Source organism: Bacillus sp. MYb78 (genome assembly GCF_002975115.1).
GTDB classification, from domain to species: domain Bacteria; phylum Bacillota; class Bacilli; order Bacillales; family Bacillaceae_G; genus Bacillus_A; species Bacillus_A cereus.
Genome location: NZ_PCOB01000010.1, coordinates 57672 through 115342, shown reverse-complemented (window position 1 = coordinate 115342; position 57671 = coordinate 57672). Strand labels below are relative to the sequence as shown.

Sequence of the window (57671 nt, the reverse complement as noted above, 5' to 3'; positions counted from 1 at the left end):
ATCGTTGCTTTCACTTTACTTTTATATTATGGATTACACGGACGAAAACAAAAATTCAAAAAACAACCTACAGACGGAAAAATTTCCGCTTAACGTTAATAAGGAAAGTAAACTTCCCCGTTTACTTTCCTTATTTTGTATTTCCTTCAAGACGAGCGTATACTTATAGTAGAAATAAAAAGGAGGGCCATATATGAAACTAAAAAAATCTCCCCTACTCTTACTTATACTAACATTCATATTTGTAATTACAGGGCTTGGGTTTACTTACTTCAAACAAAATAAAACGACCCCATCAAAACATAATGTGACAAAAGAAAACTGGTTAAATGACCCTTACTTACGTTGGTCGTATACCCATATGAAAGAATTCACTTTAGTTAATGACGTAAAAAACAATCCTGACCAAATTGCTCACTTCCCTTTCGCATTGCAAAACTTAGACGATTTTGCTGTGGAGCGTAGATTCGGAAATACAACTCCTCTAAAAAAACTTTTAGACGATAACAAAACAGATGCTTTTGTCGTTGTACATAATGGACAACTTGTTTATGAACGATATTTCAATGGGTATAAACAGAATGAACCTCATGGTATGGCATCATTAGCAAAAGTCTTTACCGGGGCAATTATACAATCTCTCGCTGAAGAAAAACGTATTAACTTAGAAAAAACAGCTGACACATATATAAAAGAATTAAAAAATACACCGTTCGGTAATGCCACACTTCAGCAATTAATGGACATGCAAGTTTCAGCTGAATATCCTACTCATGGATATGAGCAACCTGGGCTAGAAAATCAAGATGCACAATTATATTTAGCTAGCAATATTTTACCCCGCGGCAAAAATTACGATGGTCCGATGAAAATTTATGATATGTTACGAGAAGCCGAAGAAACTGCACCGCCTGGTTCTGCCTTTTCTTACAATAACGGATCAACAGAAACGCTCGCTTGGGTTATTCGAACTATCACTGGCAAATCATTAGCTAAAAATGTTAGCGAACGAATTTGGTCTCAAATTGGTATGGAAGAAAACGCGTATTACGTTACAGATGAAACGAAAATAGAACAAGCAAGCGCTGGCTTAAATGCAACTGCTAGAGATATGGCGAGATTCGGGCAATTACTATTAAACAACGGGGAATATAACGGAAAACAAATTCTCCCTTCTTCTATTACTGAAGATATAAAAAATGTCCAAGAAGGTGAACTTGCAATTAGCCCTGGAGCTTCCATTTCTTATCATAATCAATGGTGGATTCCCCACAATGAACAGGGTGCTTTTGAAGTGTTAGGTAGTTACGGACAAACACTTTACATCGATCCGAAAGCAAATATGGTAATTGTCCACTTCTCTTCTAACGCTATGCCAAGTAATGAAATACATTCAGTTTACTCAAATATGTATATTGATATTGCACATCATTTGGAGAAGCTTCCACGGTAGTGGAAGCAGGAGTTTAAACCTTGCACAGTTATGGCTATTTAATTGAACACTCAATCTGTTGTGCTAAAACGTCAATATAATAAAAAAGGATCTCTCTTGATAAAGAGAGATCCTTTTTTTACTTCTTCTTCTTTTCTGTCGGTTGGCTTTGTTTAGCGAAATTAGATGAATCATCGAAATTTGGTTGCTTTTTACCTGCATTATTACTTCTACCTTTTCCCATATGTAATGCACCTCCCCTCATCCTTACTATTCCCAATAAAAAACTCCTCTTGCATTCAAGAGGAGTTTTTGTTGTGCTATTATTAATAATGCCTAACTGTTACCGCAGTACTTCACTTTTAACCATGGTGGTGATCATGCCCATCAAGCCTATGATTATCTATCCGTTTTGGCGTTTTCCTTTAAACGATACCCTAGTCTTCGATCGCTTGATAGGCCGTGGTCCAGAAGTCTTGGATAAGATGCGATGGGGCCGGAGTCGACATCCCAACCTGGGTGAACAGAATTCCAATAAACTGTTTATCTGGATCAGCGTAAGCTGAAGTACCGGTTCCACCATCCCAGCCGAATTGACCGATAGACGCGTAGTCTCCAAGATAGGTACGCACCGCCATCCCAAAGCCCCAGCCACCTTGGATCCCTTGTCCGAACGACAAATGGACGTTATTTTTGGCCAAATCGTCTCGGTATACTTGTTGTTCCGGAGTAAGACGGTTGGTGGTCATCAGCTGTACTGCGGGCCTAGACAGGATCCGTTTACTGCCGTGCATCCCTTTATTCAAAAGCATCTGCAAATACGCGTGATAATCGTCGACGGTTCCAAGCAGTCCACCACCGCCTGCTTGGAATGCTGGAGGTTTGCTGTAACGTCCACCCGCCCCCTCATCCCACACGATGAATTCACCTGTCTCCGGATTGGGGGTGAAGGCTGGTGGAAGCCGATCAATCTTGAGCTGAGGTACGTAGAATCCAGTGTCCTTCATTCCTAGCGGATCGAATATGCGTTCGTGCAAGAACGACTCGAACGTCTGACCCGTGACCCTGGCAACAAGAACGCCGATTACCTCTATACTGATATGATACTGCCACCGCTCTCCGGGCTGATAGCTTAGCGGAAGTGCACCTAGGCGACGCATAAACTCATCTGGATCGGGCATATCCTGCCCTGGCGTGTCGAATATCCCACTCTCGAAGAACGAGTTCATGATTGGAGAACCCATCAACGTGAGATCCACTCCGAGCCCGAATGTGGAGGTCAACAAGTCTCGTACAGTGATAGGACGCCGTGCTGGGACGGTCTCTTCTAGCGGGCCATCGGGTCGTTTCAACACTTGCCGGTCGGCGAGTTCCGGTAGCCATTTGTCTACTGGGTCGTCTAAATGCAGTTTGCACTCATCGAGCAAAACCATTACTGGTGAAACTGCGATTGGCTTGCTAGTGGACGCCAATCGAAAAATCGTGTCCCGACGCATTGGTGCACCACCATCATGCCTCATTGTTCCAAGTGCTTCAACGTGCGTCTCGCCTTTTCGGCTGACTAAGGCGACGAGCCCAGGAATCTTTCCAGAATCGACATGCCGCGCCAATATATTGCGCATTTTGCGCAATCCTGTTTCAGAAAAGCCCTTATTGTTTTGTCCCATTTTGTTCTCCTTTAGTTTAGATTGAGATTTCTAATACATATTGACAATCAATTATTAGTTCTTCAAATAGAAAGATTCCCCTTTTTAATAATTTCGACAAGATGCATTTACATACATGGAGGCACCATGCATCACTATCAACCTAAGATAGACTATATTTATGGGGATTTAATAATGGGAAATGCAATCATTAAAAACATTGATACAGCCATAAGAAATATGAATACTACAGCAGTAAAGGTACTTTCTTCAAAAATATCTTTATACTGTCCACTTGTTTCAACGCTGTTATTCTTAAGTAAGGCTTTAAAAGCAGCTTGTACATCTTTGCTCTTAGATGTTGTTTCTAATTTTACATAAATCGTTCTACCATAAGCTACATTTGAAACCATAACAGGTGGAGCTGAATGACTTACTCCTTTACGAGTTAACTCATCAAAAGTAAACACTATTATCAAACAGATTGGATGGATTGTTAGGTAGCTCAGCACTTACGGTATAGAATATTTGCTTATATGCCGCTACCATCATTTTTTTGTTAGGGTGATGATGGTACTACTCTTATTGAAAATATTTCAATCCCTTTTAAAATATCAGAATTTTCCGATTCTAAAAGGTTATGAACGAAACAACCTCGAATAATTGTAATACATATACATAAGGAGGTTGATCTATTTTGTTTCGTTCCTTTACAAATGGTTGCGTCGCCTTAGTGCAGCGCTTCTTGCCAGAACCGTTTATTTTATCATGTTTACTAACTGTTTTCGTTATCTTCTTTGGTATGTTTGCGACTCACCAAACACCTGTAGAAATGATTAATCACTGGGGTAATGGAATTTGGGGACTCCTCGCCTTTTCTATGCAAATGGCACTTGTACTCGTGACTGGACCTGCTTTAGCAAATGCTCCTCTTATTAAAAAAGGATTAACGAAAGCTGCCAGACTACCGAAAACGAATGGACAAGGTATTATTGCCATTTCCATTGTAAGTTTACTTGGTGCATACATAAACTGGGGCTTTGGAATTGTTGTATCTGTTTTATACGCAAAAGAAGTGGCAAGGCAACTGGACGGATTAGATTATAGACTAGCAATTGCCTCTTCTTACTCTGGATTTCTCATTTGGCATGCCGGTCTTTCTGCCTCTATCCCTCTTACGTTAGCAACAGGCGGTGAAACGTTAATTAAAACGACTGCTGGAAGTATTAAAGAGGCAATTCCGATAACAGAAACGTTATTCTCACCATACGCTCTCGTTCCAGTTATTATTTTTCTCGTTACGATGCCTCTCATTAATAAAGCGATGCATCCAGATGAAAAACATACGATAACTGTAGATCCTAGCGTGTTCCATGAAGAAGCTGCTGCTCAAGAAGTAGAAAAAAATACATTCGCTGAAAAAATGGAAAATAGCATCATTATTACACTTTGTGTTGGATTGTTAGGTCTCATTTATATTTTCAATTACTTTTATACGAAAGGATTTAATCTTACTCTCGATATCGTGATTTTTATGTTATTAATTGCTGGACTTATTTTCCACCGCACTCCGATTCAGTATATTCGCGCTTTTTCAGACTCTACGAAAAGTGCCTCTGGCATTTTACTTCAATTTCCGTTTTACGCAGGAATTATGGGCATGATGATTGGAGCAAATAGTGAAGGACTTTCACTTGGAGGAGCTATTTCTAATTTCTTTATTAGCATTTCAAACGAATCAACTTTCCCGCTCTTTACTTTTTTAAGTGCTGGTATCGTTAATATTTTCGTTCCATCTGGTGGCGGTCAATGGGCCGTGCAAGCACCAATTATGATTCCAGCTGGCGCTGAACTTGGTGTACCTGCTGCAAAAACTGCAATGGCCATTGCGTGGGGCGATGCTTGGACGAATTTAATTCAACCTTTCTGGGCATTACCAGCATTAGCGATAGCTGGTTTAGGTGCTCGTGACATTATGGGATTTTGCGTTATTAACTTACTATATGCAGGTTTCATCATTAGTCTATGCTTTTTATTTATTTAAACGAAAAGCTAGTTTTATACTAGCTTTTTTACATAATAAATCATTCATTTCCCATGAATTTTATAACTGTCTTCCACTCTATGTCCGTAAGATGTAATGACTCAAACGCAAAAAAATCTTCACACACTCTTTCAATTAAATGTGGATTTTCCCTCAAGAAATTCCACTGTAATACTTTAGGAAGAAAATGCATTTCATATTCTTTACTTCCCCGTACTACCTCATCAACTTCTCTTTCACAAATCCCTCTTATTAAATAATCATTTCTTAACTCTATTTGAATTTGTTGAAATGTATCGCTGCATTTTTTCAATTGAAGTAAACACGTAATATACTTTCGAAAAAGTTCGTTATCATACTGACAACAGTTTATAATACGATCGACTTCATTCATAATGTACGAGCCTTTTCTTCTATTTGTAATAACCATTTTTCACGCTTTGATACTTTACTCGTTTTCACAGATTGAAACACTGACCGTTTTATATCACGAATGCCACAAAAACGTAAAACACCTCTCTTCATCATAATCCAATCTGCTGATCGATATAACAATGCGACGTACCATAGAGGTGAGTCTAACGTATTAATAACCCACGCTTTTTTCCCTTGCAATAATCCTTTCGGCAGAGCCCCTTCATATTTATAAGCAAATCCAGCTACGAAAATACGGTCAATAAAACCTTTTAAAATAGCTGGCATCCCCCACCACCATATCGGATATATAAAGAGAAGTGTATCTGCTTCTTCCACTAATTTTCTATACCGCGCTGTCTCTTCTTCATTTATTAAATCACGTCTTTTCTTCTCTTCATTGAATACAAGTACCGGATCAAATTGTTCCTTGTATAAATCAAGCAACGTAACCGAATGATTTGTTTCCTGTAGCCCTTTTTGCACATGCTCTAAAATTGCCCCGTTAAAACTTGAAGGACTAGGATGAGCGTATATAATCAGTACGTTCACTACAAAACAACTCCCTCTATCGTTAAAATTACCCCTTCTTTAATAACTTCTCTACAATTTGTACGTTTTTCGAACTTTGCAACAGTCGATTTAATACAGTAAGTAACTCTTCTTTTTCTAAATCTTTCAGTTTCTCTTTAACTGCACTCTCACCAGCACCTTGAATATCATAAACAACTGCCGCCATATGTTTACAATAATTTTCATAAGGACATTCGCAACTACTTTTTGAAAAATCTTCGAGATCGATAACTACTTCATAATTCCCTGCATTTCCAGTAACGAAAGCAAACACTTTGTTATCTTGTATTTCAACATCTTCTACATGTCCATCTTCATAATATTCATATCCCTTATCTACAACGTACTTTGGGATCCATTTCGTTATATCTTTTAATAAGTAAGCGTACATAATTGTATCCCTTCCTTTAATTCCCTTTTGACTTCCAAAACCCTGCATGTTATTCTAAGAACTGTTAAATAGCAAGTCTATTTTGCAAAACGACTGACACCTATTCGGCGAAGGTGTCTCTTTTCATTTGCAGCCGATACGAATTGCCTCTTTCAGGCACATTCAATTTTTGACACTACACACTCAACACCATTCCCTGTATCAGGCTGCTTAAGCAGTCTTTTACTCTACATACTCCGTTATTTTAAAAAAAAAGAGAGCTTAGCTCCCTTTTCTCGCCTTATAAAATACCCCTTTTTCAGTATAGAGATATTCATCAGCTAATGTAATTTTCCCATCCAGTTTCAGTTCATCTAATAGTCTTGATAAATAAAATTGATGTAACATCTTTTTCGTGAATTTTCCTTCATGATGCGAAACGATATGTTCTTGAATATCTAACAATGATATTGGCTTATCTTGCTCTATCATATATTCATAAACTGTACTACGCAGTTTTACGTATTTTTCGAGTGTCACAGCAATGCGCAACCCCTTTCTTCTTAATATAAATTTTCGTAATCGGTTTTTTTGCAACAAAAAAACCTCTCCGATAAGAAGAAGTTACGTATATATCTTCGTCTTATCTCCCAGAACAAATATGTTCTGCTGGAATTAGCACCTGCATCGCGGTTGCTGGGTTTCATCGGGCCAGTCCCTCCACCTCTCTGGATAAGAAAATATTCACTTAATTCTTACTATACGTAATTTCATTTTAATTGTCAAACAAATATAACAAATAATATTTTCTTCTTTACTGTTCATACTATACATATATGAATATGCAAGGAGGATTATGAAATGCATCAAAATGCTCGCGGATATGTACAAGATTCTTTTCAATCATTACAAGAAGCAAAACATTGTTTAGAAGAAGCACTACAGACTGTTGAAAAAGATTTTAATCGCGCTCGTATTGAGCAATCCCTTTATGCGATCGAACAAGCTATTCAACGCTGCGATTACACCGTTCACATTTTAGAACAAGATTGAAAAAACTTCCCATCATAAGGTGGGAAGTTTTTTCAAATGGCATACTTCATAATTATTGCCGTTATGATTAAAAAATATACAGAATTCACAATTTCTAAAACCCCTACTTTTATAATAGAAATTTTTTTGCCATACAATATAATGGCTCGAATGACACTTGGTATAAAAATAAGGGAGCACCACGGATTAATTGCAAATACAATGATTGTTAATAGAATATGATAACCCCAAGATATAAAACGATACTTCGGATTATTTTTCTCACGTATCATCGTTTTCACATAAAACGTACTACCTAAAAAGTATAAGAATGAAATAAGTGCAATGAATAATGCTGTATGATCGATTTGTTTCATTGAAAAATAATAACTAATTAACCCACCAACACAAAACACAATGATCGCACAAATATCATTTAATAGTGCCCTTTCATTTTTTTGACGAGCATAATGCATATTTACTATAAATAGTGGAATCATGACTATTACGAATAAAAGAATGCGCCATTCATATAATAGAGAAATCATCCCAAATACGAACGCAATAATAAAATATACAATTGAAGCATGTAAATACTCTTTTTTTCGTTTTTGCTTTATGTACATAAGGAATGGATACGTAGCTAAATAGATAAAGAACCAAGCTATAAACAATGGAATGTGATATATAGTAGGTTTTCCAAGTATGACACTTAATAGAAATGGTATAGCAAGCATCGCCCATGCACCATGTTGCTTCGGAATAACTAACTTCATTAACTATACACCTCCCTTTTGAAAATAGTTCTCACCTATTATTATACGAATAATTTTATATAGTAACGGATATATATTGGACTATTTTTTGACAATAAAAAATGCTCCTTACAATATGTAAGAAGCATGAAAGAGGCAAACGAATATGTAAGTCGCGACCCTACCTTATATGAGTATGCTTTTCTATGCTATGTTATGCTTATCTAATATACCGTATTTCTTTTTAAATCTTGTGAGAATCGTAATCCAAGAAGTACTAAATAATAGTAAGAAGACAACATTCGAAATTGCATGGCTCAAATCGAAATAAAAACTTGCGATGTAATACGAAATGACTGTTTCCCACGTTGCCTCTCGTATAAAACCGAGAAGTCCCCAGAAATTCATAATCCAGCCAAATAAAAATCCAACAAACAATCCGTACAGGAGTCTTCCCCATAGCTTTTTCATTAAAAATGTATTGCGCAATAATCCAGCTATAAAACCAATCATACCCCATGAAAACATTTGCCACGGCGTCCACGGACCTTGCCCTAAAAAGATGTTAGACACAATCGCTGCTGTTGCACCGATCATAAAACCCGCTTCACTTCCAAACACAATTGCAGAAACGATAATAACAAAAGAAGTTGGTTGTACACTCGGTAAAATAGAAAATGGTACGCGGCTAACTGCTGCAATTGCCGCTAATACAGCAACGAGAACAATTTCACGTGAAACAAACGCCTTCCTTTCAAAACGGATATAGAAAGGTAACATAATAACAACTAATAAAAACAAACTACTTAACATGTAATAACCGTCCATAATAAGTGTAGTAAAGAGTAATGTGCCTATTATTACTGCAAAAATACCTATTATGAATGCAACATATCGTTTGGACACGCTTCGTACACATCCTCCCACGTTAATGCATATGGCAATTCTTTTCGAATGAATCGATTAATAGATGTTGTATAAAAGAAGTTACCACTAAAAAATTCTTTCGGTGCATCATTCATAATAACTGCTCCATCAAATAACATCATACATTGATCCACGTATTTCGCTGCAAACTCAATATCATGCGTTGCCATTACAATTGTTGTACCTTCTTTTTGCAGCTCCCTAAATAGTTCTCCTACTCTTTCTTTCTTCCATGGATCTAACCCCTTTGTCGGTTCATCAAGTAATAATAGCGTTGGCTTTGATAATAACGTTGTACATAATGCAAGAAGTTGTTGCTCTCCTCCGCTACAATCATGCGGATGGCGTTCTTTAAGCGAATACAACCAAAACTGTTTTAGCGTATCTTCTGCTATTTCTTTTCCTTGTTCTCCATATAATTCACGTGCACGTTCATACACCTCATCCCACACTGTATCAAATGTAAAATGATAATATGGATGCTGCGATACATACCCAATACTTTTAAACCGTTCTTTCGAATCGATTTTATGTATCACTTTCCCGTTCCACTTTACTTTCCCTCTTCTCGCTTTTTGTAATCCTGCTAAAATTGTTAACAGTGTAGACTTACCTGTACCGTTCTTCCCAACGAGCGCTACCCATTTTCCTTTTTCAATCGAAACTGATAAATCACGTAAAATAAGCGGACTATTTTTTTCGTACTGGAATGAAATATGCTCTGCGCTTAAAATTACCTCTTGCTTTTCACTTTGTGCTATTGGCTCATTTACATATGATATCGCTGAAAAATTATTCATTTTCATTTGCGCCTCTCGCACCGTAAACGGAATATCTCTCACATTCCACTCTAAAAATAGCCTTGGAATTTGCGGAATAAATGGACGGAATGTTTCTACTCCCCACATATTCGTAATAACAGTTTTAGGACTACCATCATACATAATACAGCCGTTATCCATACAAACAACGCGTGTTGCAAGCGGGATAACTTCATCTAAACGATGTTCACTTAAAATAATCGTAATTCCAAGTTCTTCATTAATCCGTTTTAATAATCCTAAAAACTCTTTTGCAGCAATTGGATCTAATTGTGCTGTCGGTTCATCTAATAATAATAACTTTGGCTGCATAACTAATACCGCAGCTAAATTAACAAGTTGCTTTTGCCCACCAGATAACGTGTGAACAGATTGATGCAATAAATCTTGAAATCCTAAAAAGCTAATAAGCTCTGCTATTCGTTTTTGAATAATATGTGATGGTAACCCAATATTTTCTAAAGAAAATGCTAATTCTTGAATAACTGTATCCATTACGAGTTGATTTTCTGGATTTTGAAATACCATACCAATTTCTTGAGCAGATAACAAATCAGGTACATTTTCTAATAAAGTACCATCATAATATGTATCCCCAGTACGCTTACCAATTGGAAGTAATTCTTTTTTAAAATGTTTTAATAAAGTCGTCTTCCCGGATCCTGATCCGCCGGCAAGTGCAATAAACTCTCCTTTTTGAACAGAAAGAGAAATATGCTGTAACGCTTTTTCGTTTTCATCAGCATATACAAATGATAAATTGTTTATTTCTGCATGCGCCACCATAACCATTCCCTTCCTTCCATTATAATTGGTAAACTAATAAACATCGTAAATACGATAAACATCATCCCATCGTATTGCTGAAATAAAATAGATTCGACTTTCGGATAAATGATTAACTTTCCTCCGCCATACGTACTACATATGATAGCAATTATAAATAGAATACTTAAATAACTGAGCGTATACCAATCTCGTTTTTCCATTCTATAGCGAATATATGTCGTACGTTTCGTTACACCAAATCCACGAGCTTGCATAGAATCTGCCGTTTGCAGTGCATCTTCCAATGAACAAATTAATAATACTTGCAGCAATTGCATACCATTTTTGACGCGTTCAATTATCGAACCTGAATCTACCTGCACACCTTTCGTCTTTTGAACAAGTGTGATTTTCTTTAATCGCCTTATAAACAAAGGAACAAATCTCACTGTAATCATCGTTAACAATGCAACTTTCGGTGAAATTCTTGAAAACAAATATAAAAATTTATGACTGGAAATAATATCATTGTATGACGCAAACGTAAACATAACTGCAACTAGTAATAACCCCATTACTATTCCAAACATAATCGCCTCAAGCTTAATACGGCTATCACCTAACCAAAACAACGTAGTTCGACCTCTATGCGTTAATAACGAATTAAATAAAATTACCATAAAAAAGAAAACAATTGTGCTCGGTAACATCTTTCTTATCTTTTCGCTATTTCCTTGCATCACATTTAACATAATAATTAATACTATTGCTCCAATTAAAAAAAGAGGATGAAGACACATCATACATAGTATCATCACCCCGATATAATAGAAAAAATTCACAAAAGGATGTAAAGAAGAAAAACTTATTTTCATAGCCCTTTACCGAATGCCTTTCTTATTGTAATACGTATACCCACTCAATTGTATCTCCTGGTTTTACCGTAGCTACACCAGCACTATGGTTTGGAAAAGCACCGTTCACACGATATTTCCATCCACTAGTATCCGCAATATCTTTTTCATATAAATCATTAATACCTTTTACATAAATACTATCTCTAGATCCGCTTGCATCAACATCTAATCCTGTACGTTGTAATACTTTATACACAGTATCGCCATCTTGTACATCCATCTTTTTCGCACCCATTATATATCCGTTATTTCCTTTTACCGAGATTGTTACTTGTTTTGCTTTAGGTACTGGTGGTACTGGTGGTACTGGTGGTGGCACTGGATTTGGTGGTGGTACCGGTGTTGGTGGAGCTGGTACACTATTGTTCTCCTCTGACTTTTTCTTTTGCTCCTGCTTCGGTGTTTCTTTCGGCTGATTCACAACCTTTGCTTCTTCTTTTACTTCTGGTGCTTTCGGTTGTTGTTTCTCTTCTTGTGCTTGTTGCTGCTCTGGTTGCTTATTTACAGCCGGCTGTTCTTTCGGTTGTTCCTGTTGTTTCTCTTCTTTCTTTACCTCTGGTTGTGCCTGCGGCTTTTCCTCTTTCGGCTTCTCTTCTACTTTTTGTTCTTGTTTCTCTTTCTGCTCTTCTTGCTGCTTTTGCTCTGATTCAGCTTGCTTTTCTTCTGTTTTTTCTTCCGGCTTCGCTTCATCTTTTTGTTCTTCTTGTTTCGCTACCTCTTCTTGCTTCGGTTCTACCTTCTTCTCAGGCTTTACAGCTGCCTCTTCACATCCGGCAAGTAGCCCAAGCGAAAGCAGTAAAAAAATGAACCATTTCACCTTACTCATCCTATCTCTCACCTTTCATACGAAAATTAGGAGCAAATAATTGCTCCTAATTTTTTGTTAAGCTGCTTTACGTCTCCATAATACATATGCAGAAGCAATACATAATACACCCATACCTACTTCTGTTGCTGCACTATGAGAAGATGCTCCTGTTTTTGGTAGACTGTTACCGTTTCCGATTTTTTTATTCTTAACCGGTTCGTTATCTACAACTACTTTTAGATTTTCATCTTTTGTTTCTTGTTGTACTTGGTTTTGTTCTTTCGGTTCTTCAGTAACTTCTTTTTCTACTACATTATTTTCTGGTTCAACGACCTTTTCTGGCTCTTCAATCGGTTTTGGCTTAATTACATCACCAGCGTCTACATTAGACCAATCATAAATAGATTTTCCCATTTCCTTAAATTGAAGTAATGCTAAAAGAGCCTGTTCTGTAGCCATTCCGTTACCATTTTGATCACTTGGTAACCATTTAAATTCACCATTTGAAAGTTGATATGATAATAGGTTTTGCATTGCCTTATGAAGACGATCTTGATCTACATCTTTAACAAGCGATAATCCAATAATTGCTTGCGCAGTACTATTTGAATTTTCTTGTCCATCAGCTGAAAAACCGCCATTTTGCAGCTGTTCGTTATATAAATACGCAACAGCTTTTTGTATAGCTGGTTTCACATCTGATCGCTCTTGATAAGGAGCTAATGCTGATAAAACCATACCTGTTACATCAACGCTACTAGCACTATCTTTACTACCTGAACTATTATAAGTCCATCCACCGTCTGTATGCTGATTATTTAACAGTGCTTCCACTAGAGCAACTCTGTTCCATTTTGATTCAACTGGAATCTCATACTTCTTCGTATCAAATGCAAGTAAAGCAAATGCATAACCTGTAACAGAATTCACTTTATCTGACTCATACAATTTTTGAACTAAATTATGTCCACCTACATTTTTAGGGTCTGCATTCATTGCATTCATCATAATAATTGTTCTAGCTAAATCTGTCGCTGAAAAACGATTAATGCGCTTTTCTACTTTTTCAGTTACTGACTTAACATAATTTAATTTTGCCTCAATTGGCACATTCTTTCCAGAACGAGAAAGCGCTACAGCTACCCAATCACTTTCAATTCCATCTTGTAACATCTTGTCTGATGTTTTAGAAATGGCTTCGTTTAATTGTGCACTTGGATCTTGAATGTTCTCTTGCTTTGGTTGTTCTGGTTTTTCATCATTTGTTTTTGTACCATCTGGTTTTTCTTGTTTTGAACCATCCGTCTTTGGTTCTTCTGGTTTTTCTTGTTTTGGATCATTCGTCTTTGGTTCTTCTGGTTTTTCTTGTTTTGGATCATCCGTCTTCGGTTCTTCTGGTTTTTCTTGTTTTGGATCATCCGTCTTTGGTTCTTCTGGTTTGCCACCGTTAGGTTCTTCTGTTTTACACGTTCCGAACTTATCTAACGTTTCTTTCAATGTTTCCTGGCTCATATTGCTCCAGTCTGAAACAAAACGGAATACAACCACATCACCAGACTCTAATTTATAACTATCTGCCCCAACTTGTGCAGATGTATCATTTACATCGTATGTCCAACCACTTGTAGCTCCGGCCATTAAACCATCGATGCCTTTTACATATGTTCCAAACGACATCGTTTCAGATTCTACTTTGTCCCCCATGACCTTTTGCAGCAAACTTAAAGCTGTTTCCCCATCTTTAATTTGCTCTTCTTTCGGACATAACATAATGCCTTTTTGTGATTCCCCAATAATTGCAAGTTTTGCTGTATTTCCTTCAGCAAACGTAATATGTACTGTATTCGCAAAAGAAACAAATACAAGTGTCACTGCCATTAAAGACGTAAGCAGCCATTTTTTCAACATTGCCATCCCAAAATTTCCTCCCTTACTACCATTTACACAAAAAAAGGCCCTTCAAGGGCGTGCGATTGACACTCTCTTTTTGTAAGTGTCGAACAAAAATGTACAACACCTCCTACCCGCATTATTCGCGGCTATATTTGTATAGGAAAAATAATTTTGTTTATGAACGTATCATTGTGATAACATTCACTTTTCTTGGCACAACTTACTTCCATTTAAGTTATCGTAAAACGATAAACCTATACATTCTGTAAATTTTAAATTTCTGTATTATTTTACTATTGACAAAGAATTTTGTCCATGCTTTATCGGATTTATTTTCTAAGAATAATAACTTATTAACTCTTAACTATGTAAACTCTTTTCACTAATAATGACGCCATCTTCATCCGCATAGACATATTCATTTGGATTCCATTCTACTTGTCCAAAGTGCAATGAAATATTTCGTTCTCCTTTTCCTTCTTTCACACTTCTATTTGGCATCGTTCCTAATGCTAAAATACCAATATTAATATTCTTTAGTTCACTAGAATCACGAACATACCCATTCACAATAATTCCTGCTAGCTTTCTTTCTTCCGCAATAGCTGCCAAATTATCACCGAGTAACGCACAATTCGTAGACGCTCCGCCATCAACAACTAATACTGTTCCTTCTGGTAATGTTTGCAATCCTTCCTTCACTAGTACATTATCATCTTTCACTTTTACAGTTGCAATTTTTCCGTAGAATTGTTCTTTCTTCCCAAAAGACCGAAAAGACTGTCGACATATTTGTAATTCCTTTTCAAATTCATCACATAAATCAGTAGTTTTCCACATCTTGTTCCCTCTTTTCCTTTTTCTTTCTACATAACATATTCTTGGCTTATTATCGTTTCCCTGTCTAATATTGCAATAATTTGTATGTGCGGGAAAAGGATACAAAAACTATTGCCTTAAGAAGCTACCTTTATTATAATCTATTTCACAGATTAAATTCAGAATATTAAAAATTAATCAAGTGAAGAAGGAGGGATTTTATGCAAATACAAACTGAGGCAAAAAAACAACCTAGTAAACAAAAGTTTAAAATGCCTGATGCGTACGTACTACTATTTTTTATTGCCTTACTTTGCGCCATTGCTACGTACTTCGTTCCTGCTGGAGAATTTAAAAGGGTTACAAACGGGACCGTTACAACGACAATACCAGGTAGCTACCATTCTGTTCCGCAATCACCCGTAGGATTTGTTTCTTTTTTTACCGCTATTGAAAAAGGAATGACACTTGCTGCTCCTATTATCTTTCTAATTTTATTTACAGGTGGAGCTATTGCAATTCTTGAAAAAACAGGTGCTCTTGACGGTTTAATCTATCATGTTATTAACAAATTTCGGAATCAGCAATTACTTTTCATTTGTATAGTTGCTGCGCTCTTTTCTATTCTTGGAACGACTGGTATTATCGTTAACTCAGTTATCGGTTTTATCCCCATCGGTATCATCGTTGCACGCACGTTAAAATGGGACGCTATCGTCGGTGTAGCAATTATTTATTTAGGCACTTATGCTGGTTTTAATGCTACTATTTTATCTCCCTCACCTTTAGGCATTTCACAAAAGATCGCAGAACTTCCGATGTTTTCCGGGATTGGTTTACGCACCGCAATCTATATATCTTTTTTACTTGCCACTATCCTTTATATTAATTGGTATGTAAAGCGCTTGAAAAAATCGAATAAAGGAAGCATTCTTGGCGACAACTGGTTTCCAAGTAACGCTCTTTCAAGCGAAAAAGAAACAGAGAAAAAAGAAGTTCCTTGGACGATACGTCATAAATTAATTTTACTCGTTTCAGCTTTATCGTTAATTGTATTTTTAATAGGCGCTTTTCGTCTACATTGGACGGACGCAGAAATGACCGCTACTTTTATTTTCATAGCAATTACAGCCGGAATAATAGGTGGTATGAAAGCAAACGATATCGCTTCTACTTTTCTAGCAGGTTGCCAAAATCTCATATACGGTGCTTTAATCGTCGGAATGGCTCGTTGTATTTCAGTCATTTTAGAACAAGGCAAATTACTTGATACAATCGTTAACCAACTCGCACAAGCTCTTGAAGGACAAAGCCCTGTATTTGGCGTTATCGGTATGTACGTAAGTAGTGCCGCATTACATTTCCTTATTTCATCCGGGACAGGAGAATCGGTTATTTTTATTCCGATATTAGCTCCATTAGCTGATTTCATGCACATTACACGCCAAGTTACAGTACAGGCTGTTATGCTTGGGGAAGGTGTAGTAAACTGCTTAAATCCAACTTCTGGTGTTTTAATGGGCGTTCTCGCAGCGAGCGGGATTTCTTATGGAAAATGGATTCGTTTCATGGCTCCACTTGCACTCATTTGGTTTATCATTGGACTTGTTTTTCTTATTGTTGGGGTGAATATTGAGTGGGGACCGTACTAAAATACCCATATATAATTAACTTGTTAAAATATCTATCCTATTCTCCTCTTCAATCCTATAAAAATCATTTATTCTAGTAAAAATATAAGAAGGGATTGATCATAATGATCAATCCCTTCTATCAAAATATAATACCTTTAAAAATCTTAGTTCCAAATTTTATTTACCCATTCAGGATGATCAATAAAAGGATTGCGGTTATGTTGATATTTTGTAAAAATCACTTCATTACGCTTTCGCTCTAAATCATCGACCGGGTCTTGTTCATTCCATTTTAATAAAACCGATTGTTTCCCCATGTATGGATCTTTATTGTTATTCACTTTTTCATTTAGTTCTAAATCTATTTCGCCGTTGTCCCCCTCGTAACGAACAGCCATATAAAACAGCATTCTAGCAATATCTCCTTTTACACTATCACGAGGTTCCCAAGAATCACTATCATATTTACATTCTGTCGCTTCAGAATGATTCACACCACCATTATCAAAATCTAAATTCCCTCGTGAACTATTTACAGATACATCCGTCGCTCTTAAATGATGTAGATCTGTTCCAGGTCCTGCAGTCGTTCCAAAGTCACCGTGAGATTTTGCCCAAACATGCTCACGGTTCCAGTTATTTACTCCTGATCCATTCGTAAGCTTCCCTTGCGAACGACCAGTATATAAGAGTATCACATTATTTTTATTATTTGGATCTTCATCAGTATCTCTTAGTGCTTCCCAAACCGCACTGTATGATAACTTTGTATGATTATCAATAATATTATGCAGTTCCTTCTTTAATTCTAAGCCCGTTTTTCCTATTGCGTTATTATAATATGTATCGTCATAACTTTTTACAATAATCTCTTGTGCTGATGCAGAAGCTACTTCACCGTGTATAGTATCTGTGAATGATAGAGATGCAGAACCTAAAATAAAAAATGAAGATAGCGTAATCATAGCAATCTTTGTATTTCGAAACTTCATATACCCATTCCCCTTTAAAATATAATTTGAAGCTACTAACTAAAAAATGCTTTCTCCCCCCAAAACTTTTAGAAACCCATACCCACCCTTTTCTTTTTATTTAATACAAAACTCTATTGAGTTTATATCATTTCCAAACTTTTTGTTTATCTACTTTCCAAACAATTTTACTTTTAACAAGAAATATCCTTCTCCCGTAAAGATTATTAAAATATTCTTTACAATTAAAAAGTAGTTTAATATTAACTTATAAATTTAAATTTATTTATGCAATAATGCATATTTGATAAATACTTAAAAAAACAGTTTGAATAAAAAGCATTCAAAGAAAACCGTGCCACAAAACAGATAAAGTGAAACTTTAATCAGTGGGATTTCGTTCCTCCCTCACCTAACTTCTTTGCTTCCGCTGAATTTTGAGGTGGTGGTCTTACTGCCCGGCAAATAGCGGGATAAAAATCAAGATGATAGCTCGACTTTTCCTTTTTCCATAACTGTCTTTATTTTTGTGTAAAACCTTTCTTTCTCTGAATAATACGTACAAAAATAGATTGGATACCATGTAGGCACCAATCTATTTTAATTAAAGAAACTGTGTCAATTCTGAGTTCACAATACGTTGTGCAGTAATGATAACACTGTCAGCTGTTAGTCCATAAACACTATATAGTCCACCAGGTTGATTAGGAACAATTTGAACTTCATATTCAAATGCTTGTCCAAGAGCAGGATGAACTAAACTTAGAGTTGCAAAAGTAGAAGCATTAGAATTTACATTGAAGTTTACCTGTTCAATTAATACTAATGAACCGTCAAGTCTAAAAACTCTAGCTACTCCAGTAAGTGGGCCCGCAGTACGGTTAAGGATTTTTACCCTAACTCTATTTGCATTAGCAGGTTGATTTCCTACGTTTTCAATTGGTCCTGTAGTAAGAGCCATATAACATCACCTCCATTATATTATTATGATATTCAACGGTATATATTGATGTTATAGTTTAATTACCCAATTTATTTTAAATAAAAAAGCTTGTTTCTTATATTTTCTATAAGAAACAAGCTTTTCTTTTTCAACTACCATTCCTAAGACAAGTTTATCCGTCTCGAAAACATTTACAGTTACTTGACGTTTATGCTGGAACAGAACTACTACTATTTACTTTGCATTGAACCTATATATTTTTTAACTACTTCATATACATATTCTTGATTTGCCGCTGCTGTATTTGGGTTGTATTTCCCACCGTTTGTTTTATTATTAGATAATACTCGAATCCCTAAAAACGGGACGTCATAAGCTTTTGCGATTTGAGCTGCAGCAGCTCCTTCCATTTCTTCTACAGATGTACCGTATTTTGTATGGAACCACTTAATTCTATCAACTTCGTTATTCCAAACGTCTGCTGAACCAATCGTACCTTCAACTACTTTACCTTTTGTATATTTATCTTTCACTGCATGAGCCGCTGCAAGTAATTCCTTATCTCCTTCGTAGTATCGGATTTTCTCAGCATTTGGATCTTCTCCTGCACTTCCTTCAGAAGCCATTAAGTCCATAGATATCCATTTTGTCGGCTCAATTCCTTTGTTCTCATCCATATTGGTCGTTTTTAATGAACCTATATTTGCAACTTGTTTTCCTAACACAATATCAAATACATTTAAATTTGGATCATGTCCACCTGATGTTCCTTGGTTAATAATTGCTGTAGGTTTATATTTTTCAATAGCCACCGCTGTAGCAGCTGCTGTATTCTCCATTCCTTTACCTGTTTTCGCAACGATTACAGGATAATTGTCGACAGTTCCTTTATAAAATACAAAAGTTCCAGACTTTTCTTCTTTCACATTTTTTAGCCTTTTCGCAAACTTTTCTGCTTCTATCGGCATTGGCCCTTGAATTAAGATTGGTTTTTGATTGCTTTTTGCCTCAACTTGTTTCGGACTCGCATCACATCCCGCAAGTATCGAGAATGACAATGCAACAGTAGTTACTAGGGCAGCACATTTTTTCAACATATTCTTCTTCATAAATAATCTCCTCTTTCTCTTGTTGTTTTCTATACTCGATGCATTTGGTCCAAACAAAAAAAGTTCTAGAAATTGTAGAAGAATCTCTACTTTCTAGAACTACGGTAGTCAAAGTTAATTAAGCACATGCAAAATTATAAATCGGTAGCGCACATTACATAGAGCGCCCGAATACTTTAACCCGTAGTCCAGTTCTTTCATTGGGAACTAGGTAGAAACGCTCGGACCATATTACCGAGTATATACGAGTGATGTTATTCAAAATTATTATATGGATAATATAACAAACTACTAGTATATGCGCAAGAAAAAAGTGAACATTTTCAATTAAATAACTCAAAATGTTCGTTTTTAAATGAAAATAGGATAAAAAACCTATCTCTTAACAGATTTTTTTCATTTAAAAATTTTATATACTAAACTAGATTCCCACTCAACAACCAATCTTTTACAAGCAGTTTCTTTCTTTCCCAACTTCCTCACCTAATTTTGATGTAAAAGCCTTACTGCCCTGGATAAAATGTGCTTCCATCCAATTCACAATTATTTCTTCCAACTCTGGATGAAGTGGCTTTCCTGCCCCTTCTTCATAATTCTTTTTAAACTCTAATGCTTTAAATTCACCTTCAAAACTTTTTAAACTATGATCCATATTTTTTACTACACGTACTTCAGAATCACCCTTCACATACTCACCGATCCGCTTCGCTCTTTCAGGGTCAGCCTGAATATCTTTATCACCAGCAATAGCTAGTACTGGACATGTTACTTGTTGTAAGTCTTTATAGATGTCATGCTGAAAATGCTCTCTAAACCACTTTGCATTCATCGGTTTAAAACCAACTTTAATCGTATCTTTTTCTGTGTTCATCATTTTCTCTTTTATTTTTTCCATCTGTTTTTCTCCGCGTTTCTCTACATTAAGAAGACGCATTAGTTTTCCTTTTATTCCTTTCTGCTCTTTTAGTTCTTTATAAGCAATTTCTCTTTGTCTTTTTGTAGCTTCTTCTAATGATTCTGCAGCTCCTGTAATAAGTATGAGTCCATTAACTGGTGTTCTTGCGTTTACTACAGTGGCTAACATACACCCTTCACTATGACCAGCTAAAATGATATTTTCTGGATCAACAAATGGTTGTTCTTTTAAATACGTTATCATGGCCTCTATATCACTAACTAAATCCCACATTCCAGTCTTCAGAATTTCTCCGTTACTCTTTCCTACTCCGCGCTTATCGAAACGGAGCGTCACTACTCCAAGTTGCGCCATTACATGTGCTAAATCTTTATATATGTTCGACTCAAGCTTTAGCGGTACTATCGTTCCATCACGATCAACTTCTCCAGATCCAGCGATAATTACAACAGCAGCATGCTTCCCACCAGCTTTTGGCTTTGTAATCGTACCTTGCAAAGTTAATTCACTTTTTACCGCTACTTCATATTCATCAAAGATCATTATATTAATCCTCCTTCTATTCCGTTATATCTAATTTGAATTTCAAACTCGCTATTATATTTTTGTACTCTCTTACATCTTTCATCGGAACGAAAGCCGGGTTCTCTGCAATGCTTTGTAGCATGCTTCGCTTTATAATCTCTTCATTTCTAACTGTTTTAGCACCAAGTGGAAATTCTGCAAACCATCCATCAATCGCATCAAAATAGGAATCGCCGTGTAAATGCAGGCTATTTACTGTGAAGCTATTCGTACAAACCGCTGCATATTTCCGTAGCATTTCTAATGAACCTTCAAAATTCCCTTGCATGCAATATACTTGTGCAGCAGCATAGTATACTTTTAAAGTCATATTGGGATGTAACGTTTCTAATTCATATATATCTATTAACATAAAAGCTCTATTCAAAATTACCTCTACTTTTTCAGCGCTTGAAGCATTTACTACTACATAATTCGGTATTGTCCCAACGAGTTGTATTAAATGTTGATACATACTAATTTGCATCACTTCATTTGCCTTCTCAGTATTTCCAAGCATTTGATACGCCTGTGCGATTAGATCTTCCTCTGGAAAGTTAGGACGTATCGTTTCGCCAAGTAATTGAAGCACCTCATTTGGTCTATTGAGTATAAGATAGCAAGTTGCTTGAAACGATGCCGCCTCTTTCACAAGAGAAACATCGTCACTTTCTTCCTGCACTCTGCTAAAGAGATTCATTGCCTCTTCTAAAATTTCAATTCCTCTATCCGTGTCCTCTGTTAACATGTGATGATTAATAAAAAGTATTCCTATTTGAATTAATAATGGAAAACAAGAATAATATTTTTTGATTATTCCCCTGCACTCCATCATTACTTCATCAAACGGTTCTTCACTAAAAGCTTCGGCTAGTCGATGATATAAATTTTTAATATCTTCCTGCTCCATTTGTGGTGTATAACTAATTAGTTCATCTATACTAATGTTAAAGTATGATGCTAATAGTGGTAAAAATGTAATATCCGGATAACTCTGCCCCGTCTCCCATTTGGAAACAGATGCCTTCGTAATACCGATATACGCCGCTAACTCTTCCTGCGTAATTCCCTTTTCTTTTCTCTTATTCGCAATGATTTTATGAATATGAATCTCTCTCACTGTATCACCTCATACTTTTATTATATGTTTTATATTTCACACAAAATATGGATTTAAATTCGACTTTCATTTACAAAATCAACTGTTAGGAAACATCTGTCTAAAATCAAAGGCAGGAACATATTTGATATGTTCCTGCCTTTTTAATGTCGGTACCGATACATAGCCATCTAGCTAAGATTTTGAAGTGCTTCAAAATCAAACATTTCATCTCATCACAGTTTTCTATGGGAATCCAGTGAACAACTTATTTACATAATTTTCGATATTGGAAGTAAATTTAAGTTGTTTTTAAAGTAGGTATACCTAGTAGAAATTGTTGAATTGTGCCCATTTGTTAAAGTTTAATTTTCATTATACTTTTTGTACTGAGTCCAGTGCTTTTTTTAATTCATCTGATTTTTGAGTGCCGATTACTACTGTGTTATATTGCAACTTTAACTCTATACCTTTATTTCCATTCATGTTATAGGCTTTTTCATTCTTAAGGTTAAAACGAATTCCCCATCCTCCAAATCGTTTTATTGGACTGTAAGTAATGCATTCATAATGGTGTATATCTTTGAAAAGGTACTGCTTATATTGAAAATGAAAAGGAACAAAGCGGACATAAAGACCTTTTTCACGGACCTCAATGATCAGTTTCAATACTCCAAGCATTAATACAGGAAAGGCAATCCCGAACAACAACCACATAACAATTAAGACACCATTAGAAGCTGGTTTATCTCCAAACGGGATATCAAGAATAATTTGTTGAATAAATCCATACCACATCAGCATGGAGATCCCTAATATGAGTATCCATACCCAAATTGGGGATCGCTGAACCTCACGAAAGATTACTTGTTCTTGTTGTTTCATTAATGATTATAACCTCCTAAAAGGTTTATTTTTTCTCACTCATTTTAAGCCGTTTTGCACTTCCAAAAAATGCGCTCCCAATTATGAATATAACGGAAGAAAGATACATTGTTATCCCTGAGTATTTATTATCAAAAATTGTGAAATTAAGTAAATTAATGAACATCATCAATATAAGTGCTATGTACAATCCATTAATATATTTCATTTATCCCCCCCTTTACTTTTTTTGAAAACCCCTATGTGATAAATAATGGTTTCTAAAGGTATTATTCAGAATGCCCTTTTCCCTATTTTACCATTTTATAGAGTTGATATGTTGTTTGTTTTCGGTTGAATATTGTATACACACTCGGTTAACATAACGTCTCATGATCAGTAGCAAGAAAAAAGGATAATCCGTCCTCATAATGGACTAATTATCCTATAAATCTTTATCTAAATTTAATAAAACAAGAACTTCTTTTCCTATGTATATTTACTTCGTTACCTCTCCAAACTGCGCTCTCGTCACTTTCGCCAAGTCATCTACTTTAAGCTCAATTTGTATACCAATTTTCCCGCCGCTTACTATCATCGTTTCAAGTGATTGGGCACTTTCATCAATACATGTAGAAAATAACTTCTTCATTCCGACTGGTGAACAACCACCACGAATATATCCTGACACTTTCGTAATATCTTTCACAGCAATCATTTCAATCTTCTTTTCACTTACTGCTTTTGCGGCAGCTTTTAAATTTAGTTCCTCATCTACCGGAATAATAAACACATGATAATTTTTACTATTCCCTTGAGCGATTAACGTTTTATATACTTCTCTCACTTCTCGTCCAATTTTCTCGGCTACTGATACGCCATCAATTTTCCCATCGTCTGGATCATATGACATCATCGAATATTCAATTTTTTCTTTATCTAATATTCGCATCGCATTTGTTTTATCTTTTTTCATAACGTTCTCCTTAAAAGGTTATTTCATATTATTAAGTTTTATTATACACCCTTTTCCATTTCTCCTACATAACTTCACGTATATTTCAAAACTAAAAATATTGATAATTCAAAAATCATCTGATATAATTTGGAAAAACTTATGTTAAGGAGAGATTTGTAATGCGAAATTTTAATACTTCTTTCCAACTTCATCATCATACGTAACGCCGTGTATCCGAAGAAAAATTTTTCTTCGTGGGTACAGGGCTTTTCCTGTTGACCCACGAAGCGTTCATAAAGCTATGTGGGTATTTTTATACCTGCATAGCTTTTTTTAATTTAAAAAAGGAGTGATTACAATGGAAATGAAAAATGTAAAAGGCACGAAAGACTATTTACCAGAGGAGCAAGTGCTGCGAAATAAAATTAAAAGGGCTTGTGAAGATACGTTTGAACGATACGGATGCAAACCGTTAGAGACACCAACGTTAAATATGTATGAGCTTATGTCTTACAAGTACGGCGGTGGCGATGAAATATTAAAAGAAATATATACGCTAAAGGATCAAGGAAAACGCGACCTTGCCTTACGATACGATTTAACCATTCCATTCGCAAAAGTCGTGGCGATGAATCCGAATATTCGCCTCCCTTTTAAACGTTATGAAATTGGGAAAGTATTTCGAGATGGGCCAATTAAACAAGGGAGATTCCGTGAATTTATACAATGCGACGTTGATATAGTCGGTGTAGAATCCGTCATGGCAGAAGCTGATCTTATGAGCATGGCGTTTGAACTATTCCGAACGTTAAACTTAGAAGTAACGATTCAATATAATAACCGAAAATTATTAAACGGTATTCTCGAGTCCATTAACATCCCTACTGAACTAACGAGTGACGTCATTTTATCATTAGACAAAATCGAAAAGATTGGGATTGATGGTGTACGAAAAGATGTATTAGAGCGCGGAATTTCTGAAGAAATGGCTGATACAATATGTAATACTGTATTATCTTGTCTAAAGCTTACAATTGCTGACTTTAAAGAAGCTTTCAATAACCAACTCGTTGCCGATGGCGTAAACGAATTACAACAATTACAGCAATATTTAATCGCTCTCGGAATAAATGAAAATACGATATTCAATCCGTTTTTAGCAAGAGGACTCACAATGTATACAGGGACTGTATATGAAATCTTCCTAAAAGATGGCTCAATTACATCTAGCATAGGTAGTGGCGGCCGTTACGATAACATTATCGGAGCATTCCGTGGTGATAATATGAACTATCCAACAGTCGGTATTTCATTCGGTTTAGACGTTATTTATACAGCACTATCGCAGAAAGAAACAATCTCATCTACAGCGGATCTATTTATCATCCCACTCGGGACAGAATTACAATGCTTACAAATTGCCCAGCAATTACGTTCTACCACTTCCTTAAAAGTTGAACTTGAACTAGCAGGACGCAAATTAAAACGTGCCCTTAATTATGCCAATAAAGAGAATATCCCTTATGTGCTTATCATTGGTGAAGACGAACTTAGTACAGAAACCGTTATGCTGCGAAATATGAAGGAAGGTAGTGAGGTGAAGGTCTCCCTTTCTTCTTTAAGTAGTTATTTATAATACGAACCACCCTCGTTTGGGTGGTTTTTCTATTTTATAGAACAAGAAACAATTAGTTAACATAAAAAGATTATATTCAACTAAAAACCACAAGTATTTAATATCCAATCACCTATTATTTTTGGTAATATACAGATATGGATTGTTTTAGGAGGGTTCACTTTGAAAACTTACATACAAGCACTAAAGTGGATCACAGGAATCTATCATCTTTTATTAATTCCTTGTTATTATTTATTTCCAAGTCTTGTTAACCTAGATGGATTACCTTTACTACTATTGATTGCTTTACATATCACTACTATTTTATTAGCTAAAAAAGCAGGGATGAATACGTACGCTCATTATATAGGTATTATCGTTACTCTAGTTGCCTTCTTTCCTTATATAGAAATCCTTCTACATATTATAGCAGCCATTTTTCTTTTATTAGATGCTGTTTCTATGAATGCAAAAGAAGTGTATGATTCATAGATGGATAAAATGAAACTTTAATCCATAGAGTTTTGAGATAGGTCGGCAAAAAGGATTTACTTTTTAAGTAAACCTTTTTTTCATTTTTAATTACTTTCCTTACTCAAGACTAATAAAAGAATATTCTGTTTAATTTTTATAAATTTCTAAATATTTATAATACATTCGAATTAACATACATTTTAGTTATGTAAAAAATCTAAGTTTTAAGGAGATGAATCCATGCTTAAAAAGTTGGTAGCAGGTGCATTATTAACTGTTTCGTCGTTAACTGGAGGAATGGGATTAGTATCAGCTAGTACCGAAAAAGATTATACGATTTCCTCTTTCGAATATGTAACTGTAGATGAAAAGACTGTTGATTCGTTTAACAAATTGAGTGCTCCATTAAATGAAGACGTAAAAATAACGTTAGTTCTACCGAAACAAAATCAAAATGGTGACTGGTTATCTTATGGATTTTCGAGCAAAGAAAGTTTAGAGGCTTTTATTGAAAAAGATAAACAAAGGTTGAATAATTCAATCACTCCCCTTGGTGTTGGAGGAAGCGGACCTGGTAGTACAGACTTCTATAAACGCACAAATCAAGGTAGCGAGTATTTTTCTCTAAGTAGCGGTTATAAAAACTTGTCTGCTAGTTGGCAAAATCAAATTGTTTCTGTACGTACAGCATCCCCTACCGCTAGCTATTCAACAACACTATGGGAACGTACTTCAACTGAAGGATATGGAAAAGGTGTTGTTTTTAAACATGCTGATTGGTATGGTCAAATTGCAAACTTAAATAACTTTCCAACTTCAGCAGTTGAAGTTAAAAAGTAAAAATATAGAAATAAAAGGTGTTTTCACGTATGGAAACACCTTTTATTTCTACAACTATTTCACATATCTCATCTATACCAATTTCAACTCTTAATTATTATCTTTCTTATTCCTACTCTCCAAAACCTTCTCCATATTATGAGTTGCCCACTCCATCATTAATAAAATCATTGGACGTAGTGATTCACCAAGCTCAGTTAATGAATATTCTACTTTTGGCGGCACTTCACGGTATACTTCGCGATGTATGATGCCATCTGCTTCAAGTTCTCTCAGCTGCAGTGTTAACATTCTTTGTGTGATATTTGGTTTTAATCTTTTTAATTCATTAAACCGCTTTGTACCATCTAATAAATGATACAAAATTACCCCTTTCCATTTCCCTCCAATCACCTCAACCATAGCTTCAACTGGACAAGAATATTTATTTAAAAATGGGTAATTTATATTATTTTCGTTTGGACAATCCATAATAAATCCCTTCCCTTAACATTAGTATCTTTTTTGATACTATACCACATAAATGTGCGTACTTGTATCTATGTTACTTTAAAAATATAATTTACTTACAAAAATAAATTCATGAAAAGAGGAACTTTTATGACAAATACAAAAGAAATTACAAAAGAAAAAATTATGGAGGCTTTTCATTTCAGACATGCATGTAAAGAATTCGATCCTATGCACAAAATTTCAGAAGAGGATTTCAAATTCATTTTAGAAACAGGCAGATTATCTCCTTCTTCTTTTGGATATGAACCTTGGAAATTTATTGTCGTACAAAATAAAGAATTAAGAGAAAAACTACAACCGTATTCATGGGGCGCTGGTGGGCAACTTGCAACAGCTAGTCATTTTGTTATTGTTCTTTCAAGAAACATTAAAGATATGCATTATGATGCAGAGTATATTAAATATATGATGAACGATATTATTGGATTGCCTGAAGACACTCAAAAAATTAGATATGAATTCTTCAAAAAGTTCCAGGAAACAGATTTTAACTTATTACAATCCGATCGTGCTGTATTTGATTGGGCATCTAAACAAACTTATATTGCTTTAGGTAATATGATGACGAGTGCAGCTCAAATCGGTATTGATTCTTGTCCAATAGAAGGATTTGATAAAGAGGAAGTAGATTCTTTACTTCGTCAAGAAGGCATTATACAAGGCGATAATCTTGAAGTATCAGTTATGGTTGCCTTTGGTTACCGTAAAGAAGAGCCAAAGCGTGATAAAACAAGACAGACTATGGATACAATTGTTGAATGGATTAAGTAATATAGCACAGACAAATAATGCTCCTAATAGCTGTATACTCATACTAAAGAAGAATCAATTGTTTTCTTACGTATGAATTTGGTTTTTCATGGAAAGATATGTTAGTATGTATACAGTTTGAGTGCTCTATTTTTAGAGTCGAACAGGAGGAGAATGAATATGTCTGATATTGAAGTTGGCGAAGTGTTTACACTTAGTGATGAGAATAATGAGGATCAGGAAGTAGAAGTACTTGGAGCAATGGATGTCGAAGGTGCAGAATATATTGCAGTTGCCTTTGTTGAAGATATCCAAACAGAAACTGAGGAAGACATTGATATTTTCTTTTTAAAAGTAGAAGAAGATAATGAGTTTTCATACATTGAAAATGATGAAGAGTTTGATAAAGTATCTGCTGCTTTTGATAAGATTTTAGATGAACAAGAACAAGAGTAAACACGAGGGGGGATGCATATCCACCCTCTTTTTTTTACTCATCACTCATTCAGTGATTTATGCAGTAACTCCAGTACATCTTTCATCGCAAAAGGTCCATCTTTTTTAACATGCTCCGCAAATTCTGAAACGAGACGTAATGTTCTCACACTTTCGATTGGATGTTCTCCTGATGCACTTTCAGCTGAAAGCATAACTGCATTCGTCCCGTCCAGTACAGCTTGAAACACATCAGTCACCTCTGCCCTTGTTGGAATAGAATGATCTACCATAGATTGAAGCATTTGTGTTGCTGTAATGACATATGTATTCGTTCGATTACATTCCTGAATCATCATTTTCTGTAAAAGCGGAATGAATTGATACGGTAACTCTACTCCTAAATCGCCCCTTGCAATCATAATTCCATCTGCTTCTTTACATATATCTTGAAAATTCTCGATTGCTTCCATCGTTTCTATTTTTGCAATTAAATTAGGTGACGTTTCTTTATACTGTTGTATAAAATCTCGTATTTCTTTTATATGACTAGGTTTTCTTACGAAAGAACATGCGATAAAATCAACATTCTCCTCTAAAAGAAACTGAATATCTTTTTTATCTTTCTCTGTAATAGCTGGTAAACGAACAGCCACATCTGGTAAATTAACTCCTTTATGAGATGAGATATTGCCACCTGTTTTTACCTTCGTTTCTATTTTGTCCGTACTTATCTTTCCAACAATTAATTCAACTTCTCCATCATTAATTAAAATTCTACTGCCTACTTTCACATCATTCGCAATTCCTTCATAATCAACACTCGCTTCTGTATTACTCCCTGTAACTGGTTGTGTATGTAAAATAAAAGAATCTCCTGCCTGAAGTGTAATTTGCCCTCCCTTCACTTCACCTAATCTTATTTTAGGTCCTTGTACATCACCCAAAAATTTAATAGAGTCATCTAATGATTTCACTAAACGAATGATGTCTTTATGACTTTCATGCGTGCCATGCGATAAATTCAGTCGAACAATTTTCATACCATTCTTTATTAACTGTGCTAATGTTTCTTTATTATTACTTGCGGGTCCAATTGTACAAATTCGATCGATTGTCATTTTTGTCACCATCCTTTTTTTAATAAGTTTCCCATATGAACTTAAAAATAATAGAGATTCTGACATGAATAGATTTAAATTTACATGAATTTCATAAAATTAAACCTGTATCCCTTGCTGGCTAAGCATTAGAAGATATATTCGCTTTTTTTGCAAATGAAGACATGTTGAATCGAAAGTAAAAGAAAAGTTAAGTATGGGATAAACCATTGAGAGTTTCGAAATTTTCATATATTGTATGAATTGAGTTCGAACTCAAAAATTTAAAAAGGTGGGAAAATTAGTGAATATGAAAAAATCTTTATCGGTGACAACTTTAGGGTTAGCGGTTTTAGGTTTTGGTTTTACTAATAACGCAAGTGCTTCAGAGGTCAATACTGTAGACAGGCAGCCCGTTTTAGTTGACTTTGATACAATTCAATCAACAAAAACATCTAGTGTTCCTAGTTTGACTGTTGCAGCTGCACCTAAGAATGACTCTAACATTAGCGTATATACTCCCTTTTTTGGTAACCCATATGCAGTTGCTAAATCGAAATCAACTACGACCGAAGACTATGTTTATGCAAAAGCAAGAACTTTCAATGGCGATGGCTCATTAGTAAATACGAAAAGTAATAGTGCAAAAAAATCATCCTTTGTCAGTGCTACAGCGACCAACACAAGCGTTTATTATGGAGATGATTACGCTATCGGTAATCATACCTATAAATTAAGTGGTTATAATGATGTGAATCACGAAACAAAAGCCTTCTGGTAAGAAAGAGAAAAAAGATATGCATCTTGCATATCTTTTTTCTCTAATACTTTACATATATTGAGGTGCTATTTATGAAACAAATATATATTATTATCGGTGTTTTACTCATTTCATTACTTACAATTTATATTTTGTTCAATACTTCAATCATACAACCTCATCCACCTTCTAAAGAAAATAAGAGAGGGCAACAAACCAATACTATTTCTTACGGATTGAAGGATAATCAAGGCCAACATATTAACAACGGTAGTACAATTACTAGTGAGGATAATAAAATTAATGTATCATTATCATTCGTACATACTATTAACGAAAACCGAAAATATGGATTAATTGTTCTAGAAGATTACGAACAAAAACCTTTTAAAATAGAAGATACTACTAATGAAATATCACACTATTTTTTTGATATGAAGCCAAACAGTTCAATGACTACGAAAATCTCTTTACACACTTCTCCTAATGCAAGTGAATTAACCTTTTTAATAATTAAAAAACCTGAATACAAATTAAAAGATAATAACTTAAATAAAGCAGCCATTTTAGAAGATATTCTAAGTATGCGATACTCAATGCGTCTTCCTCAGAAAGAAAGCGAAAAAATAAAACTCTCCCATATAGATCCAGATGCTATTTTAAAAGATGGTCTTTACGAACCATTATTTGTTACGAACCGTGAAGAGAACTTACAAACTGTCTTCTTTGAAAAGGAAGGCAAGCAATTAACCCTATCAAACGGTAATGAAACGAATGATGAAATGACTTACGCAATCGTGGCTTTTAAAGATTGGAAACAAGTTGAAATATTTAACAATAGAAAAGTCGTTTATACTAAAGTTGCACCTGAAACGAGGCAAATCTTTAATTTCATATTGCCTTCAGTGGATCAGGAAAGTAATTTTCAACTCGTCGCTTTTCCATTTCCTTATAAAGTTAGCGAAGAAGATTATATCAGTCAACAAGCATTTAGTTCCTTTCGCATCGTAATTGAAAATGAAAATAAATAAGTTATACTGTGCACAGTATAACAACCAAAAAAGCCTACTGACACGAGTAGGCTTTTGAAACTACGAAAGTTTCGTCAATAACTGATTTAAATCTTTTTTCGTTTTCGTCGTTAAAGATTTCATTTTATTAATATCGATTTTTTCTTTCTCCGCTCCTACAATTAACGGATACATACTTTGACCGATTGTTTTAGAATCCGTCGGATGTGATGCCTCTAGCTCTTTTTCAATTACATCCCACTTTTCATTAATTTGTTTGCCAAGCTTATTCACTGTTTCCAATTTCGGATTAGCAGCTAACTGCTTGTCCAAGCTATCAATTAATGCTACAACTTCTTTAACATTCGTTTTCACAGCAACACTTTTCTTCGGATCTTTCGTTGTCTTTCCGTTATTGTTTGTACTTGTGCTTTGATCTGTTGTTTTCCCACTAGTCGTTTGATCATTCGTTTTTCCTGTCGTCTCTTTTTCTTTTGTTTTTACATTCTCGTTTTGAGTTGACGTTTTGCCATTACTTTCTGTTCCTGATGATTCTTTCGTATTTTTTGCATCCTTATCTGTTTTTTCATTTGAAGAAGTATTTGTTTCTTTTTCAGTATCTTTCGTTGTTTTTGACGCTTCATCTGCACTTGTCGTTTTTGCTTCTCCATCATTTTGCGCAGTTACTTGCTCTTTCTTTTCCGTTTCTTTATCTGCTGAAGGACTACAAGCTGCCATAGTAAGCATTGTACCAATTGTTATCGATGCGATAGCGACCTTTTTCATTTTCATATAAATCCCCCTATGTTTTACATAATTTATCCTCCCCTTTACGATTCGATTCCCCCTTAAAAAATCCCTTTTCATACGAATTATCATCTTTCCGACAGTAATCTTCATAATAATACGTACAAAAACTGATAAACTCATTTTAATATTCGAGTTTCTTCTACTTCATTTTTCTACTCGCAAGTAAAAGAAAAAGAGTATATTGTCACATTAAGAATTACTATCTTCATATGACGATATACTCTTCTATCAAATTTTTATCTTTCTTGACATTTTATTTATACAAAAAAATAAAATTTTCTTTCGTTTTTTGTTTCTCAACATTTGTTAACATAATATTTTTATGAATAACCACCATTCGAGTGAATGACTTGCCCAGTAACCCATTTCGCTTCTTCACTTACTAAAAAAGAAATTAAGCGCGCAGCATCCACCGGTTCTCCTACTTTACCTTGCGGGAACTTCCATACTAAATGATGCTTCAGCTCCTCTGTAATCCATCCTGTATTCGTCGGTCCTGGATCTACAGCATTCACTGTAATCCCCTTCTCCATCGCAACTGGTGCTACTGACTTTGTAAATGCTTCAATTGCCCCTTTCGTTGCTGCATATGCTAGTTCATCTGGCATTGGACCTACTGACTGTCCTGAAGTAAGATTAATAATACTCCCGCCCGTTTTAAGTGAATAATGTTTTATAAACAATGAACTTAATAGCATAGTAGCCCGAACATTAACTGTATAATGTTTATCCAACTGCTCTACATCTAATTCCTCAATTCTCGTATGAGTAGAATATACTGCATTATTAACTAGAATAGATGGATCACCTAACCGTTCTGATACCATATAAAACAAACGATTTGGCGAATAAGACTGCGATAAATTGATTTCTGCCATTTCACATCGTACATCGTAACTTTCAATTTCCTTTTTCAGCAAAAAGGGTTCTTGATCACTCATTCCCCATGGCATCGCTTTATCATACTTTGGCCAGTACGTGAAAAAAATGTCTATCCCCTTTTGAGCAAGCACCTTGCATACAGCTGCACCAATTCCATTCAGACGAGTTGCCCCTGTTACAATTGCTATTTTCTTCACCTTTTTCTCCTCCATCTATACACAGATCCTCTGCATGAATACAGAGGATCTATCTTCTTATTGAATATTTGACAGTATACGTTCAGCACCTAATTTTAACATTTTAATAAAGATATAATTTACAATCGTAAACATTACAAATAAAACGATAAACATAACCCACAGTCCGACATGAAGGAAGAAGTATAATACACTTACTCCCCCCACAATAATTAAAGCTATTAAAATATTAGCTGAAAAATTCCATAAAGTTGTATATCGACTTTTAAATAATTTCTGCTCTGTATCCCAATGAATATCTGCAGTTTGTGCGTCCCAGCGTGTTCCGATTAAATTAATTAACAGTAACCCGTTCGCACTTAGTAAAAACCACAGTATCATGAAGACTGGAGAAATCCCAGCTACAACTGCCATCGTAATACCGAATACTGCTAAAATGATTACATTAATTAACCAAGCAGTGATTGCTTTCGCAAAAAAGATATCCGAAGCCTTTACTGGTAAATAACGATGCACAAAGACCAACACCAATTGCAAATCCTGTTGTCTTTGGATTGTTAATATACTCTGTAATAAACTTTAAGTTTCCATCTTGCACAAATAAAATAAAGAACAACATAATTGGCATAACGAAAGTTTGTACAATGCAATTTAAGAAAAATTGTGGTGTACGGAATAACGTTTTAAATTCTTTTTTCACATACGCTTTTAAATGCGAACTTTGTACTGTTGATTTCTGTAAACCTTCCGCCGAAATAACTTGTTTCTTTGCTGTACTCGTTGAAAGTCCAATAACCCCTTTTAAATATGTACGCTCTGCTATGTAATAAAACAACACAAAGAAGACAAATGAAATAACTGCAAAGATTATTACATATAAAGGTCCCTTCCAATTTGCATTTTCTACTAATGCCACTGCTCCAAAATATGTAGTTGGAAAATAATTTGTCATTTGTACTAAAAGAGAGGATTGATTATTCGCAAGATAACTCGCAATTGCATCTTCAGAAAACGCACTTTTATTTTTCCACTGCATAAATACGTTAATTCCTACAATAAATAGTATACTTACGATTCCGATAAATATATTGCCTCGATCTTTATTTTTCGCTATATTTGTATATCTCATGATTACTGTCATAAGTAACGAAGCTAATACTAACGGCACAATCGGGAAGAGTAAGTAAATCAAAATCATGTATATGTAATATGTAATAAATGCGCCACTTTTTAACCCGTACGTAATAAAGATTGGTAATAAAATGAATGAACTCATTACGTATTGTGTAATTAATACTGTTAAAAATTTTGCCGAAATAATTTGCGCTGGTTTTAATGGTAATGGTAGTAACATTTCAATGTCATTACTGTAATAAAATACAGTTAAAATGTTCGTAATACTCATTAAAAATACCCATATACTCGCAATCGCAAGTCCCATTGCGATAATCATTCCTGGGTCTTGCCCTAATTGTTTCGTTCCCTCATACATTGCGTGCGTTATAGAACCAAACATTAAAAAGCCAACAAATAAAATAGCTGCAAATGAAAATACATACGCCCATCGCTTCTTCTTATCTGTTATGAAATCTGCATAATTTAATTTCAATAATACTTTCGTTAACGTCCAAATTTTACTCATTGCCCGTCATCTCCAAGAACATTTTTTCAAGTGATTCATTGGATTTAAAATGATCTCTCATTTCATTTAAATTTCCTTTAAACTGCAAATTCCCCTTATTAATAATCGCAACGCGGTCACATATTTTTTCTGCTACTTCTAGTACGTGTGTAGAGAAAAATACAATCTTTCCTTTATCCGCATGTTCTCTCATCATTTCTTTTAAAATATATGCAGATTTCGGATCAAGCCCTGTTAACGGTTCATCTAAAATCCATACATCTGGCTCATGCACGAGCACACCAATAATAACGATTTTTTGTCTCATACCGTGCGAATAACTTTGAATTTGATCAGATAATGCATTATAAAGATCAAACTTCTTCGCTAAAGACTCTATTCGTTCTTGTCTTACTTCTTTCGGCACTTCATACATATCAGCCATAAAGTTTAAATATTCAATTCCTTTTAAACGTAAAAACATATCTGGGCTATCCGGCACATAACCAAACGTCTTCTTCGCTTCCATCGGCTCTTCCATAATATTTTTTCCGTTAATCGTAATAGTCCCTTTGTCCACCCCGTGAATGCCAGTAATCATCTTAATTGTCGTGGATTTACCCGCACCATTCGGTCCTAAAAATCCAAAGATTTCGCCGCTAGGTACAGATAAACTTAAATCTTTTACTGCATAGGTAGACCCATTATAACTTTTTGACACATTCGTAATTTCAATCATTCCATCCAATCCTTTCCTTAATTACCAAATAACTATATTGATATTATAGCATACTTCTATTTTAAGATTTTTACATTTTTCAGTTTATTTAACCTTTAAAATAAATATACACCCCTAATCCAACAACTAAAACGACAGCTAGTATAATATAAATCATTGTTAATCGTTTAATATTCCCCTTTGTCGCTTTGCTATAATTTGCATCACCATTCCGCCCAATTAACACCGTCGCAATGACAGTAATCACTACAAGTAATACAACGATCATGATCCAAGTTAGCATTTCTTCCTCCCCCTCCTTACAACCATTTTACAATATTATCCTCTTTATTTCGCAGCATATTTCCTCTTTTTACTATTATTATGAAGCAAACTGGAAAACTATTATTACCATTCCTATCCAATTGTGATATATTTGTAACATAACGTGACTTATTTCTAACAACGTAAGGAGGACCTATCATGAAAACAACTTGGATAAAATATTTAGGATTTCTCGGTTTCTTCGGTTTCCTCGGATTTTTTTATGAAAAAGGATTGTTTACTATGTTCTGTTTCTTCTCCTTTTTCACATCGTATAGAACAGTTCAACACGATGAACTGTTTGAACAAATTGTCAATAAATCGTGCCGCAATCATTATGTTTATTGAAATGTTATTTCCAAACCCGGCGCTACAAGAAATTGATATCGCTCTTATTTTCGGCACACTCATTCTTACGTTCGGTTTTTCTATGTTCTTTTATGATAAACCTGTTGATGAAATGGAAGATGCACCATGGCGTTCGTAACGAGGATAAAAGAATACCGCGCCAAATTGAACATGACACAAGAAGATTTAGCGAAGCAAGTTGGTGTACGCCGTGAAACAATTAGCCACCTTGAAAAAGGTAAGTATAATCCTTCCTTACAGCTTGCTCACGATATAGCGAAGGCATTACATAGTACGATTGATGAGATTTTTATTTTTGAGGATAAATAAAAAATACCGTCATTCTTTCCAAGAAGAATGACGGTATTTCTCATCGATTATCCATATAAAACCGCATGAAATACGCCTAATAGTAAGTATTGATCCTCCATGTAATCTCCATCATATGCATTCATCTCGATGTAATACATATCTTCCTCAAGACGAATATTCCAATCTGCGATTAAATAGCCTTTTCGTAATAATTTTCCCATTCCAAATGAAGTTTTATGAACAACATATTCTTCTGCCTTATATGTAAAGGTAAATATAAAGTTTGCATCCAATAACTTTCCGTCACATACAAGTATTTCATGCTCTGCATCATTATTATCGATGTACGTTACTAAAATCTTTCTTTGGCGCTGCCTACTTACATCCTTTGCAATGACGCGAATATTGTCCTTACTATCCTTTATTTCATAAATGATATTACTACCAATTTTCGGAATGAAGTCCAGCACTCTCATCAACGTATTTTTATAATAACCCCGTACTACGCCTACTTGCTCACTTCCATTATAAAACTCTATCGGCGTCGTATCTGCTTTGCTATCACACGGTCGTTTGTAAGAGAGCTGCATCATTCGCTCTCCTCTTAAGTACTGATCAAACGTCACAGGATATTCTATCACGCGCAGTTCCTTATTTAACTCATATAAATAGCGTTGAACGCTCTCTACTAATGTTGTAGTCGAGATACTCTCCTGAAGTTCAAATTCTTGCCAGCTGGAAGAAACATTCCATTGGTTATGATCCTCTTCATAGAAGAAGCCAAGAATTACCTCTTCACGGTCAGCCGTTTCATATTTCATAGGCACGTTTTGCCCGTGTTGAACTTGTTCCATCCACTGACCTAAATAAATGCCCAGCTCTGCAACCTTCATACATGATTTTTGAAAAAATACTCTGTCACCCATACAAATTGTTAAATCCCCTTCGATAAAACCATTTGTATAAGCAACATACCGTGGCTCATCCTTCTGCGGGAGATTCTTGTCTAACTCAAATAAAAACGTTAACATCCTTTATTCACCTCTAGTTGTTACACTAATCATACATGACATCGCATCACGCTAGGAAACTATTTATATACGCATATTTAATTCACGCATTATAACACGTGAATGACCTTGTATAGTAGCTCTATTTTTTTGTTCTATATCTTAGTATATGAATTTATATGAGCGATTTTTCAAATATATCTATCGCAACTTACAATATATCAACGATTTTTCAAATATATCTATCACAACTTACAATATATCAACGATTTTTTCAATATATCTATCACAACTTACAATATATCAACGATTTTTTCAATATATCGATTTTTCGACAAATATCAGCATGATTAAAATGAAGCTACCTTTTCTTCCGCCACTTCTACAATTTCTAAAATTTGTAGCAGACTCTCCACTTCATAAGTCGGGTTAACATCTGTCCCGTTTTCTTTCAAACTCGGATTATACCAACACGTATCAATGCCGTAATCTTCTCCGCCTTTCATATCAGAAGTTAGCGAATCTCCGACCATTAGTACACTTGATTTATCCGTAATTCCAAATTTCTCAAATGCATAATCAAAAATCTCACGTGCTGGCTTTTGATGACCAACTTCTTCAGAAATAATAATATGATCAAAGAAATTACTTAAAGGCGAATTTCCGATTCTTGATTGTTGCACCTTCGTATATCCATTTGTAATAATACCTAGCTTGCAATCTTGTAGATTTTCACATAATTGTACTGCGCCTTCTATAAGATGTACTTCTTTCCCTAAATTTTCAAGATATACATCACTAAATTGCTGTGCATCTACGTCTATATTATGAAGTGCAAATAATTGTCTAAATCGATCTACTGCTAATTCACTTAGCGTAATCATTTTATTTTCTAAATCTCTCCATAATCCATTACTAATCTCTTTATAGCTTGCAAGATAATCATTATACCCTGTAGGCATATCAAACTGTACAAACGCATTATGTAATGCGTGTCTTTCCGTTTTTGGGAAATCTAATAATGTATCATCTACGTCGAATAATATAACTTTGTATTTCATGATGTTCTCCTCAATTCCTATTTTAAAAGCTTCGTTCTCATTGCTTATAAATTTTTATATATTTCGTGATGAAGCGCTTTAACCCGCTCTTTATAGAATACACCTTTATCTTTTATTTTCAAATGTGCTATAAATAAGTTTGCTAGCATGACCGCTGTATCTAGTCTATAAAATAAACTAACAATATGAGGAGTAACATTAAAGATACTATCATTCTTATATCCATCTTTAAATTCATCCCAACTAACCTCATTTGTTTCAGCTATTCTCATAAGCTCCAGCAATGGATGACCAATTAAAGCGTTATCCCAATCAACTATTGCTTTAACTTCTCCATTATACCCAATTAAATTGGCTGGTCGAATGTCCATATGTAATAAACATTTTACATGATCTGCTGTACTAAGAATATATTCAATTGTTTTTGTATCCGGAAGATTAATTTTACAGTTTGTGATTGTATTAAACCCTTCTATCCGTTTCACAATTCGTTCTGCTATATACTTACTAATGGGCTCTCTAATATTTTGTTTGTAATACAAACCATCAATTGGCATACTATGAAGCTTGCTCACTAACTCCCCTATTTTGCATGCGGAAATTGGCATATGATCAGCATACACACAATCCGAAATTAAAAAGTCAAGTTCGGTTGAAAGATGCAATCCGTGTATCCTTGGTACTGGAATACCTTTTGAATGACAATACTTAGACAGCTCCGCTTCCTTTTGCAACGAAATCCGACTGTTAAATAAGTCTTCATTTATATTTTCCACTTCCCTTTCCCACGGTACTCGAAATGCTAAAGACCCCTTTTCTGAATCTCCTTGAAAAACAATATTTTGCACTCCCGTTCCAATCACCTTTAAATCTTGAATAGCTAGTTCCTTATACTCTTGACTTAGTATTGTTGCCAGCCTTTCTCTTAACCCCTCTGCTTTTACACGTGTATAAATCATTTTATCCCCCGATTCTTAAGTTCTTTTCATCCATTTTCTCCTCGGTGCACAACATCCTCATTAACAAAATTATAGCAACAATAGTAAAAGGAGGCTAATCCGCTCAGCCTCCTTTTACTTATTAGTCTTCTAGTAATAACTCTTTCATTTCCTCTAACGACTCTTTCGTAAAGCCAAGAGCCCTTTCAGCGTATGCTTCAACTGATCCGTATTGCTTTTGAATTTCACCAATCGCAGCTTGTAAATATTCAGCACGTGCTTCAAACATTGCACCTAATATCGCTCTGCTCTCATCGTTTTGTAATTTCGCACCTAAAAAGGCCATCATTTTTTCATTTAACTTTTCACGGAATCCGTTACTTAATAAGTAATCTTCCATTACTGTTTTTTCCGGTACACCTAGTAAAAGTAATAATAATGCTGATCCAAATCCAGTACGGTCTTTCCCAGCTGTACAATGGTTTACTAACGGTAAGTTTTCCGGGTTTTGCGCTAAGTTTAAGAAGCTCACGAATGCCTCGTTACCACTTACGAAATCTTGATTCATTTTCACAAGATACTCACCTGGTTTTCCTAACATAGAAAGGTCACCAACTTGGAAAAACTCATTTATATTTAAGTCTTTCGCTAAGTCTTGCATAACTGGTAAGCACACTTGACGAGCACCTGTAATCTCAGGATTTGGCTTATGCTTTACCTCAAAGTCTGTACGATAGTCACAAATTAACTTTAAACCAGACTTTTGTAAATAGTCGATATCCCACTCTGTTAGTCCTGCTAATTCTTCAGAACGGTATAATTTGCCCCATTTCACTTTACGTCCATCTGTCGTTTCATATCCACCCATATCACGGAAGTTAAACGCACCTTGTAATGGCAATCTACGCTCAGCTACTGTCACTGCTTGTCCATTACTTCCTACTAGTCTAAAATATGGACGTTCATTTTCACTCGGGTTTTCAATTGTATATGATAATCCTCCATTTACAGTTGCAAGTAGTTCTCCATTTTCTTCAATATGATCTGGTGAAGTACTCCAATAAATACGAACTTCTTCTATATTATTTTCCCACTTTATTTGTAACGTATTATCTTCAATTCTTTCTACAGTTGCTTGTAGCCAATTTCTTTGCTGCTCCATTCTTTCACCAACGCTTTCTCTTATAGTCAAATCTTACTCTATTTTATTATACAAATATCTACTTTGTCGTTCTCATTTTTCTTTTTATCTTACAAACAGGCGAAAAGTTCTTTTACTTGTTCAAAATTTGTACACGGGTTCCCACTAGATGTGTCCCAGGGTATATCTTAAAACTCCCTCACATACCGCTCAGTACAACTCAGCAACTGACATCCGTTCTTTTCAAAAACATCCTTCATCCACTCATTTTGTATATTTGTCTCACCAATATAATAAGATGCACCTATTTCCTTTAAGACAAACATCGCACCTGCAAATAGTGCAGCTTCATATCCCTTGTTACGTATATTTGGAGTAACTGCGAAGTACATAAGTTTCCCTTCTTCTAACGTACCTCTTTCAATATGCGGGATTACAATTCCTATCGGCTCTTCATCGACACTCGCTGTTAAGCAATGTTCTTTCCATTGCTCACCAATTTCTTGTAGCATCATATGCACAAATTGATCATGAGCGACTGGTTCTCCCGTCGCTTCATTCCACAGTGAATAAAAAGCCTCTTCCCCTACTTCTTCAATTAACTTAAAATCAACTTCACTTTCTGCATCTTCTACTTCGTATATATCTTTAAATACAATCATGTTTTCAGTAATATATTCAAATGAATACGTTTCAAAACATTTTTTATACACATCATAATTTGGACTTTTTGAAGAGATTTCAAAATGTAGTTTTTCTAATCCATCTTTTTGAGCTTCAGCAACGCAATATTGCAACATCTCTTCTAATTGCTCTTCTGTAAAAACCTCTGCATTATTTTCTTTTATCATAATAGAAGAAGCACTTCTTCTTATTTTAAAATGTTTTTCTAACTGTTCTATCGTCGTCATATTCTTCCCTCATCTATATCATACTCGAATTTCTAATCGTTCTCCTTGCATGAGCAGGATTGTCCTTGAATATATAGAATACTAGAAAAGATCGCATCTTTAAAGTGCGGAGGAGGTTCTCCATTGGATATTACAGCATTGCAACAACAGTTAGAGCTTATACAACAAAATGACTATACGCAACTGCAACATATAGACGTAAATGAGTTAACTTTGAACATGCTTCAGTATATCGGAACGACTGATAGCTACGTTCGTTACCAACTTATATATAAATGTTTTGCGCATTTCATTCATCATGAATTCCTTATGGACGATCAGCTGAAATTACTTCTGCAAACTTGTTTAAGTGATGAGTATTTATATTGTGACATTTACTCCCCACATACAGATGGGGTTTTCACACGTTCTTACACTGTTTCGTTAATTGCGTTAATACTCCAATTCGCTAATTCGCACTACTTTTGTACAGAGGAGGATATCGAAGAAATAAAAAATAAACTCATTACATACACAAACTTAGAAACGGATTTTCGGGGCTATATCGAAAATAAAGGATGGGCTCATTGTCTTGCTCACATATCTGATGCTTTTACCGAAATTGTTCATAATACGTATACGACCTTTGAGTGGTACGAAGAATTAATTCATTGTTTATTAAATAAAATCTTTATTCCATCTGACCTTTTTCATAATAACGAAGATGAACGCATTGTTACTCCATTACTAGCAATGCTGTATCATGATTTTCCTCAAAACGAGTTAATTTCTATTATTCATAAAAAAATAAAAAGGCTTCCTCAAATTAGAAAACGCCTTTCGCTTAATGAGTATTGTATTTTATGTGCCAACATTAAAACCTTTTTACGCACATTATTTTTCAGAACGAAAGATGATCATAACTTAGCCTTTACAGCACGTAAAACAGAAAGAATGTTAAAAGAACTTCCTAATTACTATTAAAAACAAGGAGTCAAAACATGGGTTATATTGAAGACATGAGAAATTTAGTAGGAAATCATCCACTTATTTTAATAGGTTCGCACGCCATTATAGTAAATGAAAAAGGTGAAGTATTACTGCAGCTCCGTACAGACTTTAACCGCTGGAGCATTATTGGCGGCGCTTTAGAATATAACGAAACATTAGAAGACGCTTTAAAGCGAGAAGTATATGAAGAAACTGGACTTATTATTAAAAATCCAGAACTATTCCGTACATACTCAGGGCCAGATTTCTTTCAAATCTATCCAAATGGCGATCAAGTACACGGTGTACTCGTTGTTTATATTTGCCGAGAATTTTATGGGGAGCTTGTATGTGATAAAACTGAGTCAAAAGAATTACGTTTCTTTCCGCTTGATGAGTTACCTAGTACTCTTCATCCAGTCATTGAGAAGATTCTTCGCGATTTTCATCACTCCAATAAAAAATAGAAATCAAACAACCTCATTTCCCGTCATTACAACGTGAAATGAGGTTGTTATCGTTCACCGTAAATCCCTATTTTCCCAAAATGATATTAACGCTCTCTTTTTACAACTTTATATCCCTTTATAAAAAGGATAGTTATATAAGAAACAATAAATGAAAGAATAGTATACATGCCCACCCAAAAGAAAAATGCTGGATCGTGCACTGTAACATTTAACATAAGAAAAATAAGAAATGTTACTATTGGCATCACATAAAATGTACCTACTTTATATGCTCCAGCTATTGAAACAATACAAACAAGCAATGGATATATACAGAAAATAAAAATGATTTCACTCAACATTATGTCCCCCTTTCTGCAGAAATAATAGGTTTCTCGTACACATTTTGGAGAACAGCAAAATTTTACTTTTTATCAATTATTAGTAAATATAATGTTAGATTGTTATCTCAATCTGATTTCCTTCAGGATCACTTACTACACTTTCATAATAACCATCCCCTGTAGTACGCGGCCCGTTTAACACTGAGTATCCTGCTTCTCTTAATGTATTAGTTAATTCGTTCACTTTTTCTTTACTATCTACTGAAAAAGCAATATGCGCATATCCTATTGTTTGTGTTTGTACTTTCTCGTCTATCCCTACCTGCTTCATAAGTTCTAGACGCGCACCGCCTTCAAAAGTTATGAAATAAGATTCAAACTGCTTTTTCGGATTGTGATATAAGCTATTTTCTTCACCACCGAAGTACTGTTTATAAAAATCACGCATTCTTTCTAAATCATTCACCCAAATTGCTACATGTTCAATTTTCATAATCGACACCTTTTCTTTTATGTTATTCAACTGGCAATTGGATGCTTCATTGCCAGTACATTTAATTTTCTTTATTTGTTCTCGTAATCATAAGATCAAGTCCAAGGCTTTTTAACCCATATAAATAATCTTCTTTCCAGTTGCTCACTGTTATTTTCGGAATATGTTCTGCCGGAATGTACTGCGGACAACTTTTTACAATCTGATCTATTACAATTTGGTTCACTTCATCATCACAGAAGATGAATCCATGAGGGTTAATAATAGCTATACATGTAGCTATTAAACGAGTAATAGCATCTATATTATATTCCTCTGGATTATTCGAATCTTCACTTCTCAAAGCTTGCAAGAAATTTTTATTATCGTACTGCGGGACGAAAGATATCTCTCCTGAGAAAAATGTGCTTCCGCGTACGACATCTCCATTTACCATAATCCCCGCACCTGGGCCATTTTGACCTGAATACAAATATACAAGAGAGGAATTTTCATTGTTTCCAGTATTTTTATGATAGCCGAGTACTGCAGCATTCATATCGTTTTCTATTACTACTGGTATAGAAAACAGTTCCTCCAAGTGACTTTTCAAATTAAAATTTTGGAACTTTTCATATCCAGGAATATAGAAAATACGCCCATTATCGACAGCACCAGGAACACCAATTGAGATTGAACTTATCTTTGGAAACGTAGCTATAAGACTTTCTATATGTTCTGTCAATACACTTAGACCCGTATCGATTAATGCACTTGAAGTACTGCCTTGTTCTTTTACTTCCCCTAAACAGTTAAAAATTGTATAGTTCGTCTCATTTTTTTCTAAAAATATCGCTAAACCTAACATATATTCTGGATTATATTCATATCGTTTTGCTCTTCTTCCACCACTTGAATCATCTAAACCGGCTAAAGTGACTTCACCGTCTTGTTTCATTTTTTCTATAAATTTACTTATCGTTGGAAAACTGATTTCTAATGTATTACTAAGTTCAACTTTCGTTGCACTACCTCGCTCTAGAAGAGCTGTACGAATGCCGCGAAGGATCGTCTCTTTAATCGATTTTTGAGTAACAAATTGTTCACTCAAATCGCTCACCACCTTAATCAACATACTTATTAAACACTTTTAATAAGTTGCGTTGACAATATATCATACATCATTTTCTAAAGCAATGAACACTCCCCCACTTAGCAAAGCTTGAAGTGGGGGTTTCTAACGTTTCGACCTAACGGACGATTAACGTCAGGGGAGTTAACACATTAGCGAGCTGTTTCACGCTTAACCCCTCTATCCCATTTGTCCATGCATTTGGGATTACTTTTCGTAAAATGTTAGCCGCAGCATTTACATCTGCATTAATTAAAGTTTTATTTGCTGAACGATATATGCCGCGCTTTATTCGTTTTCCTGAAAAAGTTGTATTTTGGTCATTTTCTCCATACGTTGGAATGAAGTCGTTATCCAGAAAACTTGCTTTCGATGTATATGATTCTTCAGTTACAACAACTTGAATGCCTACAGCATTTGCTTTGTATGTAATCATTTGAATCAGTAAATTATGCGGGATATGACAAAACGATTGGTTATTTCTTTTTCCCATATTCGTTTCTTGTTTCCAACTTTTGTTTTGACCAATAACGATTTTACAAACTTCTTCTTGAGCTAGTTTTACGATATGGTGACTAACTTTATGGAAGACGTCTTTTATTTTCAAGTAACGTTTTTGATGAAGTTTTTCTATCCTTTTAGAAGTAAAAGGTCCTTCATTCGTTTGTTTTCCATTTCTAAGAATGCTTGTAAAATGACTCTTCATTTTGTTGTAATATTGATTTATGCTTTTGATATGTTTGCCCTTAACAAGGACAGGTTTCATACCTGTGTTTGTTACGATGGTTGCAAGGTTATCAATCCCTAAATCAATACTCATATAACGAGCATTCTCTTCAATCATTTGTTGTTCAGAAGGAACATCAATTACCAATTCCACTACATATGCATTGTATTTTGGAATCACACGAACTTGTTTCAGTTTACCTTCAGTGAAACCTAGTTTCCCAATATTTAATTGCAATTTCGTCTTTGGAAACTTTAAAAATCTACCGTTTTTAATGATGCAATCTTGGTTTGTATACAGAATCTCTTTTTCAGAAGAACGAATATACTTTGGAATCCTAGGCGTTCCAGCATATTTGTTTGGATTCTTTTTATAGTCTTTTAAACTAGCAAAAAAAGATTTCCAATTTTGGAACAAACCCTTCATGATTGACTGGCTACATTGCGTAGGCAAAGCTCGATAATCATTTTGAATCATAGCCTTAAATAGTGCATCTAGAAAGTTGTAATCTACATAAGGTTTTTCAAAATTAGGTTCTGAAAACAAATTACATGTAATCTCTTTCTGTTCTTCTTTAGGCTTTAATTTCTCTTTTTCCAATTTCTTCTGATAGGCAAGAAGTTGTGTGTCATTCATCTTATCAATATTTTTATGAATATTATCCAGAACTTCTTTTTGCAAAGGCTGCAACTCTTTTTCTTGTGTTAATCCAGTGTACACCTGGCGTATATAAAAGTTTGTGGTGTTGTACATGTTCTTAGCGTTATGACAACATTCTTGAAAATAAGAATACATACGATGCCCTTTTTTAATCCAAATTTGAAGAGTTTTATAGTTTGACGGATTTTCCTTTGTCATTTTATTCACCTCCTTGTTAAGGATATTATAGCAAAACAGAACGTATGTTTCTATTGTTTTCTTGAAAATAAAATATTTCTTTCGATTCACCTCACCACCTTCACTTACGTTTAGAGGTGGGAGTCCTCTCGAAAGGCATGATAGAAACTTACAGCAAACGAGAAAACCGGCAAAACAAATACGAAAAAGAGCGTTTCAAGAAGTAAGTAATGTCTTCGTACGATTTTCCGTACTATTTTTCTTTATATGAAACATCTTTCACCTTTTCTATACGATACGACATCTGTTTATTCATGCACTCATAAAAAACGATTTCTATAAGTCTATCGTTTTAATAACTTTAGCTGGGTTTCCACCAACAACTACATTATTAGGTACATCTTTTGTCACAACTGCCCCTGAAGCAATTACAACATTATCTCCAATTGAAATACCAGGGTTAATAATAGCGCCTCCGCCAACCCAGACATTGTTACCTATCTTTACCGGTTTTCCATATTCTTTGCCAGAGTTTCGTTCCACCGGATGTAATGGATGAGTAGCAGTATAAATGTGAACACCAGGTGCAAACATACAATTATCACCGATTCGAACTTCACAAACGTCCAAAATCACACAATTGAAATTTGCGAAAAAGCTCTTTCCAACATGAATATTGTAGCCGTAATCACAACGAAAATCAGGATTAATTTGTGCTTTCCCATCAGTTGAAGAACCTAAAAGCTGATTTAATAACGTAAAACGCCTCTCATCTCCTGTCTCCATCGCCTCGTTATAAAGGCGTGTTAAACGTTTTGCCTCCACTCTATCAGCCACCAATTCTTCGTCATCCGCAATATACATTTCTCCTGCCACCATCTTTTCTTTCTCCGTTTTCATACATTCATCTCCTTTTTTATTGAATGAGATTCACTTATTAAACACGTTTAATAAGTAACCTTATATTAGCATACTTTTTCATATATGCAACTAATAAGTTCGGAAAAGAAGTGCGAACTCCTTGCTCTACGTATCGATATGAAGAATAATTTATATCGAAAAACGAGGGAACGCTCAGCGCCCCCTCTCAAATCCAATCCGTTTTTTAATTTCCGCTAAATTTACCTTCGCGATTTTTTTTGCTCGCTCAGCACCTTTTTCTAAAGCTTCGTATAATAAATTCGGCTCATTCATATACATACTATATTTCTCACGAGGTCCAGCTAACTCACGGTCTACAACGCGAAACAACTCTTTTTTCACATCGCCCCATCCGATTCCAGTCTCATACTTTTCACGCATCGACTGTATTTCATCTTCCATCGCAAACTCTTTATATATCATAAATAATGTTTCTAATTCTTTCGATTCATTTGGAAGTGAAGAATCTGTTTTGATTTTAAATATTAACTTTCGTAGTTTTTCTTTCTCTGCAAATAATGGGATTACATTCCCGTAACTTTTACTCATCTTTCTTCCATCAAGTCCTGGTAATATTGCTCCTTCTTCTTGCACTACATACTCCGGAAGTGTAAATGTCGTGCCTAATGTATGATTAAAATACGTCGCAATATCACGTACAATTTCAATATGCTGAATTTGATCTTTCCCAACTGGTACATGAGTAGCTTGAAATAGTAATATATCCGCCGCCATTAAAATCGGATACGTATATAATCCCATATTCACTCCTGCATCTACCTCTAAACCCGCTTCTTTATTTTGCTCCACCTTCGCTTTATACGCATGAGCACGGTTCATAAGACCTTTCGGAGTTAGGCAAGCTAAAATCCAAGCTAATTCTAGAATCTCCGATACTTCTGTTTGCCGATAAAAAACAACATCTTCCCCAAGTCCAAGCGATAACCAAGTAGCTGCTACCTCTTTCGTATAACTGCTGAACTTCTCTGGATCATGAACAGCATTTAATGCATGATAATCAGCTATAAAGTACAATGCTTTTCCTTCATTATTCTTTGACATTTGTAATGCAGGTTTAATCGCACCAATATAATTTCCTAAATGCGGATAACCTGTCGGCTTAATTCCTGTTAACATTATTTTTTCACTCACACTAACTCCTCCTTTCTCAAAATAAAAAGAGCCTCTCATCCTTAAAAAGGACGAGAGGCTCCCGCGGTACCACCTTAATTAGCTATCATTAGCTCACTTCATACTTCAATAACGTGAAGTAACTGTCTTTACCTACTCATTTCAGTTAGAAGCTCCAGAGCCCATTCCATATTCATCCCTTACTGATTTCCACCACACATCAGCTCTCTAAAAAGTTTCGAATATGTACTCTTCTCTTTCATTGCTTTTTCGTTATTTTTTACAGTTTATCACATTTCACTTCCAAACAAATCCTAATTTTCTATTTTATATAGCAGGAATTTCCACTTCAATTGTCTAATGTTATATAGGTTTGCAGAAATATTCGAAACAACTTTGGAGGTTTTTTCATGGTAAAATATATATCAATTTTAGGTTCAACAGGATCCATCGGCACATCTGCATTAGATGTCGTTTCAGCTCATCCTGAACATTTTAAAATCGTCGGTTTAACCGCAAATTATAATATCGATCTTCTTGAGCAACAAATCAAAACGTTTCAACCTCGTATTGTAAGCGTTGCGACAAAAGACTTAGCAGACAAGCTTCGTACGCGTATTTCAGCAAATACAAAAATCACACACGGGACTGATGGCTTAATTGCAGTAGCTACTCACCCTGATTCAAATCTTGTATTAAGCTCTGTTGTAGGTGTTTCAGGATTACTCCCAACAATTGAGGCATTAAAAGCGAAGAAAGATATCGCTATTGCTAATAAAGAAACTTTGGTTGCAGCTGGACATATCGTAACTGAACTAGCGCAACAAAACGGATGTCGCTTAATTCCAGTAGATAGTGAGCATTCAGCTATTTTCCAATGTTTAAACGGCGAAAATAATAAAGAGATTGAGAAGTTAATTGTAACAGCTTCCGGTGGTGCTTTTCGTGATAAAACACGTGAAGAAATGCAAACATTACAAGCTAAGGACGCTTTAAAACATCCAAACTGGTTAATGGGTGCAAAACTAACGATTGATTCTGCCACATTAATGAATAAAGGCTTTGAAGTAATGGAAGCGAGATGGCTATTTGATATTCCGTATGAAAAAATTGATGTAATGATTCATAAAGAAAGTATCATTCATTCTTTAGTAGAATTTATTGATGGATCAGTTATGGCACAGCTCGGTGCTCCTGATATGAGAATGCCGATTCAATATGCGTTTCACTATCCTACTCGGCTACCTTCTTCCTATGAAAAATTAAATTTATTAGAAATCGGTAGTTTACATTTTGAAAAACCAGATTTAGAGAAGTTCCCTTGTCTACAATACGCATATGAATGTGGCAAAATCGGTGGTACTACTCCCGCTGTATTAAATGCAGCAAATGAAATTGCGAATGCACTATACTTAAAAAATGAAATTGCCTTTTTCGATATTGAAAAAACAATTTACAAAACAGTTGAAGCTCATCATAATGTAAAAGATCCTTCACTTGATGCTATATTGGAAGCGGATCAATGGGCGCGCCAATATGCAAATGAATTGTTAATAAAAAAGAGCTAAAACAGTTCCCACTGTTTTAGCTCTTTTTTTCATGTATTCAACTTAACAAATCTATAACCGTGTGTAACTAACACTTTTAATATCGCATATCCTGGAATGGCTAAAATAATGCCCATAATCCCGAATAAGTTTCCGGCAGTTAAAATGATAAATATGATTGTAATTGGGTGAATATCTAACTTCTTACCCATAACTTGCGGAGAAATAAATTTACCTTCTGCTAATTGTACAACCATCATTACAATAATTACCTTTAAAACCATCCCTGGCGAATCAATAAACGCAATAATTAACGCTGGTGTAATTGCGATAATTGGTCCTACGTACGGAACGATATTTACAATCATCGCTAAAATAGCGAGTAGTACTGCATATTTAATACCGATAATAAGGTAACCGATTAATAGCATAATACCGATAAACAAGCTAACTATAATTTGCCCTCTAATGTACGAACTAATCGCATAATGCATATCATCTAGTATTCTCATTGCTGCTGGTTGTCTTTGCTCTGAAATAAACTTTAAAAAGTGATTCGGCAATTGCTCACCATCTTTTAAAAGATAGAACAATATAAATGGAACCATTACAAATGTTAAAACAACCTCTGTAACAGTACTCAAAAATCCAGTTACATTCCCAGTTACTGATGATAATGACTTTGTAAAATCAACTGTGTATTCTTTTACCATATTCGCAACATTAATATTTAAATTCTCCTGAATTTTACCGAGTAAATTACTTTCCCCGAATCTACGTGCTGCTTGTTCAATCTCATGGCCAAAATACGGTAAGTTATCAATTAATGCATCAATTTGATCTTTAATAATAGGGATAACCGTTACAACTAAAAATACAAATAATCCTAGTACGATTAAATATATAGAAGCTATCGATACGATTCTTGAAACACCTTTCTTTTCTAAAAGCGAAACGAATGGATGTAAAATATAGAATAGTACGCCTGCTAATAGTACTGGGAAGAAAATTGTTTTTAAAAATACGATAAACGGTGTAAAAACAAATGATATTTTTGTTAGCAATAAAATATTAATGAACAATAACGCAAATCCAAGTAATACCGCCAAATAATTTTGTTCTCTAAAAAACTTTCTTAACTTATCTCTTTTTCTTATATTTATTTTCTCCAATGAAACCACCTCTTCGAATGATGAAAAGCCCTTATTCAGGGCTCTTCATCATAATCTATATATCTATTTCTTTGCAGCTTTCACTACAAATGATACAATAAAAATTAACACGATTGCACCTAATAATGCTGGCACTACATGAATCCCACCAAATGATGGCCCAAAGGATCCAAATAATCTACCACCTAACGAAGCACCTAATAAACCTGCGATAATATTTCCGAACATACCACCCGGGAAATTTTTACCCGTTATAGAACTAGCAATTGCACCTATAATAGCACCAACTATTAATGTGATAATCCATCCCATTTTTAGCCCTCCATTTCTATTATAGTTTGTATGATTTAATACAAACATATGTATTTATCATTGCTAATCATATTTCACTATAGAAATATATTTACTACTATTTTACATATGGAGATACATATATTATATGCAAAAAAGAAAAATATTGTCAAACTCACCCATAAAGCAATTATATTCATATACCATATTTAAAGGAGGCTTTATTATCTATGATTCTTAAGTTAAATTCCACTTCTTTTGAAGTAGCAACATCCATTTTACAGGTTCAAATTCCAGCTTATAAAGTTGAAGCAGACTATTTAAATAGTACTGCCATACCTCGTTTATATGATACTGTAAACGATATTCAAAGTTGTGTTGAAACATTCTATGGATATTTTTCTGAAAATAAACTTGTCGGTTTTATTTCTTTTGTACAAGAAGAAAAATTAATCGATATCCACAGGTTAGTTGTATCGCCCGATTTTTTCCAAAAAGGAATCGCAACGAAACTCCTAATTTATATATTTAACATGTTCCCTTCTTCTATGACATATATTGTACAAACGGGTAAAGCGAATACCCCTGCTATTACTTTATATAAAAAACACGGATTCATTACAGTATCAGATACAATACTTCCTGACGGTATGATTCTTACGCAATTAAAAAAGACAGAATACACAAAATAATTTGACTTGTTCGCTCCTTTATGTTATTTTTTACTTTATAAAACCTTTTGCTGAGTCCAAATTTTGGAGCGGGGGAACCATTTTTGTAGCTATGCTACTTGGGGCGAATCTTTTTTAAGTAGGGAAACTCTCACTTCCCGAGTCCGACAGCTAACCTCGTAAGCGTAATGGGAGAGGAAGGTGCTTTTTGCCTATGTTACACATTTTGCCTCCTTAATTATAAATATGGGATCGATATCAAATAGTCACCTATATTTATAGAAAAGGAGAATGTATTATGTTACGTTTATCTGATCACGCAATAAAAATGATGGAGCAAAGACTCCGAATTGAAAAACAACGCACATATCAAGCAAATAAAGTTGTAGATAACTTACATCACAAATACTTCTTTCAGCATATTTTTCAACCGAAAAGATGAAGAAAATGTTTATTTAATATTAAAAAACACAAGGTGTGTCTTACAAAGACATTCCTTGTGTTTTTTATATTCTTTATAAAATTCTCACTACATTTAAGCTTGCTGTAATCGCACCTGCTATAGTAGTCACATGCCCTACACCTAACGGGCCATTTTGTAATATTAATGTTGAATTGGCACTCGTCACATTCACAAGAAGTGTATTTGAAATGGCTGGTTCGATTACTACAGTTGATGTCGTTACGTTTTGTATAAAACTCCCTGTTAGTTGCGTTCCATTTAATAGCAATCTAACAGATACTGTCTCATTCCCCCCATTTGCATCCCCTTGAAAATAGTAGCTTACTAAATATATTCCTGGCGTCGCTACTGTGACTGTCGTAGCACTAGTTAAAGATACACCAGTGCCATATACAGTGGACCCTGAATTAATTGGAATGTTGGCATTTGCAGCAATTGTACTTGTTGATGTAGAAAAGAAATATCCGCCACCTGTCGATATAGCAGATGATCCGGTTGCTCCTGTCAAGCCAGTTGGACCCGTGGCACCTGTTGGACCCGTTTCCCCTGTTGCTCCAGTTATTCCTTGTATGCCTTGTATTCCGGTCGGTCCAGTTGCACCAGTCGCTCCCGTCTGGCCGGTTGCTCCGGTTGCTCCTGTCACACCAACTGGACCGGATACGCCTTGTATTCCCACCATTCCTTGTGCACCTGTTGGACCTATTACACCTTGAATACCTTGAATACCTTTAGGACCTTCTGCACCAGTTGGACCAGTTACTCCCAGCGGACCTTGTATTCCTTGAGAACCTTCTGCACCAGTTGGACCTGTTATACCTTGGTTACCTTGAGGACCTTGTGCACCTTGTACTCCAACTGCTCCAACTACACCTTGGGAACCTTGCGCTCCCCTTACACCTTGATGACCTGTTGGACCGGTTATACCTTGCACTCCTTGCGCTCCAATTGGACCTATCTCTCCGCTTACACCTGTTGAACCAGTCGCTCCCGTTGGACCTGTTGGACCTCCTGGTGGACCTGGTGGACCTGATGGACCAGTCACTCCACTAGATGGACCAATTGGACCGGTTGTTCCCGTCGGACCGCCCGGTGGTCCTTCTAAGCCTTGAATACCGATACTACCCGTCGCTCCCGTTATACCTCTTATTCCCTTTATCCCTTGAAAGCCTGTTGCTCCCGTTATACCTTGTATTCCTTGCACACCTTGTGGGCCTTGTAAACCTATTGCACCTGTTATCCCCTTTATTCCACTTATCCCTTGAGCACCTTGTATTCCAGTAGAACCAGTTGGACCCACTTCACCTTGTATTCCTTGAGCTCCTTGTGGCCCTTCCTCTCCAGTAATTCCTTGTATCCCTTGGAGGCCGTCTTCTCCTTGTATACCAATAGCCCCTTGCTCTCCTTGTATTCCTTGAACACCTTGAGGACCTTGTGGACCAGTTACACCCGAGACTCCAGTTATGCCTCTCTCTCCCTGCATTCCTTGTGCTCCCGTTTGTCCTCGCTCACCTATTTCCCCTTGTATTCCTTGTGTGCCTTGTATACCTTGACTACCAGCAGGACCCGTAGCTCCTTGTATTCCTTCTAATCCTTGTACTCCAATATCACCAATTAAACCTTGGTTTCCAATTAATCCTTGAGCACCTTGGAGACCAGTTGGGCCAGTTATACCTTGCTCTCCTGTATCACCAATAGCTCCTTGTATTCCTTGTGCTCCTGTTGTCCCTCGGGGACCTTGTATCCCCCTGATACCTTGAGGACCTTGGGGCCCAGTTGCTCCCGTCGGTCCAGTCACCCCTGTAGGACCAACAGGACCTTCATGCCCTCCAGTTGGACCGATTGGACCACTATTACCTGTCGGACCAGTTGCTCCTATAAGTGGAAGAGGCAGTGCCACTCCGAATTTTTTGCAATTTCTATGATGACGCACAACAATCCCCCTCCCCAAAAATAATTACACTTTTTATATGAAATGCATTTTTATAACAAAAGTACACATTTAACCTCAATTTTATTAAAATAAAGAAGCCTATCATTTGTTTGAAATGATAGGCTTCTTTTATAAAAACAGTTTACTTTCTAGCTTTCATAATAAAAGTAGTTGGCACCATCCTAGCTTTATATAAAGAATAATATTTCGTAGACAGCTCAGTTAGTTCTTCATCAAACGAGCTCGATGGTTCAGGCTCTTCTATTCTCTCAATTTTAAATCCCGCTCTATTTAACTCATTTATGTATGTACTTATTTTTCTCTTATATAATGTCGCTTGTACATTTTCTCCTTTAAATGTTTCAAACGTAATGGGCGTTTCCTCATGATAAGAAGACTTTATAGCAACTTCTTCCGTACCATACTGTAAGTTTGAATATACTGGGTGCTCCCAACTAAAAATAAAACTTCCCCCTGGCTTTACATATGAATAAATCAGTTCCAACGTTTTTCTTAAATCCGAAGTCCAACCTAATGCATAAATGGAATATACAATATCAAAATATCCTTTCGGAATATCTCCTTCTTCTTCCATTGCTCCGCATACTAACTTTGGATTCCAATCCTTTAACGTCTTATTCGCTATTTCAATTTGTGTACTCGAAAGATCAAGCCCCCATAATTCCTCTGCCCCTTGTTCCGCCATATATTGCAACGAATGCCCACTTCCACAGCCAATATCAAGAACCTTTTTCTTTCTGATTGAATCGAACAAACGAATCTCATCTTCAGACGCCGTATACGGACCATATTTAGGTAAACAATCCACTTGAAAGAAATAAGGTGCAACTGTATCCCAACACTTTTTATTTAAAGCTAACATTTGCGTACCTTTCATATTCTACATTCCCCCATCCATTTTTCTTTCTCTAATATTAATTACATATCATAACCAGATCGCCCTTTTCTCTTCGCCCGGTAGTTTTTCACTTTCGCAATCGTACCGCATGCTCTTCCTCCTTCTTCTCCAGCATACATGCCGCACCATCTTTTACTTCCATTTCGCGAATGATCATAAAATACCCAGCGACAATCTGGACATGCTTTTAACCTTCCCCACACATTTTCTTGAATTGACATTAACACAATGCTTAACACTTTTGTATACACATTCTCTTCATATACCGGTTCATATGTAATACCTTTCATATCATCCTTTATATGTACATGAAATGGGTATTTCTCTAACCATTTTTGCAATGATCCTTCGCCTTCAATTGTCATCCGAATATCTTCCCGAAAACCTCTTAATTCCTCTATTGTATGAAATGGAAACTCTTCATCAAAATATTCTTTCATAAAGAGCTTTATGTCTTCTTCTGTTTGCAGCAAATCAATTGGCTCTCTCGTATCGTTTGGTATTCTCCATGTATTTAAAAATTCCCGAATATATTCTAGTTCATTTGGAGCGTTTTGATTCAATTCGATCCACCTTCTTCTTAAAATTTACTTTTTTCTGACTTTATGTATAATTATAGTATAAAATAGTTAACCATCAAATAATTTTACTGGTTACATAATTAGGAGGATTTCTATGAAAAGTTTCTCAACACCGATACGTTTCATGCTTATTTCTTCATTTTTTATGTCTTTTGGGTATTTTGCAGTATACGCATTTTTAGCTATTTATCTATTAACCTTTCTTCATTTTTCTGCTGTCCAAGTAGGAACAGTGTTGACGGTTATGACAATTACATCACGAGTTATCCCATTATTCTCAGGGTTAATTGCTGACAAAATAGGCTATATCATTATGATGATAGCCGGTTTATTTTTGAGAGGAATCGGATTTATCGCTTTAGGAATATGCTCTGATTTCTATACAATTTCTATTTCTTCTGCACTTATTGGCTTCGGAACTGCATTTTACGAACCTGCTACGCGCGCCATATTCGGTTCACAACCAGCTCATTTGAGAAAAAATTTATTTACATATTTAAACCTTAGCTTTAATTGCGGTGCAATAATCGGACCAATTGCAGGAGGGTTCTTACTCTTACTTGATCCAATCTATGCCTTCTCTCTAACAGGATCACTTATGCTGTTATTCGCTTTTATCTTTTACTTACTTAAAAATCACTTCCAAGTCACTACTGAAAACACGTCTATTACATTAGGAATACAGGCCATCTTACAAAACAAGTCTTTCCTTCTGTTTTCCTTTATCATGATTTTCTTCTACATTATGTTTACTCAGCTTACTGTCGCACTTCCACTTCATATGAAAAACATTAGTAATAGCAATCAACTTGCTACACTCGTTATTACGATAAATGCGATAACAGGCGTCATATTTATGGTATTATTCCGAAAATTATTCCACAAATACAACACACTTTCGATTATTAAATACGGTGTTTTATTAATGAGTATTTCCTTTTTACTCATTCCTTTATTTCAACACCCATATTGGCTCTTTATTTGTGTAATTTTATTTACAATCGGTGAAACACTCGTATTACCTAACGCTGATATCGCTATTGCAAATTACAGTAATGAATCATA

General features: G+C 35.3%; 61 protein-coding genes, 3 pseudogenes, 3 riboswitches and 1 other annotated feature (2 of these 68 cut by a window edge). Of the genes and pseudogenes, 20 read left to right on the top strand and 44 right to left on the bottom strand.

Going from position 1 to position 57671, the window contains the following annotated elements:
* Together CQ064_RS19420 and CQ064_RS19415 are read left to right on the top strand one after the other, a co-directional pair.
* A protein-coding gene (locus CQ064_RS19420) for an MFS transporter (RefSeq protein ID WP_001190333.1) crosses the window boundary here: on the top strand, window positions 1-93 show its end. The gene continues 1107 nt to the left of window position 1, outside the view; only the last 93 of its 1200 coding nucleotides appear in the window; its start codon lies off the left edge, out of view; the stop codon is at window positions 91-93.
* Between the two features lie 100 nt (window positions 94-193).
* The gene (locus CQ064_RS19415; RefSeq protein ID WP_000768739.1) at window positions 194-1453 is read left to right on the top strand and encodes a serine hydrolase domain-containing protein; all 1260 of its coding nucleotides are present in this window, start codon (window positions 194-196) and stop codon (window positions 1451-1453) included.
* Window positions 1454-1869: 416 nt separating this feature from the next.
* Here CQ064_RS19415 and CQ064_RS19405 read toward each other — a convergent pair whose 3' ends face one another.
* Together CQ064_RS19405 and CQ064_RS19400 are read right to left on the bottom strand one after the other, a co-directional pair.
* Entirely contained in the window at window positions 1870-3099 is a 1230-nt protein-coding gene (locus tag CQ064_RS19405; protein ID WP_000531364.1) for a serine hydrolase domain-containing protein, read from the bottom strand.
* 224 nt (window positions 3100-3323) lie between these two features.
* Window positions 3324-3636, bottom strand: a pseudogene (locus tag CQ064_RS19400) (thiol-activated cytolysin family protein); the annotation flags it as partial.
* Window positions 3637-3775: 139 nt separating this feature from the next.
* On the opposite strand from CQ064_RS19400, the gene CQ064_RS19395 reads away from it, so the two are divergent.
* The gene (locus tag CQ064_RS19395; RefSeq protein ID WP_000489998.1) at window positions 3776-5122 is read left to right on the top strand and encodes a short-chain fatty acid transporter; all 1347 of its coding nucleotides are present in this window, start codon (window positions 3776-3778) and stop codon (window positions 5120-5122) included.
* Window positions 5123-5162: 40 nt separating this feature from the next.
* Here the strand turns inward: CQ064_RS19395 and CQ064_RS19390 are convergent, their stop codons facing one another.
* The 4 genes from CQ064_RS19390 to CQ064_RS19375 form a co-directional block, all read right to left on the bottom strand.
* A complete protein-coding gene (locus tag CQ064_RS19390) occupies window positions 5163-5516 on the bottom strand; it encodes a hypothetical protein (protein WP_001006468.1) in 354 nt (117 codons plus the stop codon).
* Window positions 5513-6088 carry an NAD(P)H-dependent oxidoreductase gene (locus tag CQ064_RS19385; RefSeq protein ID WP_001101585.1) on the bottom strand — a complete coding sequence of 192 codons (576 nt, stop codon included), beginning with the start codon at window positions 6086-6088 and terminating at the stop codon, window positions 5513-5515. The genes CQ064_RS19390 and CQ064_RS19385 overlap by 4 nt, the downstream gene beginning before the upstream one ends.
* A 28-nt stretch (window positions 6089-6116) precedes the next feature.
* The gene (locus CQ064_RS19380; protein WP_000271534.1) at window positions 6117-6500 is read right to left on the bottom strand and encodes an SWIM zinc finger family protein; all 384 of its coding nucleotides are present in this window, start codon (window positions 6498-6500) and stop codon (window positions 6117-6119) included.
* 261 nt (window positions 6501-6761) lie between these two features.
* Window positions 6762-7079, bottom strand: a complete 318-nt coding sequence (locus CQ064_RS19375; RefSeq protein WP_002094089.1) for a hypothetical protein — start codon at window positions 7077-7079, stop codon at window positions 6762-6764.
* Between the two features lie 40 nt (window positions 7080-7119).
* A riboswitch (SAM riboswitch) is annotated at window positions 7120-7218 on the bottom strand.
* A 122-nt stretch (window positions 7219-7340) separates the two neighbouring features.
* Between CQ064_RS19375 and CQ064_RS19370 the strand changes: the two genes are divergently transcribed.
* The gene (locus tag CQ064_RS19370; protein ID WP_000554029.1) at window positions 7341-7532 is read left to right on the top strand and encodes a hypothetical protein; all 192 of its coding nucleotides are present in this window, start codon (window positions 7341-7343) and stop codon (window positions 7530-7532) included.
* 32 nt (window positions 7533-7564) lie between these two features.
* Here the strand turns inward: CQ064_RS19370 and CQ064_RS19365 are convergent, their stop codons facing one another.
* The 7 genes from CQ064_RS19365 to rraA form a co-directional block, all read right to left on the bottom strand.
* The gene (locus CQ064_RS19365; protein WP_000779946.1) at window positions 7565-8287 is read right to left on the bottom strand and encodes a YwiC-like family protein; all 723 of its coding nucleotides are present in this window, start codon (window positions 8285-8287) and stop codon (window positions 7565-7567) included.
* A 183-nt stretch (window positions 8288-8470) separates the two neighbouring features.
* Entirely contained in the window at window positions 8471-9172 is a 702-nt protein-coding gene (locus CQ064_RS19360; RefSeq protein WP_000044913.1) for an ECF transporter S component, read from the bottom strand.
* The gene (locus tag CQ064_RS19355; RefSeq protein WP_015055160.1) at window positions 9145-10806 is read right to left on the bottom strand and encodes an ABC transporter ATP-binding protein; all 1662 of its coding nucleotides are present in this window, start codon (window positions 10804-10806) and stop codon (window positions 9145-9147) included. The genes CQ064_RS19360 and CQ064_RS19355 overlap by 28 nt, the downstream gene beginning before the upstream one ends.
* The gene (locus tag CQ064_RS19350; RefSeq protein WP_015055161.1) at window positions 10779-11657 is read right to left on the bottom strand and encodes an energy-coupling factor transporter transmembrane component T; all 879 of its coding nucleotides are present in this window, start codon (window positions 11655-11657) and stop codon (window positions 10779-10781) included. Before CQ064_RS19350 ends, CQ064_RS19355 begins: the two co-directional genes overlap by 28 nt.
* Window positions 11658-11679: 22 nt before the next feature.
* Window positions 11680-12525 carry a DUF4430 domain-containing protein gene (locus CQ064_RS19345; protein WP_000048876.1) on the bottom strand — a complete coding sequence of 282 codons (846 nt, stop codon included), beginning with the start codon at window positions 12523-12525 and terminating at the stop codon, window positions 11680-11682.
* Window positions 12526-12582: 57 nt separating this feature from the next.
* Window positions 12583-14421 carry a DUF4430 domain-containing protein gene (locus CQ064_RS19340; protein WP_001241095.1) on the bottom strand — a complete coding sequence of 613 codons (1839 nt, stop codon included), beginning with the start codon at window positions 14419-14421 and terminating at the stop codon, window positions 12583-12585.
* Between the two features lie 339 nt (window positions 14422-14760).
* Complete coding sequence (gene rraA / locus CQ064_RS19335) at window positions 14761-15240, bottom strand: ribonuclease E activity regulator RraA (protein ID WP_000266049.1); 480 nt, start codon at window positions 15238-15240, stop codon at window positions 14761-14763.
* 200 nt (window positions 15241-15440) lie between these two features.
* Between rraA and CQ064_RS19330 the strand changes: the two genes are divergently transcribed.
* Complete coding sequence (locus CQ064_RS19330; protein WP_001166978.1) at window positions 15441-16871, top strand: YfcC family protein; 1431 nt, start codon at window positions 15441-15443, stop codon at window positions 16869-16871.
* Between the two features lie 146 nt (window positions 16872-17017).
* Here the strand turns inward: CQ064_RS19330 and CQ064_RS19325 are convergent, their stop codons facing one another.
* The 8 genes from CQ064_RS19325 to ybaK all read right to left on the bottom strand — a co-directional run bounded on the left by CQ064_RS19325 (window position 17018) and on the right by ybaK (window position 24295).
* Window positions 17018-17845: an endonuclease I family protein gene (locus CQ064_RS19325; RefSeq protein WP_000672184.1), complete on the bottom strand. Its 828-nt coding sequence runs from the start codon at window positions 17843-17845 to the stop codon at window positions 17018-17020.
* 583 nt (window positions 17846-18428) lie between these two features.
* The gene (locus CQ064_RS19320; protein ID WP_001229424.1) at window positions 18429-18785 is read right to left on the bottom strand and encodes a hypothetical protein; all 357 of its coding nucleotides are present in this window, start codon (window positions 18783-18785) and stop codon (window positions 18429-18431) included.
* A 212-nt stretch (window positions 18786-18997) separates the two neighbouring features.
* Window positions 18998-19876, bottom strand: a complete 879-nt coding sequence (locus tag CQ064_RS19315) for a 5'-methylthioadenosine/S-adenosylhomocysteine nucleosidase (protein ID WP_000739930.1) — start codon at window positions 19874-19876, stop codon at window positions 18998-19000.
* A 164-nt stretch (window positions 19877-20040) separates the two neighbouring features.
* Window positions 20041-20144, bottom strand: a riboswitch (purine riboswitch).
* 180 nt (window positions 20145-20324) lie between these two features.
* Window positions 20325-21335 carry an alpha/beta hydrolase gene (locus CQ064_RS19310; RefSeq protein WP_000575473.1) on the bottom strand — a complete coding sequence of 337 codons (1011 nt, stop codon included), beginning with the start codon at window positions 21333-21335 and terminating at the stop codon, window positions 20325-20327.
* Window positions 21336-21351: 16 nt separating this feature from the next.
* The gene (locus CQ064_RS19305; RefSeq protein ID WP_001206782.1) at window positions 21352-22476 is read right to left on the bottom strand and encodes a helix-turn-helix domain-containing protein; all 1125 of its coding nucleotides are present in this window, start codon (window positions 22474-22476) and stop codon (window positions 21352-21354) included.
* A gap of 354 nt (window positions 22477-22830) precedes the next feature.
* Complete coding sequence (locus tag CQ064_RS19300) at window positions 22831-23340, bottom strand: DUF6141 family protein (protein WP_000813121.1); 510 nt, start codon at window positions 23338-23340, stop codon at window positions 22831-22833.
* Window positions 23341-23365: 25 nt separating this feature from the next.
* Complete coding sequence (locus CQ064_RS19295; RefSeq protein ID WP_000875160.1) at window positions 23366-23548, bottom strand: hypothetical protein; 183 nt, start codon at window positions 23546-23548, stop codon at window positions 23366-23368.
* A 270-nt stretch (window positions 23549-23818) separates the two neighbouring features.
* Window positions 23819-24295, bottom strand: a complete 477-nt coding sequence (ybaK, locus tag CQ064_RS19290) for a Cys-tRNA(Pro) deacylase (protein ID WP_000710852.1) — start codon at window positions 24293-24295, stop codon at window positions 23819-23821.
* Window positions 24296-24635: 340 nt separating this feature from the next.
* On the opposite strand from ybaK, the gene CQ064_RS19285 reads away from it, so the two are divergent.
* The 3 genes from CQ064_RS19285 to CQ064_RS19275 all read left to right on the top strand — a co-directional run bounded on the left by CQ064_RS19285 (window position 24636) and on the right by CQ064_RS19275 (window position 27209).
* Entirely contained in the window at window positions 24636-25913 is a 1278-nt protein-coding gene (locus tag CQ064_RS19285) for a histidine--tRNA ligase (RefSeq protein ID WP_000425313.1), read from the top strand.
* 162 nt (window positions 25914-26075) lie between these two features.
* The gene (locus CQ064_RS19280) at window positions 26076-26387 is read left to right on the top strand and encodes a hypothetical protein (RefSeq protein ID WP_000860701.1); all 312 of its coding nucleotides are present in this window, start codon (window positions 26076-26078) and stop codon (window positions 26385-26387) included.
* Between the two features lie 222 nt (window positions 26388-26609).
* Window positions 26610-27209 carry a hypothetical protein gene (locus CQ064_RS19275; protein ID WP_000914424.1) on the top strand — a complete coding sequence of 200 codons (600 nt, stop codon included), beginning with the start codon at window positions 26610-26612 and terminating at the stop codon, window positions 27207-27209.
* A gap of 90 nt (window positions 27210-27299) precedes the next feature.
* On the opposite strand, the gene CQ064_RS19270 is transcribed toward CQ064_RS19275, so the two are convergent.
* Window positions 27300-27680 carry a winged helix-turn-helix transcriptional regulator gene (locus CQ064_RS19270; protein ID WP_000340578.1) on the bottom strand — a complete coding sequence of 127 codons (381 nt, stop codon included), beginning with the start codon at window positions 27678-27680 and terminating at the stop codon, window positions 27300-27302.
* A gap of 129 nt (window positions 27681-27809) precedes the next feature.
* Between CQ064_RS19270 and CQ064_RS19265 the strand changes: the two genes are divergently transcribed.
* Both CQ064_RS19265 and CQ064_RS19260 read left to right on the top strand, forming a co-directional pair.
* Window positions 27810-28493, top strand: a complete 684-nt coding sequence (locus CQ064_RS19265; protein WP_000185606.1) for an NAD(P)H-dependent oxidoreductase — start codon at window positions 27810-27812, stop codon at window positions 28491-28493.
* 153 nt (window positions 28494-28646) lie between these two features.
* Entirely contained in the window at window positions 28647-28928 is a 282-nt protein-coding gene (locus CQ064_RS19260) for a DUF1292 domain-containing protein (protein ID WP_003271045.1), read from the top strand.
* 41 nt (window positions 28929-28969) lie between these two features.
* Here the strand turns inward: CQ064_RS19260 and CQ064_RS19255 are convergent, their stop codons facing one another.
* Window positions 28970-30028: a pyruvate kinase gene (locus tag CQ064_RS19255; RefSeq protein WP_000151087.1), complete on the bottom strand. Its 1059-nt coding sequence runs from the start codon at window positions 30026-30028 to the stop codon at window positions 28970-28972.
* A 283-nt stretch (window positions 30029-30311) separates the two neighbouring features.
* Here CQ064_RS19255 and CQ064_RS19250 point away from each other — a divergent pair, with 283 nt between their 5' ends.
* On the top strand, window positions 30312-30788 hold the full coding sequence (locus CQ064_RS19250; protein ID WP_001056364.1) for a hypothetical protein: 477 nt from the start codon (window positions 30312-30314) through the stop codon (window positions 30786-30788).
* Window positions 30789-30859: 71 nt separating this feature from the next.
* Window positions 30860-31798: a hypothetical protein gene (locus CQ064_RS19245; RefSeq protein WP_000810150.1), complete on the top strand. Its 939-nt coding sequence runs from the start codon at window positions 30860-30862 to the stop codon at window positions 31796-31798.
* Between the two features lie 60 nt (window positions 31799-31858).
* Here CQ064_RS19245 and CQ064_RS19240 read toward each other — a convergent pair whose 3' ends face one another.
* The 5 genes and pseudogenes from CQ064_RS19240 to CQ064_RS19215 all read right to left on the bottom strand — a co-directional run bounded on the left by CQ064_RS19240 (window position 31859) and on the right by CQ064_RS19215 (window position 36309).
* The gene (locus CQ064_RS19240) at window positions 31859-32569 is read right to left on the bottom strand and encodes a hypothetical protein (RefSeq protein ID WP_000782542.1); all 711 of its coding nucleotides are present in this window, start codon (window positions 32567-32569) and stop codon (window positions 31859-31861) included.
* A 338-nt stretch (window positions 32570-32907) separates the two neighbouring features.
* Entirely contained in the window at window positions 32908-33666 is a 759-nt protein-coding gene (locus CQ064_RS19230) for an SDR family oxidoreductase (protein ID WP_000716965.1), read from the bottom strand.
* Between the two features lie 57 nt (window positions 33667-33723).
* Window positions 33724-35308, bottom strand: a pseudogene (locus CQ064_RS19225) (putative ABC transporter permease subunit).
* On the bottom strand, window positions 35301-36026 hold the full coding sequence (locus CQ064_RS19220) for an ABC transporter ATP-binding protein (RefSeq protein ID WP_000570205.1): 726 nt from the start codon (window positions 36024-36026) through the stop codon (window positions 35301-35303). The pseudogene CQ064_RS19225 and the gene CQ064_RS19220 overlap by 8 nt, the downstream one beginning before the upstream one ends.
* Before the next feature lie 88 nt (window positions 36027-36114).
* Window positions 36115-36309: a hypothetical protein gene (locus CQ064_RS19215; RefSeq protein ID WP_000958863.1), complete on the bottom strand. Its 195-nt coding sequence runs from the start codon at window positions 36307-36309 to the stop codon at window positions 36115-36117.
* Window positions 36310-36488: 179 nt separating this feature from the next.
* Between CQ064_RS19215 and CQ064_RS19210 the strand changes: the two are divergent.
* Window positions 36489-36816, top strand: a pseudogene (locus CQ064_RS19210) (DUF3796 domain-containing protein).
* Entirely contained in the window at window positions 36804-37007 is a 204-nt protein-coding gene (locus CQ064_RS19205; RefSeq protein ID WP_000896321.1) for a helix-turn-helix transcriptional regulator, read from the top strand. Before CQ064_RS19210 ends, CQ064_RS19205 begins: the two are co-directional and overlap by 13 nt.
* Before the next feature lie 47 nt (window positions 37008-37054).
* Here the strand turns inward: CQ064_RS19205 and CQ064_RS19200 are convergent, their stop codons facing one another.
* From CQ064_RS19200 to CQ064_RS19175, 5 genes are all read right to left on the bottom strand, one after another.
* The gene (locus tag CQ064_RS19200; RefSeq protein ID WP_000955109.1) at window positions 37055-38020 is read right to left on the bottom strand and encodes a tubby C-terminal domain-like protein; all 966 of its coding nucleotides are present in this window, start codon (window positions 38018-38020) and stop codon (window positions 37055-37057) included.
* Between the two features lie 329 nt (window positions 38021-38349).
* The gene (locus CQ064_RS19190) at window positions 38350-39060 is read right to left on the bottom strand and encodes a YjjG family noncanonical pyrimidine nucleotidase (protein ID WP_000875943.1); all 711 of its coding nucleotides are present in this window, start codon (window positions 39058-39060) and stop codon (window positions 38350-38352) included.
* A 44-nt stretch (window positions 39061-39104) separates the two neighbouring features.
* Window positions 39105-40019, bottom strand: coding sequence for a phosphotransferase family protein (locus CQ064_RS19185; protein ID WP_000640703.1), 915 nt, complete (start codon window positions 40017-40019; stop codon window positions 39105-39107).
* Window positions 40020-40140: 121 nt separating this feature from the next.
* Window positions 40141-41160 carry a tyrosine-protein phosphatase gene (locus tag CQ064_RS19180; RefSeq protein WP_000437806.1) on the bottom strand — a complete coding sequence of 340 codons (1020 nt, stop codon included), beginning with the start codon at window positions 41158-41160 and terminating at the stop codon, window positions 40141-40143.
* A 167-nt stretch (window positions 41161-41327) separates the two neighbouring features.
* Window positions 41328-42050 (bottom strand): GNAT family N-acetyltransferase, encoded by a 723-nt coding sequence (locus CQ064_RS19175; RefSeq protein ID WP_000207414.1) that lies wholly within the window; start codon window positions 42048-42050, stop codon window positions 41328-41330.
* A gap of 123 nt (window positions 42051-42173) precedes the next feature.
* Between CQ064_RS19175 and CQ064_RS19170 the strand changes: the two genes are divergently transcribed.
* Together CQ064_RS19170 and CQ064_RS19165 are read left to right on the top strand one after the other, a co-directional pair.
* Window positions 42174-43013, top strand: coding sequence for a DUF2785 domain-containing protein (locus CQ064_RS19170; protein ID WP_000355450.1), 840 nt, complete (start codon window positions 42174-42176; stop codon window positions 43011-43013).
* Between the two features lie 17 nt (window positions 43014-43030).
* The gene (locus CQ064_RS19165) at window positions 43031-43486 is read left to right on the top strand and encodes an NUDIX hydrolase (RefSeq protein WP_000540477.1); all 456 of its coding nucleotides are present in this window, start codon (window positions 43031-43033) and stop codon (window positions 43484-43486) included.
* A gap of 86 nt (window positions 43487-43572) precedes the next feature.
* Here the strand turns inward: CQ064_RS19165 and CQ064_RS19160 are convergent, their stop codons facing one another.
* The 6 genes from CQ064_RS19160 to CQ064_RS19135 form a co-directional block, all read right to left on the bottom strand.
* Complete coding sequence (locus tag CQ064_RS19160; RefSeq protein ID WP_001289515.1) at window positions 43573-43827, bottom strand: YbeF family protein; 255 nt, start codon at window positions 43825-43827, stop codon at window positions 43573-43575.
* A gap of 97 nt (window positions 43828-43924) precedes the next feature.
* Window positions 43925-44305: a VOC family protein gene (locus tag CQ064_RS19155; protein ID WP_000687573.1), complete on the bottom strand. Its 381-nt coding sequence runs from the start codon at window positions 44303-44305 to the stop codon at window positions 43925-43927.
* Window positions 44306-44366: 61 nt separating this feature from the next.
* Window positions 44367-45395, bottom strand: a complete 1029-nt coding sequence (locus CQ064_RS19150; protein WP_000003038.1) for an ROK family transcriptional regulator — start codon at window positions 45393-45395, stop codon at window positions 44367-44369.
* A gap of 139 nt (window positions 45396-45534) precedes the next feature.
* A complete protein-coding gene (locus CQ064_RS19145; RefSeq protein WP_000159706.1) occupies window positions 45535-47001 on the bottom strand; it encodes an RNA-guided endonuclease InsQ/TnpB family protein in 1467 nt (488 codons plus the stop codon).
* A gap of 315 nt (window positions 47002-47316) precedes the next feature.
* Window positions 47317-47880: a maltose O-acetyltransferase gene (locus tag CQ064_RS19140; protein ID WP_000845630.1), complete on the bottom strand. Its 564-nt coding sequence runs from the start codon at window positions 47878-47880 to the stop codon at window positions 47317-47319.
* Between the two features lie 174 nt (window positions 47881-48054).
* Window positions 48055-49053 carry a tryptophan--tRNA ligase gene (locus tag CQ064_RS19135; RefSeq protein WP_001290880.1) on the bottom strand — a complete coding sequence of 333 codons (999 nt, stop codon included), beginning with the start codon at window positions 49051-49053 and terminating at the stop codon, window positions 48055-48057.
* Window positions 49054-49096: 43 nt separating this feature from the next.
* Window positions 49097-49304: a binding site (T-box leader), on the bottom strand.
* Window positions 49305-49442: 138 nt separating this feature from the next.
* On the opposite strand from CQ064_RS19135, the gene CQ064_RS19130 reads away from it, so the two are divergent.
* Entirely contained in the window at window positions 49443-50600 is a 1158-nt protein-coding gene (locus tag CQ064_RS19130; RefSeq protein WP_000241788.1) for a 1-deoxy-D-xylulose-5-phosphate reductoisomerase, read from the top strand.
* 29 nt (window positions 50601-50629) lie between these two features.
* Here CQ064_RS19130 and CQ064_RS19125 read toward each other — a convergent pair whose 3' ends face one another.
* Complete coding sequence (locus tag CQ064_RS19125; protein ID WP_000411485.1) at window positions 50630-51751, bottom strand: AI-2E family transporter; 1122 nt, start codon at window positions 51749-51751, stop codon at window positions 50630-50632.
* A 63-nt stretch (window positions 51752-51814) separates the two neighbouring features.
* Window positions 51815-52063, bottom strand: coding sequence for a GlsB/YeaQ/YmgE family stress response membrane protein (locus CQ064_RS19120; protein WP_000539730.1), 249 nt, complete (start codon window positions 52061-52063; stop codon window positions 51815-51817).
* 209 nt (window positions 52064-52272) lie between these two features.
* On the opposite strand from CQ064_RS19120, the gene CQ064_RS19115 reads away from it, so the two are divergent.
* Complete coding sequence (locus CQ064_RS19115; RefSeq protein WP_000601232.1) at window positions 52273-52734, top strand: GNAT family N-acetyltransferase; 462 nt, start codon at window positions 52273-52275, stop codon at window positions 52732-52734.
* Between the two features lie 38 nt (window positions 52735-52772).
* Window positions 52773-52915: riboswitch (cyclic di-AMP (ydaO/yuaA leader) on the top strand.
* Between the two features lie 96 nt (window positions 52916-53011).
* On the top strand, window positions 53012-53155 hold the full coding sequence (locus CQ064_RS33660; protein WP_000945243.1) for a hypothetical protein: 144 nt from the start codon (window positions 53012-53014) through the stop codon (window positions 53153-53155).
* 73 nt (window positions 53156-53228) lie between these two features.
* Here the strand turns inward: CQ064_RS33660 and CQ064_RS19105 are convergent, their stop codons facing one another.
* The 3 genes from CQ064_RS19105 to CQ064_RS19095 all read right to left on the bottom strand — a co-directional run bounded on the left by CQ064_RS19105 (window position 53229) and on the right by CQ064_RS19095 (window position 56588).
* A complete protein-coding gene (locus tag CQ064_RS19105; protein ID WP_001215815.1) occupies window positions 53229-55106 on the bottom strand; it encodes a collagen-like protein in 1878 nt (625 codons plus the stop codon).
* Between the two features lie 142 nt (window positions 55107-55248).
* Window positions 55249-56004: a class I SAM-dependent methyltransferase gene (locus CQ064_RS19100; RefSeq protein ID WP_000679197.1), complete on the bottom strand. Its 756-nt coding sequence runs from the start codon at window positions 56002-56004 to the stop codon at window positions 55249-55251.
* Between the two features lie 41 nt (window positions 56005-56045).
* The gene (locus CQ064_RS19095) at window positions 56046-56588 is read right to left on the bottom strand and encodes a CGNR zinc finger domain-containing protein (protein WP_001072930.1); all 543 of its coding nucleotides are present in this window, start codon (window positions 56586-56588) and stop codon (window positions 56046-56048) included.
* A 112-nt stretch (window positions 56589-56700) separates the two neighbouring features.
* Here CQ064_RS19095 and CQ064_RS19090 point away from each other — a divergent pair, with 112 nt between their 5' ends.
* Window positions 56701-57671, top strand: the 5' portion of a protein-coding gene (locus CQ064_RS19090) for an MDR family MFS transporter (protein ID WP_000834875.1). The gene runs 229 nt beyond the window's last position; 971 of the gene's 1200 nt are visible here — the first part of the coding sequence; the start codon lies at window positions 56701-56703; its stop codon lies off the right edge, out of view.

Bases quoted from the DNA above. Each gene is read 5' to 3' on its own strand.
- CQ064_RS19415 (WP_000768739.1), top strand. From the start codon at position 194: ATGAAACTAAAAAAATCTCCCCTACTCTTACTTATACTAACATTCATA.
- CQ064_RS19405 (WP_000531364.1), bottom strand. From the start codon at position 3,099: ATGGGACAAAACAATAAGGGCTTTTCTGAAACAGGATTGCGCAAAATG.
- CQ064_RS19390 (WP_001006468.1), bottom strand. From the start codon at position 5,516: ATGAATGAAGTCGATCGTATTATAAACTGTTGTCAGTATGATAACGAA.
- CQ064_RS19380 (WP_000271534.1), bottom strand. From the start codon at position 6,500: ATGTACGCTTACTTATTAAAAGATATAACGAAATGGATCCCAAAGTAC.
- CQ064_RS19370 (WP_000554029.1), top strand. From the start codon at position 7,341: ATGCATCAAAATGCTCGCGGATATGTACAAGATTCTTTTCAATCATTA.
- CQ064_RS19365 (WP_000779946.1), bottom strand. From the start codon at position 8,287: ATGAAGTTAGTTATTCCGAAGCAACATGGTGCATGGGCGATGCTTGCT.
- CQ064_RS19355 (WP_015055160.1), bottom strand. From the start codon at position 10,806: ATGGTTATGGTGGCGCATGCAGAAATAAACAATTTATCATTTGTATAT.
- CQ064_RS19350 (WP_015055161.1), bottom strand. From the start codon at position 11,657: ATGAAAATAAGTTTTTCTTCTTTACATCCTTTTGTGAATTTTTTCTAT.
- CQ064_RS19345 (WP_000048876.1), bottom strand. From the start codon at position 12,525: ATGAGTAAGGTGAAATGGTTCATTTTTTTACTGCTTTCGCTTGGGCTA.
- CQ064_RS19340 (WP_001241095.1), bottom strand. From the start codon at position 14,421: ATGGCAATGTTGAAAAAATGGCTGCTTACGTCTTTAATGGCAGTGACA.
- rraA (WP_000266049.1), bottom strand. From the start codon at position 15,240: ATGTGGAAAACTACTGATTTATGTGATGAATTTGAAAAGGAATTACAA.
- CQ064_RS19330 (WP_001166978.1), top strand. From the start codon at position 15,441: ATGCAAATACAAACTGAGGCAAAAAAACAACCTAGTAAACAAAAGTTT.
- CQ064_RS19325 (WP_000672184.1), bottom strand. From the start codon at position 17,845: ATGAAGTTTCGAAATACAAAGATTGCTATGATTACGCTATCTTCATTT.
- CQ064_RS19320 (WP_001229424.1), bottom strand. From the start codon at position 18,785: ATGGCTCTTACTACAGGACCAATTGAAAACGTAGGAAATCAACCTGCT.
- CQ064_RS19315 (WP_000739930.1), bottom strand. From the start codon at position 19,876: ATGAAGAAGAATATGTTGAAAAAATGTGCTGCCCTAGTAACTACTGTT.
- CQ064_RS19310 (WP_000575473.1), bottom strand. From the start codon at position 21,335: ATGATCTTTGATGAATATGAAGTAGCGGTAAAAAGTGAATTAACTTTG.
- CQ064_RS19300 (WP_000813121.1), bottom strand. From the start codon at position 23,340: ATGAAACAACAAGAACAAGTAATCTTTCGTGAGGTTCAGCGATCCCCA.
- CQ064_RS19295 (WP_000875160.1), bottom strand. From the start codon at position 23,548: ATGAAATATATTAATGGATTGTACATAGCACTTATATTGATGATGTTC.
- ybaK (WP_000710852.1), bottom strand. From the start codon at position 24,295: ATGAAAAAAGATAAAACAAATGCGATGCGAATATTAGATAAAGAAAAA.
- CQ064_RS19285 (WP_000425313.1), top strand. From the start codon at position 24,636: ATGGAAATGAAAAATGTAAAAGGCACGAAAGACTATTTACCAGAGGAG.
- CQ064_RS19275 (WP_000914424.1), top strand. From the start codon at position 26,610: ATGCTTAAAAAGTTGGTAGCAGGTGCATTATTAACTGTTTCGTCGTTA.
- CQ064_RS19270 (WP_000340578.1), bottom strand. From the start codon at position 27,680: ATGGATTGTCCAAACGAAAATAATATAAATTACCCATTTTTAAATAAA.
- CQ064_RS19265 (WP_000185606.1), top strand. From the start codon at position 27,810: ATGACAAATACAAAAGAAATTACAAAAGAAAAAATTATGGAGGCTTTT.
- CQ064_RS19260 (WP_003271045.1), top strand. From the start codon at position 28,647: ATGAATATGTCTGATATTGAAGTTGGCGAAGTGTTTACACTTAGTGAT.
- CQ064_RS19255 (WP_000151087.1), bottom strand. From the start codon at position 30,028: ATGACAATCGATCGAATTTGTACAATTGGACCCGCAAGTAATAATAAA.
- CQ064_RS19245 (WP_000810150.1), top strand. From the start codon at position 30,860: ATGAAACAAATATATATTATTATCGGTGTTTTACTCATTTCATTACTT.
- CQ064_RS19240 (WP_000782542.1), bottom strand. From the start codon at position 32,569: ATGAAAATGAAAAAGGTCGCTATCGCATCGATAACAATTGGTACAATG.
- CQ064_RS19220 (WP_000570205.1), bottom strand. From the start codon at position 36,026: ATGATTGAAATTACGAATGTGTCAAAAAGTTATAATGGGTCTACCTAT.
- CQ064_RS19215 (WP_000958863.1), bottom strand. From the start codon at position 36,309: ATGCTAACTTGGATCATGATCGTTGTATTACTTGTAGTGATTACTGTC.
- CQ064_RS19205 (WP_000896321.1), top strand. From the start codon at position 36,804: ATGGCGTTCGTAACGAGGATAAAAGAATACCGCGCCAAATTGAACATG.
- CQ064_RS19200 (WP_000955109.1), bottom strand. From the start codon at position 38,020: ATGTTAACGTTTTTATTTGAGTTAGACAAGAATCTCCCGCAGAAGGAT.
- CQ064_RS19190 (WP_000875943.1), bottom strand. From the start codon at position 39,060: ATGAAATACAAAGTTATATTATTCGACGTAGATGATACATTATTAGAT.
- CQ064_RS19185 (WP_000640703.1), bottom strand. From the start codon at position 40,019: ATGATTTATACACGTGTAAAAGCAGAGGGGTTAAGAGAAAGGCTGGCA.
- CQ064_RS19180 (WP_000437806.1), bottom strand. From the start codon at position 41,160: ATGGAGCAGCAAAGAAATTGGCTACAAGCAACTGTAGAAAGAATTGAA.
- CQ064_RS19175 (WP_000207414.1), bottom strand. From the start codon at position 42,050: ATGACGACGATAGAACAGTTAGAAAAACATTTTAAAATAAGAAGAAGT.
- CQ064_RS19165 (WP_000540477.1), top strand. From the start codon at position 43,031: ATGGGTTATATTGAAGACATGAGAAATTTAGTAGGAAATCATCCACTT.
- CQ064_RS19155 (WP_000687573.1), bottom strand. From the start codon at position 44,305: ATGAAAATTGAACATGTAGCAATTTGGGTGAATGATTTAGAAAGAATG.
- CQ064_RS19145 (WP_000159706.1), bottom strand. From the start codon at position 47,001: ATGACAAAGGAAAATCCGTCAAACTATAAAACTCTTCAAATTTGGATT.
- CQ064_RS19140 (WP_000845630.1), bottom strand. From the start codon at position 47,880: ATGAAAACGGAGAAAGAAAAGATGGTGGCAGGAGAAATGTATATTGCG.
- CQ064_RS19130 (WP_000241788.1), top strand. From the start codon at position 49,443: ATGGTAAAATATATATCAATTTTAGGTTCAACAGGATCCATCGGCACA.
- CQ064_RS19120 (WP_000539730.1), bottom strand. From the start codon at position 52,063: ATGGGATGGATTATCACATTAATAGTTGGTGCTATTATAGGTGCAATT.
- CQ064_RS19115 (WP_000601232.1), top strand. From the start codon at position 52,273: ATGATTCTTAAGTTAAATTCCACTTCTTTTGAAGTAGCAACATCCATT.
- CQ064_RS33660 (WP_000945243.1), top strand. From the start codon at position 53,012: ATGTTACGTTTATCTGATCACGCAATAAAAATGATGGAGCAAAGACTC.
- CQ064_RS19100 (WP_000679197.1), bottom strand. From the start codon at position 56,004: ATGAAAGGTACGCAAATGTTAGCTTTAAATAAAAAGTGTTGGGATACA.